Here is a 53,423-nt window from a genome sequence, read left to right as displayed (position 1 = left end):
ATCGGTTCGAACCCGATGTGTCGCTCCAAATTGGTTTTTTCAGTCACTGACTGTGAGAACAATAGTTGTTACCGTACTTAAACGGTGAGATATAAATCGGACGCGGGATGGAGCAGYTTGGTAGCTCGTCGGGCTCATAACCCGAAGGTCGTTGGTTCAAATCCAGCTCCCGCAACCAATTTACTTGTTGAAATACAAGAATGCGACACTAGCTCAGTTGGTAGAGCGCAACCTTGCCAAGGTTGAGGTCATCGGTTCGAACCCGATGTGTCGCTCCAAATTGGTTTTTTCAGTCACTGACTGTGAGAACAATAGTTGTTACCGTACTTAAACGGTGAGATATAAATCGGACGCGGGATGGAGCAGCTTGGTAGCTCGTCGGGCTCATAACCCGAAGGTCGTTGGTTCAAATCCAGCTCCCGCAACCAATTTACTTGTTGAGATACAAGAATGCGACACTAGCTCAGTTGGTAGAGCGCAACCTTGCCAAGGTTGAGGTCATCGGTTCGAACCCGATGTGTCGCTCCAAATTCTATGAGCATCATAATGACTAACTCATTGTGATACTCTGACTCTGCTGCCACTGCATAATGCATAGGTACGGCAAAGCTACTACTGTGAAGTATTAGTTCAAAATGCAGCATTCCTAGGTTACTCGACTACCGATGGCCTTGTGTGTTGCCCAAATGTTCCATAACAATTGTTATCGGGAACGCTAAGAAGCAAGCAGCTTCAACTACATCATTTAAGATTTGCTTTACAGCCTTTATTGGCTGTTTGTCGTTATGACGCAAATGTAACTATGCTCTGTAGTCGATACCTGATGTATCGCTGTCAATTGACGACACATGCTCTTTGAATAAGTAATGGATAACCGGATGGTTACCAACAGGGCTATGTGAATCGTATCCGCTCTATTTATCCCAGTCTCATTTAGCTGGAATGCCTTGCCATTATTGGGCTAATGCCCTTTGTTAGGCTAAATTGTCACGATCGTACACAGACTTATCCACAAAAACAGCTTGTGGGTAAGTTAGTTGATACGTGTGCTGAGACCGTGTGAACAAGTCTGTAATTATCTTTTATCATACACAAAAGTCAAAAACTGTTGGTAAATTATCAACAGTTTAAATTGTTGATTTTAAAAATAATTAATACTTTTATCCCAACTTTATATACAACTAGATCCATTTGCTGAGTGATTGGATAACTTTTTTTAGCGGGATGATTTTCACCTGTGTTTAATATTTCCATCTGGGTATAAATGGGAATAGATGAAAATGTTTTCCACATTAGAGCTGAATTTTGGCTCAGCTCTCATTTTGTGCTACTAGGGTTGGGTATTTTGCAGGATGGGTGACGGCTAATAAGGTTTACGCGTCTCGTGGAAGGCCTTTTTCTACAATTCTGATGAGCCGTTTGGTTTTTCCTGGAAGAACTGCGATAGCGTCAACTTGGCGGCGTTTTTGTTGTTGCTCCAGTGCCCAGTTGATATGGATATCAAGTAATTCATTATCATCAAGGCGTTGCATTAACACATCAATGATATTGGCATCATAAGGTGCATTTCCCATGGCGATAGTTAAATTACGAAGCCACTGTAAGTGACCAATGCGGCGAATAGCTGACCCTTCTGTATTTTTAAGAAACTGTGATTCTGTCCATTGGAACAATGCGGTCAGCGGTTGTTGGTTGAGTGAGTCCCGACAATGGTAATCTTGCTCTTCCGTTAAATTGGAAAAGCGATTAAATGGACAGACTAGCTGGCAGTCATCACAGCCATATATACGGTTGCCAATGGCTTCACGAAACTCTTCTGGAATAATGCCGTCATACTCGATGGTGAGATATGAGATGCAGCGTCTCGCATCGACAACACCTTCTTTGACAATCGCCCCAGTAGGGCAACTTGTCATGCAGGCAACACATTTCCCGCATTGATCAGTCTCTGGGGTATCTACCGGTAGGGGCAAGTCAATTAACAATTCACCAAGAAAAAACCATGAGCCAGCTTCTTTACTGAGTAGTAAAGAGTGTTTGCCTGTCCAACCCAGTCCAGCTTTTTCGGCTAATGGACGTTCTAATATAGGTGCAGAGTCAACAAAAGGACGGTAGCCGAATGGCCCAACCTCTTGTTCGATAAGTTGCCCAAGCCGCTTAAGGCGGTTGCGGATCAACTTGTGATAATCACGCCCAAGTGAGTAACGACTAATATAAGCGGTATCAGGGTTATTGAGGCTCTTGGCAAAGCTAGCATCTGGTGGAAGGTAATCCATTCTCACGCTGATCACTCGAACGGTTCCAGGATGAAGTTCATCGGGACGCGCACGCATCATGCCATGTCGAGCCATCCAGTCCATATCACCATGATAGCCGGCATCGAGCCAGCGCTGGAGCTGAACTTCGTGTTGCTGTAAATCAATATCGCAGATCCCGACATGCTGGAAACCAAGTTCTTGGCCCCATTGCTTGATTTTTATGGTGAGATCGCGGTAATCGATAGTCATGGTGTTTGGTACTTGGCTCAATTGGGGGCGGAAGTGTACCACAATCATTTTAGCTGGTGCGTGCAATTACAGTAACCAATTAACTTAAACAAGTGAGATCGAGCTGTATTCGCTCATGTGGTGATTGTGTCTGTAGTTGGAATTCGGCACTATCGGCAGAACAACGAATGAACAATGGTATTTGATTTTCTGGCCTACGAGGAAGGGATTATGGACCGAGCAGAACTGCCCACTCAACTGTATTTGGCCGAACAAGTACGCCAAGGAGAAAGGCAAGCAGCCCGCTTGATGAACCTTGATCTGTACTGCCTGATGGAGCGTGCTGGGCTTGCAGTATTTGATTATATGACTGAGGCCTTTCCTTCTTCGACTGACATTTTAGTGTGTTGTGGTGGGGGCAATAATGGTGGTGATGGCTATGTGGTTGCACGGCTTGCGTTGTTGGCGGGTTATTCGGTAAGGGTTTGGCACGTTGGGGATCCCACTCAATTAACCGGTGATGCCGCGAAGGCGAAGCAAGCGTGGTTGGCGGCTGGCGGTCATATTTTGAAACCGGAGCCGTGCCTTCCTGAATCAGTGGGCGTCGTCATTGATGCGATACTGGGGATTGGGCTTACGGGTTTAGTCCGACCCAATGCGCTTGAACTGATTAAAGCGATTAATATGTCTTGCTTGCCTGTTATTGCCGTTGATACCCCTTCCGGAGTGTGTGCCGATACAGGACAAGTGTTAGGCGGAGCAATAAAGGCTCAGGCCACCATAACATTTATTGGTTGTAAGCAAGGTTTGTTAACGGGGCAAGCGGTGAACTATGTTGGTGAACTTATTTTGGCTGGCTTAGAGGTTGAATCGGTGTTTCAGTCGATATGCCAACCGTCGACAAAGCGTGTCACTCGTAATGATCTGGTTAGCTGTTTAGGATCAAGAAAACGATCAGCGCATAAAGGGGATCATGGTCGGATCTTATGTGTCGGCGGTGATCGTGGCATGGGAGGGGCGATCCGTTTAGCGGCTGAAGCTGCTGCCCGTAGTGGTGCTGGTTTAACGGCGGTGCTAACTCAACCTGACAATGTATTGTCAATTATTGCGGCTGTACCTGAAATAATGGCACAAGGTTGGCAAGAAAAAGCCCACGAAGCGAGTCAGAAGTTGGCATGGGCAAAGGTGGTTGTACTCGGTCCCGGGCTTGGATTGTCGGATTGGAGCAAAGCACTTTTTTTCTATTTTGCTCATTCCGAAAAAAAAATGGTATTAGATGCCGATGGATTGAACTTATTAGCACTTTCACCAGACTATAAAAATAATCGTATAATAACGCCGCATCCAGGAGAAGCTGCCCGATTATTACAATGTACAATCGCGGATATTGAAGCCGATCGTTTCGCCGCGGTTAAAGCACTGCAGCATAAATATGGCGGTGTTGCGGTACTGAAAGGTGCAGGAAGCCTGATCTATGATGGTGCTGACTGCTGGTTATGTACCGCAGGCAATCCAGGTATGGCGACAGGAGGAATGGGGGATATACTCTCAGGTATTATTGGTGCTTTGGCTGGGCAGGGGCTGACCTTGTCTGATGCCTCAAGGATTGGAGTATTGATCCATAGCCTAGCAGCAGATCTATGCGCGAAAGATGGTGAGCGTGGTATGCTTGCGAGTGATTTATTCCCTCATATTCGACAATTAGTAAATCCGAAATTAAGAACATAATGCAAACATTCGAAACCTTGCTTGCCGATGAGCAGGCCACAGTTAATTTGGGCTATCAACTCGCACATGCGTGTGATCGCCAAACAACCATTTACCTTCATGGCGATCTTGGTGCAGGTAAAACGACATTTAGTCGCGGTTTTATTCGTTCCTTGGGCCATAATGGTAATGTGAAGAGTCCCACTTATACGTTGGTGGAACCTTATGAATTACCGCCTTGGCAGGTTTACCATTTTGATCTATATCGATTAGCCGATCCTGAAGAACTCGAGTTTATGGGAATCCGTGACTATTTCACATCGGATGCCATTTGTTTGGTGGAGTGGCCAGAAAGAGGGCATGGCTTGTTACCAGCCCCTGATCTAGAGCTGGATATGCGCTATGAAGGCGAACAGCGAAAAGTCACAATTACAGCCAATAATGAATATGGTGAAGCATTAATCAAGCGTTTGGAGTTGTGTTGATAGGATGTCGTTAAGGGCTTTTTTTCATATTGTAGTTTTAGGTGCTGGACTATTTATCAGCTCATGGGCAATGGCTAATCAACTAGAAGGAATTCGAGTTTGGCCTGCACCGGATGAAACGCGTGTTGTGCTTGATATGCAGGAAAAAGCTGACTATAGCTATTTTACCCTGACTAAGCCTGATCGTCTGGTGGTTGATCTTAAGCAGACAACACTGAAAACCAAGCTACCCGTTGTTGTTAAAGACAGCGCGGTACTAAAGACTATTCGCAGCAGCGGTGCGCCCGCCAAAGGGACTTACCGTTTGGTGTTCGAAACCAAAACGGGTACAACCCCGAAGCTGTTTACATTAGCCCCAACGCCTGATGGCCATTATAGCCACCGTTTGGTCATGGACTTACCGCATAAGAAGGCGGCGGTGAAAACCGTTACGCCAACAGCGGCAAAACCTGTCGCCAATCAGCAAGCGATATTACCTTATGGTACTGATGATATTATTGTTGCGATAGATCCTGGCCATGGTGGTGAAGACCCCGGTTCGATCGGACCAACAGGTAAATACGAAAAAAATGTCAATCTCGATGTGGCTAAAAAGCTCCTAGCCCGCATTAATGCCACACCCGGCATGAAAGGGGTGCTGACTCGTAGTGGCGATTATTTTGTTAACCTTAATAAACGCTCAGAGATTGCCCGAAGTAATAAAGCACATTTACTGGTTTCTATTCATGCTGATGGCTTCCATAAACCTCAACCACGTGGAGCTTCTGTTTGGGTACTGAATACCCGTCGAGCAAACAGTGAAATTGGTCGTTGGCTTGAACAGCATGAAAAACAGTCAGAACTATTAGGCGGTGGTGACGTGTTGTCGGGTGGCAATGATGATCAATATTTGAGTATGGCAGTATTAGATCTCCAGTTTAGTCATTCGCAAAAAGAAGGCTACGATGTAGCAACGCGGGTTTTACGAGAGCTAAGTAAAGTTACTACTTTGCATAAGAGTAAGCCTGAGCATGCTAGTCTCGCAGTATTAAAGTCACCAGATATTCCATCGTTGTTGGTTGAAACAGGGTTTATTACTAACCCACAAGAAGAACGATTATTGAATGCTAGGTCGCATCAGAACAAGCTATCTGATGCGGTGTATAAAGGGGTCTTAGCTTACTTTAATGCAAAGCCGCCGGAAGGGACGCTGTTTGCTTCTCGCCAGCAAGGGGTGAAACATAAAGTCACGAGTGGGCAATCGCTTAGTGTGATTGCTAGTCGTTACGGCACGTCTATTGCGGCCATAAAGCAGGCGAATAACCTCAAGTCGAATACCTTGAAGGTTGGTCAGGTGTTGGCTATCCCGGGTAAAGCCCCGGTTACGGCACCCACAACACCTGCTGTTGCGACAACCACCAAAACGGTGACACATACAGTGGCGAGTGGTGACTTCCTGGGCAAGATAGCCAGCCAGTATGGAGTGACAGTCGCGAGTATCAGACGTGATAACAAGTTACGTTCCGATGAACTTGCCATTGGCCAAAAATTGAGAGTTTCGGTGAGCGTCCCGGTAACGGCACCAGCAAAGGCTGCTGTAGCGACAACCACCAAAACAGTGACGCATACGGTGAAGCGCGGTGAGTTCCTTGGCAAAGTTGCTAGCCAGTATGGCGTGACGGTCGCGAGTATCAGGCGTGACAACAAGTTACGTTCCGATGAACTCGCAATCGGTCAAAAGCTGAGAATTTCAGTGAAGGCCCCGGTATCGGTGGTCCATACCGTGCAGCGGGGTGATTTTCTCGGTAAGATTGCCACTCGCTATGGAGTGACTGTCAGTCGTTTGCGTGAAGCGAACCAATTACGCTCAGACAAATTGGCGGTTGGACAAAAACTTACTATTCCGAGTAGTTAATTATGCCTATTCAGATCTTGCCAGCTCGTTTGGCGAACCAAATTGCTGCTGGTGAGGTGGTAGAGCGACCTGCGTCGGTGGTCAAAGAGCTGGTTGAAAACAGCCTTGATGCCGGGGCAACCCGCATCGATATTGATATCGATAAGGGGGGCAGTCGCACGATCCGTATTCGAGATAATGGCAAAGGGATTCCCAAAGACGAGCTCAGTCTGGCATTAAGTCGCCATGCAACATCGAAAATAGCATCGCTCGATGATCTTGAAGCCATTGTCAGCCTTGGTTTTAGGGGCGAGGCGCTTGCCAGTATTAGTTCGGTGTCACGGCTAACCCTGACGTCCCGTACTGCCGATCAAGAAGAAGCGTGGTCGGCTTATGCCGAAGGGCGTGATATGGATGTGCAGTTGAAACCCGCAGCGCATCCCGTAGGCACTACGCTTGAAGCCTTGGATTTGTTTTTTAATACTCCTGCTCGTCGCAAATTTCTCCGTACCGAAAAGACTGAATTTGGCCATATCGATGAGCTGCTAAAGCGCATCGCATTAAGCCGGATGGATGTCACGATCAACCTAAGACACAATGGTAAGATGATTCGTCAGTACCGAGAAGCAAATACTCAGGTGCAGAAAGAACGTCGTTTGGCAGCAGTATGCGGTGGGCAATTTCTTAATCATGCGCTTGAAGTAGAACTTGCACATGGTGATTTAAAATTGTCTGGTTGGATTTGTAGTCCGCAAGGTGCACGTTCACAAAATGATATTCAATATTGTTATGTGAATGGCCGAATGATGAAAGATAAGCTAATCAACCACGCAATCCGTCAAGCCTATGAAGGCAGTTTAGCGCCAGAACAATATGCCGCTTATGCTTTATTTATCGAGGTTGACCCGCATCAAGTGGATGTGAACGTGCACCCAGCAAAGCACGAAGTTCGTTTTCATCAATCCCGCTTGGTCCATGATTTTATTTGCCAAGGTTTACAGAGTGCACTGATCCAAGGGAGTGATGAGTATGGTGCCGTTGTTGCCCCTCCTCAGCCCCGAGCAAGTGCACAAGCGGCAGAATATGCATCTACGTCTACACCGTCATATTCAGTGTCAGAGCCGGATACAGTGTTGACTGCAGCGGCAAACACGCCGGATTATCCGAACAAAGCGCCAGCGCGCGAGTGGTTGTCGTCAGAGCCAAGCCCATCCTCACCAAGAGGTGCAGGGCGTGATTATCATCGTCAAGAGCCTGTCGGGTTACCGCGCGATGTGAAACCGCAATCATCAAGCTCAGGTGGAAAGGCAGGGGCTACTCGTTATAATGACGACGGGCCAACGGAGCAAGAAGTTGCTGCCTATCAGCAGTTAATGGAAACAGTAGAGGCTGATCCAGTCACTGACCATGTTAGTTCGATTCAAGGTGCTCAGCCTCACTCGACCCCTTCCCAACCGGTTTTACAGCAAAGGACAGCGTCGCCGATCCCGGTAATGCAGCCCACTGAACAAGCCACGCGCAGTGAAGCTATGCAACAGACCCGTCAGGATGCTATCGATACCACCAATGGTGTGGGGTTAGGCAAAGCATTATGTCTTGTTAAACAACGATATTTGCTCTTAAATCGTGATGATGGTGTTGCGTTGCTTGCGCTTGACCTAGCATTGAAGCTGCGTGTCAAAGGGCAATTGCGTTTAGCGCAAACTGAGGGCCTAAAACCACAGCCATTGCTTATACCTCATTCAGTACCTGTTGAAGCGGGTATGATAGACTGTGCAGAGCAACATGCCTTACTGCTCAAACAGTTAGGTATTCAGTTAAAAGCGAAGGGTAAGACCCATTTGATCATTATGTCGGTCTGCCAACCATTAAGGCAGCAGAACCTACAGCAATTGATCCCAGCGCTGGTTGGTTATCTTGCCGCTATTGCTGAAGACCCTGAGGCACAAGGATGGGACAAATTACTTGAATGGCTGGCACAGCAACTGGTGATCCCAACTGAATCTTATAGTTTGTCGCAAGCCATTCAGCTCGTCACCGAGCTTGAGCAATTATGGGGCGGCGAACTTGAAAATTATTATCCAAATTTGCTGCGCTCCGTCGATGTGAGTACAGCAATAGAAGCATTTAACTATGACTAAGCCATTACCACAGGCCATTTTTTTAATGGGGCCGACTGCATCTGGAAAAACAAATTTGGCCATTCGTTTGCGCCAAGAACTGCCAGTGGAGTTGATAAGTGTCGATTCAGCCCTTATCTATAAAGATATGGACATCGGTACTGCGAAGCCCGACGCCCAAGAACTTGCCTTAGCACCTCACCGCTTGATCGATATTCGTGATCCAGCGCAAAGTTATTCAGCTGCAGACTTTCGTGCTGATGCACTGAAAGAAATGGCTGATATAGTTGCAGCAGGGCGAATACCAATGTTAGTTGGCGGTACGATGTTGTACTACAAGGCATTATTGGAAGGTTTGTCACCTTTGCCTGCTGCTGATCCGGTGATTCGAGCTCAAATTGAGCAAGAGGCGGAAGAAAAGGGGTGGCAGGTTTTACATGAGGAATTAGTACGGATTGATCCCGTATCAGGGGCTCGCATTCACCCGAATGATCCTCAGCGTTTGTCACGCGCATTGGAAGTTTTCCGTATTTCGGGTAAAACTTTAACAGAGCTTACGAAAATTCAAGGTGATACCTTACCTTACAGGGTTCACCAATTTGCAATAACGCCCACGGACAGGGCTGTTCTGCATCAGCGGATCGAACAACGTTTTGAAAAAATGATCGAAGCAGGTTTTGAACAGGAAGTTCGTGCTTTGTATGAACGAGGAGATCTGCACCAAGATCTACCTTCAATCCGTTGTGTCGGCTACCGTCAGATGTGGGAATATTTGGATGGGAAGTGCGATTTGGATGAAGCGGTTTTCCGTGGAATTTGCGCGACTCGTCAATTGGCGAAGCGTCAGATCACCTGGTTGAGAAGCTGGAAAGAACTGACGTGGTTGGATAGCAGTGACGTAGAAAGTGCGTTACAAACGGTCACAAACTCAATTAGATGTGACGTTTGATTAACGTGTATACTGGTTACTGTTTTGCGTATTTTTAATGTTGTTCGTTGCTAACTACAACTACAAACAAATAAGGAAAAGTAATAATGGCTAAGGGGCAATCTTTGCAAGACCCGTTTTTGAACGCTTTGCGTCGTGAAAGAATCCCAGTATCAATCTACCTAGTTAACGGCATTAAGCTGCAAGGTCAGATTGAGTCTTTTGATCAGTTTGTGATCCTATTGAAGAATACTGTTAACCAGATGGTATACAAGCATGCTATCTCTACGGTGGTTCCTGCTCGTCCAGTAAACCACCACCATGCAGGTGACCGTCCGGCACCTACTGAGCGTTCACAGGAAAAAACTGAAGAATAATTCTTCTTCAATAAGGAGTTGATTGCTTGTTTGACCGTTATGAATCCGGTGAGCAGGCAATTCTTGTTCATATCAACTTCACGCAAGAAGGGGAATGGGAAGACTTAAGCGAATTTGAAATGCTGGTCTCCTCTGCGGGGGTAAATGCACTACATGTGGTTACAGGTAGTCGCAAAACTCCCCACCCTAAATATTACGTGGGAGAAGGTAAAGCGCAGGAAATTGCCGAAGCGGTTCGGGCTGAAGAGGCCGACATCGTAATATTCAACCACTCTCTATCTCCAGCGCAAGAGCGAAATCTGGAGCAGATTTGTAAATGCAGGGTATTAGATCGGACAGGTTTGATCCTGGATATCTTTGCCCAACGCGCACGTACCCATGAGGGTAAATTACAAGTCGAATTAGCACAGTTGCGTCATATCTCCACTCGATTGATCCGAGGCTGGACCCACCTTGAACGACAGAAGGGCGGGATTGGTTTACGGGGACCGGGTGAAACTCAGTTAGAAACTGACCGACGCTTGTTACGAGACCGAATCAAAACGATTTTACGTCGTCTTGAAAAAGTGGCGAAGCAGCGCGATCAGGGTCGTCGAGCACGTAACCGTGCTGAGATCCCGACGATTTCACTGGTAGGTTATACCAATGCGGGTAAATCGACCTTGTTTAACCGAGTAACAGATGCCGGGGTATATGCTGCCGATCAACTATTTGCAACGCTAGATCCTACCTTGCGTAAGATCGATGTTGCCGATGTTGGAACGTCAATTTTAGCTGATACTGTAGGTTTCATTAGACACTTGCCCCATGATTTGGTGGCGGCGTTTAAGGCGACCTTAAAAGAAACTCAAGATGCCAGCTTGCTACTGCATGTGGTGGACGCGAGTGATGATCGCTTTCGTGAAAATATTGAAGCGGTTGATAGCGTATTAGAAGAAATTGACGCCAGTGAAGTGCCGACTTTGCTTGTCATGAACAAAATTGACAACTTAGAAGGGGCGCAGCCGCGCATTGAAAGAGACGACGACGGCGTGCCGCGTCGGGTTTGGGTATCAGCGATGGAAGGGGTCGGTATTGATTTACTGTTTGAAGCCTTAACCGAACGCCTATCCGGAACCATGGTAAAGCATACTCTGTGTCTGCCACCGCAGTATATTGGTCGCTATCGGAGTAAGTTTTATCAATTGGGTTGTATTGTCAGCGAAGAATATGACACTGACGGCAGCCTGAAAATCGATATCCGTCTACCGTTGGCAGAGTGGTCTCGGTTACAAAAAAGGGAAAGTACTTCGTTAGATGACTTTATCGTTGCTTAATGGACTGCTAGAGTAATAAGAAAAACTGTCGTCATATCATGTTGATGGAGTTCTATAATGGCGTGGAATGAGCCTGGTAACAACGGTGGCCGTGATAAAGACCCTTGGGGTAACAATAATCGCGGTGGTCGAGAACAAGGTCCACCAGACCTTGATGAAGTTTTCTCTAAACTAAGTCGTAAATTTGGTGGTATTTTTGGAAATAAAAAAGGGCCTTCAACTGGCGGTAGTGCTGCTGGTTTAGGGGTAATTGCAGTGCTTGCTACTGCGGTATGGGGTTTCTCTGGTTTCTACACCATTGGTGAAGCAGAACGTGGCGTGGTTTTACGCTTCGGTAAGTTTTACGAAATGGTCGATCCTGGTTTGAACTGGAAGCCAACGTTTGTTGACGAAGTCACACCCGTCAATATTCAGGCGATCCGCTCTTTACGTAGTTCAGGTTTGATGCTGACAAAAGATGAAAACGTACTGCAAATCGAGATGGATGTTCAGTACCGTGTTTCTGATGCAAATAAATACCTGTTCAGCGTAACGAATGCTGACGACAGCCTACGTCAGGCCACCGATTCTGCACTTCGTGCTGTTATTGGTGACTCAACGATGGATGAAGCGTTGACGACGGGCCGTCAGGTCATTCGTGCTCATACGCAGGAAGCTATCGATAAGATTATCCAGAATTATGACATGGGTATCTTTGTTGTCGATGTAAACTTCCAGTCAGCACGTCCACCAGAAGCGGTTAAAGACGCGTTTGATGATGCAGTGGCTGCGCGAGAAGATGAAGAGCGTTTTGTTCGTGAAGCGGAAGCTTATAGTAACGATATTTTGCCGAAGGCAACGGGTCGTGCTGAGCGTCTGAAGAAAGAAGCAGAAGGTTATTCTGAGAAAGCGATCAACGGTGCGCTCGGTGAGGTTGCCCAGTTTACAAAACTACTACCTCAATATCTGGCTGCTGAAGAAGTAACGCGTAATCGTTTATACCTAGAAACGATGGAACGTGTTTACAGTAATACTAGCAAGGTGATGATTGATTCGAACTCAAGCGGTAACTTGTTGTATTTGCCTTTAGATAAGCTGATGAACTCATCAGGTCAAAGCGGTAAGGCTAAGAGCGAGACATCAAGCGGTTCTTATGGCATCGAGCTTGAAAAAGTCGAAACTACCACACCAGTCTCCACGTCTCCACGTGCAGATACTGGTCGTCAAGGGAGATATTAATTATGCGTAAGTTAATGATCCCAGTGATTGTCATCTTTATTGCTACGTTGCTGATGTCGATGTTCGTAGTACAAGAAGGTGAGCGTGGTATTGTGGTCAGATTTGGTCGTATTTTGAAAGATGCGAACACTGACGCGACTCGTATTTATGAGCCTGGTTTGCACTTTAAAGTGCCTGTGTTTGATCAAGTTCGTCCGCTAGATGCACGTATCCAAACTATGGATGATCAAGCCGACCGTTTTGTAACGTCAGAGAAAAAAGACGTCATTATTGATACCTATGTGAAATGGCGTATCGAAGATTTCGGTCAGTATTATTTGACGACGGGTGGAGGCGATGTTTCTACCGCAGAAGCACTATTGAAGCGTAAAGTGATTGATAGCCTGCGTGCTGAAATTGGTTCTCGTGAAATTAAGCAGATTGTATCGGGCCCTGATCGTAATCAAGGTCAGGAGACCACTGCCATTTCTGAACTTGATGACGCTCCAGCGACAGAAATTGTTGCTGAAGTTGCACCGCGTAAAGAAGTTGAAGGTCAGCGTGACCAAATCATGGATAACGTACTTGCTGAAATTCAAGTAAGTGCGATGAAAGATTTGGGTGTTAGTGTTGTTGATTTCCGAATGAAGAAAGTCAACTTACCTGACGAGATCAGTGAGTCTATTTACCGTCGTATTCGTGCTGAGCGTGAATCCGTGGCGCGTAAATATCGTGCTCAAGGTCGTGAGAAAGCTGAAGTTATCCGCGCACAGTCTGAACTGGAAGTGGCTAAGATTTTGTCTGATGCCAACCGTCAAGCTTTAGTTGTCCGTGGTACGGCAGATGCACGAACAGCTGAAATATACTCAGAAGCATTCAATCAGAACCCGGAGTTTTATGGCTTCTTGCGTTCATTGAAAGCTTATGAGGAAAGTTTCAACTCGAAGAGTGACATTTTGGTCATTGACCCAAATACTGATTTCTTTAGATATATGAAAGATTCATCGGGCGCTTCAAACTAAGCGAAACCGAGATTAAAAAAGCAAGACTTCGGTCTTGCTTTTTTTTTACCTGCTATTTGAAGGCGAGTATAGTACCTGTGGTTTTTCGGGATTTTTGGAGTCAGTATGGCGAGTTCTATTTGGTTAGCTTTGGGTTTAGTATTGGTTTTTGAAGGGCTTGGTCCACTATTGGCACCACAAGGGTGGCGAAATATGGTGAGTCAGCTCAGCCAGCAGGATGATAATACATTACGCCGTATTGGTGGATGTTTGGTGGCTGCGGGCAGTGTTATCGCCTATAGGATGTACGTGAATATGTAAATCGTCATAGCACTTTATCGTGACACTCTTCTTGCAGTAAATAGGCCTATGGTCAAAAAATGACTGCAAGGCGACGTTGAAGGTGCTAGAATCCTTTTTTAACTACTGATAGACGAAGAAAGATGGCAAATAATGTAGTCGTTCTTGGCACCCAATGGGGTGACGAAGGTAAGGGTAAGATCGTAGATCTTTTGACTGAAGATGCAAAGTATGTAGTACGCTACCAAGGTGGCCATAATGCAGGTCACACACTTGTCATTGACGGTAAAAAAACAGTCCTTCACCTGATCCCATCAGGTATCCTACGTGACAACGTTAAATGCATCATCGGTAACGGTGTTGTACTTTCTCCTGACGCGCTGATGAATGAAATGGGCCCACTAGAAGAACGTGGTATCCCTGTGCGCGAACGTCTGTTCTTGTCAGAAGCTTGTCCGCTAATTCTTCCATACCATATTGCTCTTGACCAAGCGCGTGAAATCGCTCGTGGTAAAAAAGCTATCGGTACAACTGGCCGTGGTATCGGTCCAGCGTACGAAGATAAAGTTGCTCGTCGCGGTCTACGCGTTGGTGACTTGTTTGACAAAGAAGCATTTGCTGAGAAGCTTAAAGAAGTCATGGCTTACCATAACTTCCAGCTTGAGCATTACTACAATGCTGAACCTGTAAGTTACGAAGAAGTACTTGAGAAAATCATGTCTCAGGCTGATCTTCTTACTTCTATGGTTATCGACGTAACGAAAGAACTTGATGATGCTCGTCTACGCGGCGACAAGATCATGTTCGAAGGTGCGCAAGGTACACTACTTGATATCGACCACGGTACTTACCCGTACGTAACCTCTTCAAACACAACTGCTGGTGGTGTTGCTGCAGGTTCTGGTTTCGGTCCTCGTCACCTTGGCTATATCCTCGGTATCGCGAAAGCATACTGTACACGTGTAGGTGCGGGTCCATTCCCGACTGAGTTATACGATGGTCTGGATAAGCAAGACCCAGTAGGTAAGCACCTGGGTGATGTTGGTAATGAATTTGGCGCCACTACAGGTCGCCTACGTCGTACTGGTTGGTTTGATGCAGTTGCTATGCGTCGTGCAGTACAAATCAACTCAATCTCAGGTTTTTGCCTAACTAAGCTAGATGTATTGGATGGCTTAAAAGAACTTAAGATCTGTACGGGTTACAAAACTAAGACTGGCGAAATTCTAGAAGTATCTCCAATGGCGGCTGACGCTTACGAAGATCTAGAGCTAATCTACGAAACAGTTCCTGGTTGGTCTGAAAAGACATTCGGTGCTAAGTCACTAGACGCGCTTCCACAAGCTGCTCTTGATTACATCGCGCGTATCGAAGAGCTAACAGGCGTACCAATTGATATCGTTTCTACTGGTCCTGACCGTAACGAAACTATCATCAAGGTTCACCCATACGGTGAATAATAGCGTTTAGCTACCTTGAATGAAAAGCCAGCCTACGGGTTGGCTTTTTTGTTTTTATCATCTCCATATCATCATCCCATTGTGGACCCCGCTTCCAAAACGGTGCCTTCTTAGTTGCGTCAAAAAAACTTTCAAGCTAAGTGTTAACTCGGCAAAAAAATGCCGTTTTAGTGCCGAATTCTATTAAAGTTTGAGCAGTAGGCGCCGATATACAATTTACGTTCGGATAGAGATCGACCCATGAAACTGCGTACTTTGTTACTGACAACATTGCTGGCTGCAACACCTGCCTTTGCATTGGATGATGTAGGGGATGCGGTGCCGGTATATTCTGAAAATGAACTAAACCGAATGTTTGAAAGCAATAGCCACTTACAGCAAGTACAAGCGGATGATTGCCAGCTGGTGCAAGATATTGAAGCTCGCGCCCTTAGGGTTGAATCAGCCTCTTATCAGTTTCTTTATGGTGATATGTTAGCGTGGGGAGTTTGTGTTGAACGCGATGTTGAATTGGGTGTTTATTACATGCAATCTGCGGCTCAGCAAGGTTCACCTGCAGCTTTAGAGCAACTCGGACGTTACTATTCTAGAGGCACGTTAGTACAGCAAGACAAAGAACGAGCCATTCCCTATCTACGCGAAGCCGCTGCTATGGGTAACGTTGATGCTCGTATTCAATTGGCAGAATTGTTATTAAGTGATTACGGTAGCCCGCTAGATTTTGAAGACGCTTATCGCTGGCTTTACAACACGGTGACAGCCAACAATATGGATCACCGCCAGATTTCACGACTTCGTCAAGGGTTAGAAAACCGTATGCCAGCGAATGTCATTGCACGGGCAAAACGGCGGGATACGTTTTGGTAAATTTCCTCTACAATGCCCTCGCTAAATAGAGAGCACATAAATCATCAGATACAAAAAGAGAGGCAAATGCCTCTCTTTTTAATGGTATTTAGCCGTATAGCCTTGTTGCTAGCGCAATCGCTTACAATACCTTGTGAGGACCAAAGCACTCGTAGTGTAGTTGCTCTTCAGTCACACCCATCTCGATAAGCTGTTTCGCTACATGCTGCATGAACCCGACAGGGCCGCAGAAGTAGTACTGCATATTGGGTGTCGTTAACTCACTTTGCTGTTTGGTTAGATCGATCAAGCCTGCATAATGGAAATCTTCAGCTGGACGATCTGCGGTTAATGGATCTCGGTACCAAACGGTGTTTGAGATGTGATCGTGTTTTTCAGCCAATGCTGCTACTTCTGCTTTAAAGGCGTGTTGGGCACCATTTTCAGCCGCATGTAACCAGTGAACGTCAGCCTGATGGTTGGTCAGTGTTTCTAGCATCGATAGCGTTGGAGTCAGACCTACACCGGCTGAAATCAGAGTGACTGGTGTTGTTGGCTCTACCTCGAGGAAGAAATCACCCGCTGGTGGTGCTAACTGGACTTTATCGCCGACGTTTAGGTTATTGTGCAGATAGTTAGATACCTTACCACCTTCTTCTCGTTTAACTGAGATACGGTAGCTGTTTGTTTGAGGTGCAGAAGACAGACTGTATTGACGAATTTCCTGATATTCAAACTCTTCGGGTTTCAAGTAAACGCCCAAGTATTGACCCGGTTTGAAATCTGCAACGTTAGCGCTATCAGTAGGTTTGAAGGTAAAACTAGTGATCACATCACTCTGTTGTTTTATTTCAACCACTTGAAACTCACGTGTACCGCGCCACCCGCCCGTTTTTCCTTCGTTTTCTTGATAAATAGATTCTTCACGTTGAATGAATACATCCGCTAGTACCCCATAAGCTTCCGCCCAAGCATCAAGGACCTCTTGACCGGGAGAAAATAACTCGTCGATGGTCGCAAGTAGATGCCCGCCAACGATCGCATACTGCTCTGCAGTGATCATGAAGCTGGTGTGCTTATGCGCAATCTTTTCGACGGCGGGTAGCAATACGGCAAGATTTTCAATGTTGTTGGCATAAGCGCAAATGGCGTTGAATAGTGCTTCACGTTGATCGCCATTACGTTGGTTACTCATGTTGAAAATATCGTTGAGTTCAGGGTTATGTTTGAACATACGATCGTAAAAGTGAGCGGTTAGAGCTGGGCCCGTTTGAGCAAGTAACGGTGCTGTTGCTTTCACTGTATCAATGGTTTGTTGGCTGATCATTACGTTATCCTATATTTAAACTTATATTTGTAATGCATGTTATAAGTTGTATCTTATCTGTATCTTTTAGTCAATAAGAAGATTAAAATGCCAGCAGGAGGAGTTATTGTGCAACTGACTAGTTTTACCGATTATGGCCTGCGTGCCTTGATTTATTTAGCGACCCTACCAGAGGGGGAGCTGACCAGTATTACCAAAGTGACTGAAGTGTATGGTGTATCTCGTAACCACATGGTTAAGATCATCAATAAACTCGGTCAGTTGGGGTATGTCGACACTGTACGAGGCAAAAATGGGGGTATCCGTTTGGGTATGCCTGCCGAACGTATTGTTATTGGTGATGTTGTGCGTGCCATTGAGCCGTTACAGATAGTGAATTGTAGCGAAGACTTTTGCCATATTACGCCAGCATGCCGTTTGAAAGAGGTACTGTTTTCCGCTCGCCAAGCGTTTTTAGCTGAGCTTGACCAACATACTCTTTCCAGCTTAATTGACGACAATCCGCCACTGCGTGTGCTGTTGGAACAGCCTGTGGCTTAACCTGCAAATCAATAACTTCGAAATCTCTTTAGTGGAGCAAAGAATTTAACTGTGCTCCCGTCTGTTCACCTAGGGCGAAGATATACTAGAGTTATATCTTCGCTAACTTGGATCTAACTATGTCAAAAGGTACTACCGATTTACCGGTCGACCCTTTTCGCGATCGCGAAGCTTCTAATTATGAAAACCCAGTCCCTAGCCGAGAAATGCTGCTAGAAGTGATCCGTGGTTTTTCCGCACCAGTAAGCCGTGATCAGCTCTTTACAGAACTTAAGCTTGAAGGCGATGACCAATATGAAGGTTTGCGCCGCCGTTTACGTGCGATGGAGCGTGATGGTCAATTGATCTTCACTCGTCGTCAATGTTATGCCCTGCCTGAACGCTTGGATTTAATCAAAGGTCATGTTATTGGCCACCGCGACGGTTTTGGCTTCTTACGCCCGGAAGGCACCAACAGCAAGGAAGAGGATTTAATGCTTCCTCACCACCAAATGCGTGGTGTGATCCATGGTGATTACATCTTGGCACAGGTGGCTGGTACTGATAAGCGTGGCCGTCGAGAAGGTCGTGTGGTCCGCGTTCTGAAACATTACGAAGGTCAAATTGTTGGTCGCTTCTTTATTGAAGACAACATGGGCTATGTTGTGCCTGATGACTCACGTATCGCGCAAGATATTGTTATCCCTAATGATCACCGTATGGGTGCGCGTATGGGTAATGTGGTTGTGGTTGAAGTGAATCAACGTGCTACTCGTCAGCATAACGCTGTCGGTAAAGTGCTTGAAGTACTTGGTGAGAACATGGCACCGGGTATGGAAATTGAAATCGCCTTACGTACTCACGACATTCCACATGAATGGCCTTCTGAAGTTGATAAACAAATTGAAGGGCTTGGCGAAGAAGTGCCAGAAGAGGCCAAAAAAGGTCGCGTTGATTTACGTGACTTGCCGCTTGTCACTATTGATGGTGAAGATGCGCGTGACTTTGATGACGCCGTATACTGTGAGCGTAAAAAGTCAGGTGGCTGGCGCTTATGGGTCGCTATTGCAGATGTAAGTTACTACGTTCGTCAGGGTACTGCGCTTGATAATGAAGCAGTCAAACGTGGCAACTCGGTATACTTCCCATCGCAAGTGATCCCAATGTTGCCGGAAGTGCTGTCGAATGGTTTGTGTTCGCTGAATCCGCAAGTGGATCGCTTGTGTATGGTGTGTGAGATGACTATCTCAGAGACCGGTAACTTATCAGGCTATAAGCACTATGAAGCAGTAATGAACTCTCACGCACGCTTAACTTACACCAAAGTCAGTAAAGTGCTGGATGGTGATGAAGAGTTACGTGAACGTTATGCACCATTGGTTCCTCATCTTGAAGAACTATACAGCATGTACAAAGTGCTGAAAGGCTCGCGTGAAGTGCGTGGCGCCATTGAGTTTGAAACCATTGAAACGCAATTTATTTTCAATGCTGATCGCAAGATTGATCGTATCGTGCCAGCCGTTCGCAATGATGCACATAAAATCATTGAAGAGTGCATGATCTTGGCAAATATTGCTTCCGCTCGCTTTGTTGAAAAAGCCAAAGAGCCAGCATTATACCGAGTGCATGACGCTCCGGGTGAAGAGCGACTGATCGGTTTCCGTGATTTCTTAGGTGAGTTGAGTCTGCAATTGTCGGGTGGTTTAGAGCCGTCGCCAAAAGACTATGCTGAACTCGCTGCATTGATCCAGAACCGTCCAGATAAAGAATTGATTCAATCGATGTTGCTGCGCTCAATGAAGCAAGCTGTCTATCAGGCGGACAACGTGGGTCACTTCGGCTTGGCATTGAAGCAGTATGCCCACTTCACATCACCGATCCGTCGTTACCCTGATTTAACCTTGCACCGCGCAATTAAGTACTTAGTTGCCAAGCAAGAAGGCACTAACAAAGATCGTTGGACGCCAACAGGTGGGTACCATTACTCGTTTGATGACGTTGATGGCTTAGGTGAGCAATGCTCAACCACAGAGCGCCGTGCAGATGACGCCACCCGAGATGTTGCTGATTGGCTCAAGTGTGAGTACATGCAAGATCACGTTGGCGATGAATTTGACGGTGTGATTGCCAATGTAACCGGCTTTGGTTTCTTTGTTCGCCTAAATGAACTAAACATTGATGGTTTGGTGCATATCTCAAACTTGGCGAATGATTACTACCAGTATGATCCTGTTGGTCAACGTTTGATCGGTGATAGTTCTGGACTGGTTTACCGCCTTGGTGACACGGTTAAAGTTAAAGTTGCCTCGATTAATCTAAACGATCGACAAATCGATTTTGATATTGCTGGCAGTAACCGTAAGCCTCGTGGTGAAGGTAAAACAGCCAAAAACCGTGAGAAAAAACAGCGTATGCGTAAAGCCGAAGGGATGCAGCGCCAAAGCTTGAAGGTATTCAAAGTCGAAGACGGGGAAGCACAGCAGGCTCATCGCTCGAAATCTAAAAAAGAGCGTAGCTCTGTTCGCCAAAAGCTTAAAACGGGTGCAATACCGAAGCTAGAGGAAGACAAAGCACCGAATGGCAAAAAGCCTAAATCGGATGCCGCAGTGAACCCTAAAGCGAAAAAGAAATCGAGCAAAGTACGTAAAAAGAAACAACGTGCTGGTAAGAAAGAACGGGCAGAAAAGAAGAATTAACCAATGAGTAATGACATGATTTTCGGCATTCATGCCGTAAACGCAGTATTGGCCACCGATCCTGTGCGCTTTATTGAGGTGTTTGTCCTCAAAGGTCGTCAAGACGATCGTTTGTCACCAGTAATCACTGAGCTGAAAGACTTGGGGATTACGATTCAAGAAGCCGGTCGTAAGGCGCTTGATGATAAAGTTGACGGAGCTTCACACCAAGGTATCGTTGCCTGTGTTCGTCCCGGTAAACAATACAATGAGAACAACTTGGATGACTTGCTGGAAGGCACTGACAATCCGCTATTTCTCATACTGGACGGCGTGACCGATCCGCATAACCTTGGCGCATGCCTGCGTAATGCCGATGCGGCTGGTGCAGTTGCAGTGATTGTACCCAAAGACCGTTCTGCTCAGCTAAATGCAACAGCCAGTAAGGTAGCTTGTGGTGCCGCTGAGATTATGCCATTGGTCAAAGTGACGAATCTTGCGCGCACGATGCGAGCGTTGCAGGAAAAAGGCGTATGGGTTGTCGGTACGGCGGGCGAAGCAACGCATGATATCTACCAAAGCAAACTCACTGGGCCTTTGGCCATAGTTATGGGTGCGGAAGGTGAAGGTATGCGCCGTTTAACGCGCGAGACCTGTGATGACCTGATCAAAATCCCAATGGCGGGCTCAGTTTCAAGCCTGAACGTATCAGTTGCTACCGGTATCTGTTTATTCGAGGCTGTTCGCCAGCGTCAATTAGGATAATAATCGTACGATAGTCTCTGTTATCGTGCGTTAATTTTGAGTGCCCGCAAAGGTTAGGTTTGCGGGCATTTTTTTCGCATTATTTTGCTGTTTTTGGGAGTGGGAAGATAAAAATCTCTTGCGTAGATTGCCCAATCTCTGTACTATTCAGCGTCCAAATTCTCGGTTCTATTTTTAGTTCCTTGCTTCCTCTGGATAACCGAGCCAACTCAGGAAGCTGATTAATCCGTAAGGAGCAACCAATGCGTCATTACGAAATCGTATTCATGGTGCACCCTGATCAAAGCGAACAGGTTGCTGGCATGGTCGAGCGTTACACTGCTGCTATCAAAGATTCTGGTGGCCAGATCCATCGTCTAGAAGATTGGGGCCGCCGTCAAATGGCTTACCCAATCAACAAACTGCACAAAGCACACTACGTTCTAATGAACGTTGAAGCTGAGCAGTCTGTAGTTGACGAACTGGAGTCTAACTTCCGTTTCAACGATGCAGTGATCCGTAACATGATCATGCGTACTAAAGGCGCTATCACTGAGCCATCTCCAATGATGAAGGCTAAAGAAGAGCGTGCCCCACGTCGCGAAGAGCGTGCAGAGCAACCAGCTCCAGCACCATCTGAAGGCGAAGCAGCAGCTGAGTAATTTTTGAATGACCAATCGTCTGGAGTTATCTGGCGTTATTGCCAAAGACCCCAAACGAAGCAAATCGCTGGCGGGAATACCTCATTGTCACTTTGTGCTTGAGCATCGTTCCTACCAGAAAGAAGCTGATTTACCACGTCAAGTGTATTGCTACATTAACGTGGTAATTAGCGGGCAAGGTCAACAAATACTTACGCAAGATTTAGTTGTCGGCAGTCACATTAAGGTAGGAGGCTTTGTCTCATACCAAACCGGCCGTAATGGCATTGGTAAATTAGTGTTACATGCTGACTACATTGAAAAAATTTAGATCAGGAGATAGCCCATGGCACGTTTCTTCCGTCGTCGTAAATTCTGCCGTTTTACTGCAGAAGACGTACAAGAGATTGACTACAAAGATGTAGCAACTCTAAAAAACTACATCACTGAAGCTGGTAAAATTGTACCAAGCCGTATCACTGGTACTCGCGCTAAATATCAGCGTCAGCTAGCTCGCGCTATCAAGCGTTCTCGTTACTTAGCACTTCTACCATACACTGACAAGCATCAGTAATCGGTAGCAGTTTAATTAGTTTAAGAGGACAAGATAATGCAAGTTATTCTACTTGATAAAATCGGTAACCTAGGTGGCCTTGGCGACCAGGTTAACGTTAAAGCTGGTTACGCTCGTAACTTCCTTATCCCACAGGGTAAGGCTGTAATGGCAACTAAAGCTAACGTTGAAATGTTTGAAACTCGTCGTGCTGAACTAGAAGCTAAAGTTGCTGAGCAACTGGTTGCTTGTCAGGCACGTGCTGACAAACTAAGCGCACTAGAAGCAGTTGTTATTGCTTCTAAAGCTGGCGACGAAGGTAAGCTATTTGGCTCTATCGGTACTCGCGATATCGCTGATGCAGTTTCTGCAGCTGGCGTTGAAGTAGTTAAAAGCGAAGTTCGTCTTCCTGAAGGCGCACTACGTACTACTGGCGAATTTGAGATCAGCATTCAGCTGCACTCTGAAGTATTCGCTACTATCAACCTAAACGTTGTAGCTGAAGCTTAATAACGGTTAGTGTCGATATGAAAAACCAGCCTTCGGGCTGGTTTTTTTATGCCTGTAATTTGTGGAGATAGGCCACGTTGAACGGCATAGGCTCAGTGAATTTTAAAGAGCAGGTTAATCGACATGGTTGAATCACGCTTTTTAAGTCCGTCGGGTACCCAGCTGTTAAAGTTTTGCGTATTGCTAAACTTAATGGCGATATGATCATTGATGGATGTCGTGAGGTTGAGCTCGGTTTCCATCGTACTGTTACTGTTGCCGCCAATACCAGTGAATCGCCCATTCACCTCAATGTTCTTGGTCGGCTTCCAGATAAACTTAGTACTACCACGGAGAATGAGCTCATCGACGGTTTCTGGAATGACAATATCGTCATCGTCAATTTCATCGATATTAGGCTCTTGATGACGGTAGCCAGGGCCTGCTTCCACCTCCATTTGGAAGGTTTCTCGACGAATTAGCTGGTAACCCAAACCAGTGGCAAGCGTAAAGTCGGTAAAATATGGGCCATAACGGTCATCGATGTAATTAGCATTACCGAGTACATAGGTACGCTCATTGATTTTCATATCACTTTGGAGTTCAAGCTGCCCTCTACGCTTATCTTCATCACCGTCTTTTTCTGCCAGTAGAAATTTCGCTTCAGCATTATGACGGTACTGGTTCTTGACGTAGGTATAACCAATTCGGCTATTAAGCGTTTCGGAATCTGAATTGCCACCTAATGCATGGTAACCAAACTCAACCTCGCTCGTCCATGGCGGTGGGATCGGAGTTGGCCTGTCGTCATCTGCGGCTTTAGCCGTTGTATTGGCAAGTAGCAATAAAGCCAGAAAGTATCTTGCCAAGTGGCCTCCTCCGGATAAAAAATGATAGGTAATCAATCAGACACCGTATTTTACCTTATTTATGTCAGCTTTTGGTTAGGAAACTCGAGTGGCGTTTTACATGGCCGACGTTATCTCTTTGGTGCGTAAACAATTCAGGGTAAATTTATTTTCCACACTATATTGTTACATAGACTCACCGCGATTTAAGGTATAATGATCGGCTTAGTTTCCGGCAATCATTTCAATTCTTATGGCAGAAAACAGCAAACCCAACAAACCCAAAGATACCAAAATGGATGCAATTAAAATGCCTCCACACTCTTTAGAGGCAGAGCAATCCGTATTGGGCGGCTTGATGCTGGACAATGAAAAGTGGGATGCTGTTGCTGAAAAAGTGGTTGCGACAGACTTTTATAGTCGTCCGCATCGCATCATTTTTGAAGGGTCGGCCGCGTTGCTTGAAGGTGGCCAACCGCTCGATCTTATTACGCTCTCTGAGCATCTTGAGCGAGCAGATAAGCTTGAGAATGTCGGTGGTTTTGCTTACTTAGCAGAGCTTGCCAAAAATACCCCCTCAGCGGCGAACATTACCGCTTATGCCGAAATCGTGCGTGAGCGAGCCTTGATCCGTGACATGATTGGCGTGGCAAACGAAATTGCTGACGCGGGGTACGATCCTCAAGGTCGTGACAGTGAAGAACTGCTGGATATGGCCGAAAGTAAAGTTTTCGCTATTGCCGAGCAACGTACAACTGAAAATGAAGGCCCTCAGAATGTTGATACCATTCTAGAAAAGACCCTTGAGCGTATCGAGATTTTGTATCAGTCACCACAAGATGGTGTGACTGGGGTATCAACTGGTTTTACCGATCTGAATAAGAAAACTGCAGGTTTACAAGGGTCTGATTTGATCATTGTTGCCGCGCGTCCTTCTATGGGTAAAACCACGTTTGCGATGAACTTGTGTGAAAATGCGGCGATGGAACAAGAAAAGCCCGTATTAATCTTTTCACTTGAGATGCCTTCAGAACAAATCATGATGCGTATGCTGGCATCTCTATCGCGTGTTGACCAAACGAAGATCCGTACCGGTCAGCTTGACGATGAGGATTGGGCGCGTATTTCATCGACGATGGGTATTCTGATGGAAAAGAAGAATATGTTCATCGATGACAGTTCAGGCCTAACCCCGACAGAAGTTCGTTCACGGGCCCGCCGTATTGCACGTGATCACGGTGGCTTAAGCCTTATCATGATTGACTACTTGCAGCTAATGCGAGTACCGGGTTATCAAGATAACCGTACGTTGGAAATTGCCGAGATATCTCGTTCACTTAAGGCGTTAGCAAAAGAGTTGAATGTACCTGTGGTCGCCCTATCTCAGCTTAACCGTTCCTTGGAGCAACGTGCAGATAAGCGCCCAGTAAACTCTGACTTGCGTGAATCGGGTGCGATTGAGCAGGATGCCGATTTGATCATGTTCATCTATCGTGATGAGGTGTATCACGAAGATACTGCCTTGAAAGGGATTGCGGAGATCATCCTTGGTAAGCAGCGTAATGGTCCGATCGGTACAGTACGTCTGACGTTCCAAGGCCAGTTTTCTCGCTTTGATAATTACGCCGGTCCGGCGTTTGATGATGAATAATTTGCGTTAATGCAAGCGGTGATGAAACCATTAACCGGGTAGAACAGTAGGTAACTTGATGAAAGCGGCAACAGCATATATCAACACTCAAGCGTTGACTCACAACATTAGCCAACTTCGAGCCAAAGCGCCGAACAGTAAGCTATTGGCTGTGGTAAAAGCGAATGGCTATGGTCATGGCTTGGCGCATGTTGCTCGCCACCTACCTGATGCCGATGGCTTTGGTGTTGCTCGCATCGAAGAAGCGTTAACTCTGCGGGTAAAAGGTATCGTTAAGCCCGTTTTATTATTAGAAGGTTTTTACGCAGCGTCAGATTTACCCGTTCTGGTAACGAATAACATTCACACCGTTGTACATTCCGTTGAGCAGCTAGAAGCGCTAGAGCAAACTGAGTTAGACGCACCTGTGGTCGTTTGGCTTAAAATCGATACGGGTATGCACCGCTTGGGCGTTCGTCCTGAACAATATACTGAATTCGTAGATCGCCTCCATGCTTGTGATAACGTGGCAAAACCATTGCGCTATATGAGCCATTTTGGTTGTGCTGATGACATGGAGAGTATCGTAACCGAGCAGCAAATTGATACTTTTATGACGCTGACTGACGGTTGCCGTGGTGAGCGTTCGTTAGCGGCTTCGGCTGGCATACTGGCATGGCCGCAAAGCCAGCTTGAGTGGATTCGCCCTGGAATTATTATGTATGGGGTGTCGCCATTTACTGAGCCAGAGCGTTCAGCTGAAGCGTTCAATATGAAGCCCGTGATGACCCTGACATCTAGTCTTATCGCGGTAAGAGACGTGAAAAAAGGTGAGTCAGTTGGCTATGGTGGTATTTGGACTAGTCAGCGAGATACCAAAATAGGGGTGATAGCGATTGGCTATGGCGACGGTTACCCTCGTAGTGCCCCCAATGGCACACCGATTTTGGTTAATGGCCGTATTGTACCTATGGCGGGGCGTGTTTCGATGGACATGCTAACTGTCGACTTGGGCCCTAACTGCACAGATAAAGTCGGTGATGAAGCGATACTGTGGGGGGAAGGGTTGCCGGCGGAAGTTGTTGCCGAGCATATCGGTACCATTGCGTATGAGTTGGTTACGAAATTAACATCACGTGTCGCGATGACTTACGTGTAGATGTAGAGCACATGTGAATTAAGCATTTAAATCAAAAGCCGTAGCATTCGTTACGGCTTTATCATTTTCGGTTTGGTTTATTGTTGATGGCTAGATCGCTTGGAGTCTGTCTGTCGATAAAAATAGCCGAGTAAAGAGATCCTTTTGAGCCTGTGATTAAGCTGACGTCTAATCCATAATGGCATATTAATAACATTGTTCGATAGTGGAATAGATACTGGATTTTGCTGACTTTAAATAATTTCAAATCCGCAGCCGTGGCTGTGGCTTTTTCATATACAGCATTTGCTCAGGCCGATGGTTGGCCAACATGGTCACCTGAAACCGCATTTGTTCCCTTTGCTTTTTCAACCGATGCGATGGGACTATCGGTTGGTATGGCTGGTTTGCTAAAAGGCGCAGGGCAGCCTCAGGCTGCATTATTAGGCGCTGGTGTCGTAACCGAAAAAGGAACTTGGCTGGCATACCTTGGGGCAAGCAACTATACCCTGAGTACGGATAGTCGCTGGTTATTTGGCGCGGAACTCTTTTCGGCTGACTACAAGCAGTTCGATTATTATCTGGGTGATTCAACGGGTAATGATTCCAGTGTTGATGACAAAGTTGTGGCTGATGCCACTGAGTCGCAGTACCGATTATCGATGCGTTATATCTTACCGTTTGGTGCCGCAAAAGATCAGGGTGCCTTTGCGGCGATTAGGCCACAACGTGAGGTCTCGGGAAGCACACCATGGCAAAGTGGCGTGAGTTCTATTGAGTTCAGGCCATTTTATCAGTCGCGTGATTTCTCCGAATCACCTCAACCGGGCTTTAGCGAAGCGGAAAGCGTATGGGGGGTGGAAACTCGCTTCGAGTGGGATAACCGCAATAACAGCAGCAATCCGTCCGAGGGCAGTCGAAGTCAGTTTAGCGTGACGGTTGATCCGGGCAGCTCTGATCATGCCAGCTGGTGGAAGTGGGAATTGAATCAAAGCTGGTTCTGGGACCTCGGTAACTTAGGCGAGCTGATCGACCAGCAAGTGTTCGCTTTCAATGTATATACTGGCGACACACCAAGCTGGAACAAGACAGAAACGGTTGATGGTAAGGAAGAGCTTCGCCGGCCGCCGGCTTATGCGGGAACACGGTTGGGGGGGCTATACCGTTTGCGAAGCTTCTCTGGTGGCCGCTTCGTTGATCGCTCTGCGCTGAGTTATAGTATGGAGTATCGGATGCAGCCTGATTGGCAACCATTACATACGTGGCCAGTGTTTGAATGGTATGACGTGCCATGGTGGCAATGGGTTGCTTTTGCCGATGTAGGTCGAGTAGCGGATGAGTATGACTTACGTGAGCTTCATAAAGACATGAAGTGGAGTGCCGGAGCGGCTATCCGCTTTCAGGTTGAAGGCATCGTCGTTCGAACCGAAATGGCTTGGGGAAGCGAAGACAGCATCTTTAGAGTCATGATTAATCAGCCATTCTAACCTCAATAAAAAGCAAGCATTCTTATATGCTTGCTTTTTTACGTTAGTCACCTTGAAGGGTCACAATGATCTTACGGCTACCGCCATAATCGCGATGCTCACCAAGATAAATTCCTTGCCAAGTTCCCAATGCTAATCTTCCCTGTGATATGGGCAAAGTAATACTATTGCCAAGTAATGATGCTTTGATATGGGCAGGCATATCATCATCCCCTTCATAGGTATGCTGATAGTAGGGAGCCCGTTCAGGTACAAAATGATTGAAGTGTGCCTCCATGTCGCTACGAACTGTTGGATCGGCATTTTCATTGAGTGTCAGACTGGCTGAGGTATGTTGAATGAAAAGGTGAGCAAGGCCAACTGAGAATTGGCTTAACTCAGTGATTTGTTGTTCAATTTCATCGTTTATGAGGTGAAAACCTCGAGAACGGGCTCGTAGGTTGATTGTTTTTTGAAACCACATAATCTTAACCTTGTTGTGTTTTGCAACTGAAAAACGCAATATCTATTGATTGTATTGCACATTTTTAGGCCAATCATTTACTCTTTGTTTTCGTGACCTGACGCAATGACGGTAAAGCTTACTTCAAGTCATAATTATTCATAAGTTGTAAAATTACAAAAATAGAGCTGACTGCTTAAGTTAGGCTACACTAGACAGAATTTACTTAGATCGGGGATCCGTAGCTTAGGTTATTTTGACAAGGCTAATGGATTAACAATTAAAAATCAGGAACTTCACCATGTTGAAAAGCATCAATCCGACCCATACTGAAGCGTGGAAAGCGTTAACCGCCCATTTTGAAGAAGCTCAAGATTTGAAATTGAGTGAATTGTTTGCAAATGACAGCGAACGTTTTAGCCAGTTTTCAGCCAATTTTGGCGCAGATATTCTTCTTGATTACTCAAAGAATTTAATCACAGAAGAGACAATGACAAAGCTGTTCGCTCTTGCTGAACAAACTGAGGTAAAGGCTGCTATCAGTGAGTTGTTTAGCGGCGAAAAAATCAACCAAACTGAAGGGCGCGCAGTACTGCACTCTGCTCTACGTAACCGTAGTAATACACCAATCATGGTTGATGGCGAAGATGTTATGCCTAACGTCAATGCTGTGCTGGCAAAGATGGAAGCGTTCACTGCTCGAATCGTTGATGGTGAGTGGAAAGGTTATACAGGCAAAGAAATTACGGATGTGGTAAACATCGGTATCGGTGGCTCTGATCTTGGCCCTTATATGGTGACAGAAGCGTTAACACCTTATAAAACGCGTCTAAAAATGCACTTTGTGTCAAATGTCGACGGTACGCATATTGCTGAAACGCTGAAGCCTTTAAACCCAGAGACAACGCTGTTTTTGATTGCTTCTAAGACATTTACTACGCAAGAAACCATGACCAATGCACATTCTGCACGTGACTGGTTCTTAGCATCAGCGGGTGATCAAGCGCATGTAGCTAAGCACTTTGCAGCCCTATCAACTAACGCGAAATCAGTTTCAGAGTTTGGTATTGATACCGACAACATGTTTGAATTCTGGGATTGGGTTGGTGGCCGTTACTCATTATGTTCAGCGATTGGTTTATCAATTAGCCTTTCTGTTGGCTTTGATAACTTCGTGGCGTTGCTTGACGGTGCACACGAGATGGATAAGCACTTTGCCGAGGCTCCTTTAGAGCAGAACCTGCCTGTTATTCTTGCGTTGATCGGCATTTGGTACAACAATTTCCACGGTGCCGAGTCTGAAGCTATCTTGCCATATGACCAATACCTACACCGTTTTGCCGCTTATTTCCAGCAAGGCAATATGGAATCTAATGGTAAATGTGTCGACCGTGATGGTAACCCAATTGATTACCAAACGGGTCCAATTATTTGGGGTGAGCCGGGTACCAATGGTCAGCATGCATTCTATCAGCTGATCCACCAAGGCACGAAATTGATCCCATGTGACTTTATTGCACCAGCATTGAGCCACAACCCAATAAGTGATCACCACCCTAAATTGATGGCAAACTTTTTTGCTCAAACTGAAGCATTGGCCTTTGGTAAAACAAAAGAGCAAGTAGAAGCTGAGTTTGTGGCTGCTGGCAAAACATTAGAAGAAGTGGCAGAGCTTGTGCCATTTAAAGTGTTTGATGGTAACCGTCCAACTAACTCCATCTTAGTGAAGCAAGTAACACCTGCGGTATTAGGGTCGTTAATTGCATTGTATGAGCACAAGATTTTCACTCAAGGTGTCATTTGGAACATCTTTAGCTTTGATCAGTGGGGTGTTGAGCTGGGTAAGCAGTTGGCAAATAACATCTTACCTGAGCTGGGTGACGATAAATCAATTGCAAGCCATGATAGTTCAACGAACGGTTTGATCAACGCGTTTAAACAGTGGCGCGCATAATTGGTCTATCTCATAGGGTATTGGAGTGATTTAACTATTACTTAGTACTTCTATGTTAGCGAATAAAAAACGCCTCTAGGTTAATTCTAGCGGCGTTTTTTTATAGCGGGTATTTTCAGGCAATTAAGACAGGGCGGTGACTTCACTTGCCTGTGGACCTTTCTGACCATCTGTTACGAGAAATTCGACATTTTGGCCTTCTTGCAAGGTACGACGGCCTTGGGCTTGAATTGCACTAAAGTGAACGAATACATCTTTGCCATCGGCACCTGAAATAAAGCCAAAGCCTTTTTCATCGTTGAACCATTTTACGGTTCCAGTCAGTTTGCTCATGTTACGATCTTTCCTTTGAATGTTATATATCCTTGCTGGCCTTAGCCGGCTAGCAAAACGACGCTGTAAAGTAGGTCAAAACAATAGGTGTTCTGATGCTTATTCAGCATAGTCAGTCTAGATCGATTGGATGACAGTTGGTAGTTTTTTGTCCGATAATTGTGGTAACTTCACATAAAAATCAAAGTGATAGAATTGCTAATAAGAGGCTGAAGGTTCAGCCGATCTTAGCCGGCTGAAGCTAGTGAGAGGCATAACGTTAGCCGTCGAAGCAAATTTCGATAAAGGCTTTTCCGTATTCAGAATCAAAGGGCATAATTATTATTGCCCCATCACATTTATGGGTGATGGTATGCCCTCTACCTGAAACGACTGCAGGGGTTGCCATTTCAAAGTCATACCCTTTCTCGGATAAAATACGTTTGGCACCACCTGTGACCATATTGGTGATTTCACCCACCATATCTGTTACTTCTTCATTTACACCATGTGGGCGTTCACCCAGCATGCGTTGCATGATTTCTAAGGCTAGTCCCTCATCAAAAGTGATCGACATTGAGCCTTTAGTTTTCGGACCTATCATCCCAATTAAGCCAGAAACATCGCCACGGGCAACTTCATCTTTTTTTAATCGAGGTTTTTGTGGAGCTAGCTCCATTGACGCCATCGTTTTGAGGACATTCAAAAGTGACGCTAAAAAAGGGTTTACGAATTCTGCTCGCATAATCTTATAACGACTGTCTTAAATTAAAAAACTTACTTGTTTTTACATTGCTGGCAAATACCATGGCTTTCTACAACGTGGTTCGATATTTCAAAACCCTGTTGTTCTGCTTTTTGGCTTAGTAATTTGGCCAGCTCATCATCGTGGTATTCCTCTACCGTGCCACATCCATCACAAATAAGCAGCTGAGAGCAGTGATCAGCATGGCCAAGCAGACAGCAAGCTATGTAGCTGTTTGTCGACTCGACTTTATGAACAAAACCCTGAGCGAGGAGAAAATCTAGAGCACGGTATACCGTCGGAGGTTTCGCTTGTGGCTCTGTTTCTCTGAGTAAATCGAGAAGCTCGTAAGCACTAATAGAGCTATGGTGCTTGATGATCAATCCAAGGACTTTAAGTCTTTGAGGTGTCAACCTTACTCCACGTTGCTCGCATATCTGCTGTGCTTTTACCAGCAGTTGCGTTTGATTTGACATATGACCTCAAAAAACAAGCGATAAGTACAGCATATTAGCATATTCAAGGGTAAACGTATCTTAGATATAGGCTTTCTGTCTTGTGATTAAGAAAAAATCGCGGTATCGATCACGCCTCATTTGATCAGAATAAGCTGTTATCAACTTTATAATGACTAAATGTACAGCTTTTATGAGTGATGGCTGCACTTCGTTGAACGCCGTTTTTGGTCGGGAATGAGTCTTTTCCTAAGCTGTTGTTATAATGGGGTTTTGCTAGGTGTGCAGCTTTTGGGGTGTTTGTGTTCAATAGCTTTAAAAGCTGTACGAAGAGTTTTTGATTGTTATCTTTTACTTTAAAATCATGAGGTTATAATGTTTTTGTAATGCTGGTAACTTTTTGTTTTTAGTTTGCCATGGTGATTACAGTTATTTATATGGCGTACAGCATTTTGATGGTTGATCTGCCATTTGCTTTTTTAGTTGTAATTTTATTATTGATAGGCTTGCTAAATTGTTGATTTTGCAGTGGAGGAATCAACATGTACAGCTTTTTGGGTTGTCATGTTGCTATAGCTATTTTTTTATGTACGGATGATCTAGTTGGTGTTTTATCTGCTTGATTTATAGTTAATTTTTCCATGTTAGGTTTGTGCTTGTCATGTTCTTTTTAATTGTTGTCTACTCTATTTGTTTACGACTCTAGAGCTGATTTACTCGCTGAGTATATTTTAGACTGTGTTTGGGATAGGGACTGTAATAGGGTAGAATCCGCACTCTTTTCTGTTTGGGCGTTTTATCGTCTTTTGCTATTGAGCAAAGCAGTATAAATACTGGCATGGTCATCAATACCTGCCAGCGATGTAGGTAAAAGTGGGTCAACAATGAGGTCTTCAGATGACAGATAGCGCAATGGTAGTAAATGAACAATCAACAATAGAAGTGGCAACAAAGGGTGATTACCCTTCATGCCGCTTTTCTGTTGCGCCAATGCTCGATTGGACTGATCGCCATTGCCGGTACTTTCATCGATTGCTGAGCGACAATACGCAGCTCTATACTGAGATGGTAACAACTGGCGCAATTATTCACGGTAAGGCTGATTATCTAGCTTATAACGAAGAAGAGCACCCACTGGTTTTGCAACTGGGTGGCTCGAATGCTGCGGATTTGGCAACATGTGCCAAGCTGGCTTATGAGCGTGGCTACGATGAAATTAACCTGAATGTTGGCTGCCCATCGGATCGCGTACAAAACGGTCGTTTTGGTGCGTGTTTAATGGGTGAAGCAGAGCTGGTGGCACAGTGTGTTTCAGCTATGCGTGAAGTGGCGGATATTCCTGTTAGTGTGAAAACACGAATTGGTATTGATGAGCAAGATTCATATCAGTTTCTAACCGACTTTATTGCAACGGTTAGTGAAAAAAGCGGTTGCCAAGATTTTACCATTCACGCGCGAAAAGCATGGCTAAAGGGCTTAAGCCCGAAAGAAAACCGCGAAATTCCACCGCTTGATTACCCGCGTGTCTATCAGTTAAAGCAAGACTTCCCCCACCTTACTATGGCGGTAAATGGTGGTGTTAAAACACTGGAAGAGATTGAGGCGCACCTGATGCACCTTGATGGTGTCATGGTGGGTCGCGAAGCTTACCAGAATCCATACTTGCTCGCAGAGATTGATCACCGTTTGTTTGGTTGTGATAAACCGATGAAAAAACGTCGTGAAATTGTAGAAGCGATGTACCCATATATTGAGCGTCAGCTAACGAATGGTGCATACCTCGGTCATATTAGCCGCCATATGCTTGGTTTATTCCAAAGCATGCCAGGAGCGCGTCAGTGGCGTCGCCACATCAGTGAAAATGCACATAAGCCTGGCGCTGGTATTGAGGTATTACAGCAAGCAATGGCGAAGATCCCCGCCCACTTGGATGTATAATTTCACCATAAGTTAGTCGGGCTGGCCAAATTTGTTGGTTAAATAGACCAAGCTAGTAAAAAGGCACTGAGTTTATTCTTAAGTGCCTTTTTTAATGGTTGATTTTTAACAAGTTATTTTTATTTGTCGCATTGGTCTGAATTGTGCAAAGTACCTATATATTGTTTACGGGTGAATTGCATGCTTTGGTAAGGAGTTAGATATGGTCGAACTATTATTCTTAATTGTATTTGCGGTTGTATTGTTTTTTTCTGGGATCAGTTTGTTGGGGATGCTGCTCGCAATTGCTGCTGGTTTTGTCGTGATGGCGGTTGTCGGAATGATTGGCATAGTATTTAAGTTATTACCATGGCTGGTACTTATTGCGATCGTGATTTGGTTTTATCGTGAACGCAAAACCGAGCAACGCCATCGTGATAAATATTTTCGCTAATACCGTGCTGTTAAATCGTTAGCGCTTGTATATGAAGGAAGATAGCGTTTTATCTTGAAAATCCTTGCACAGTGTACAAAATGCGGCTTTCTTGTACAGCTTCTGATATAGTCTTCGCCGTTTAAACATACTAATAATGAGCGGAGACTCGAAATGAAAAAATTAGCGCTTTCTGCTGTAGCAGCAGCTGTCGCCCTGTCAGCAGCACTACCTGCTCAGGCCGCAACTCTTTTAGGGGTAAAAGCAGGTGCTGACGCATGGTTTACCGATGCCAAAATCACTGATGATAATCTTTCGTCAGATAGCAATACTTCAGGTTCGTACTACATTGCGCTAGAACATTTTATCCCTCTGATCCCAAACTTTCGCCTACGTTACACCGATGTAGATAATGGTGATGTGTCTTTTGGTCAGACGGACTACACGGCGTACTATGAAATTCTAGATAACGATGCTGTGGCGTTTGATATCGGTCTAAGCATGGCTAAATTCAACGCTGGTAAATTTGGTTCTGAATCATTCAGCGAATGGCAGCCAAGCGTTTACGGTAATGTTGAAGTAGGTATCCCAATGACTTTCCTTTCTGTCTTTGGTGACCTTAACTACGGTAAATACGACAGCACCACGACCATTGATGGTCAGCTTGGTATGAAATGGTCTATTCCTTTGGTTGCCGCGGATCTAAACATCCGTGGTGGCTACCGTGTGATGGACTACGATTTTGACTTCGTTAAGCAAAACAACGGTGAGTTCAAAACCGATGGCTGGTTCTTAGGTGTTGAAATCGACATCTAATTAGGCGAGTAACTGAACTTTATTCCCAAAGCCACGAAATATCGTGGCTTTTTTGTTGCCTGTTTCTCACTTTTTGTACCATTTTTAAAGGGGCAAGACGATCGGGAAGTGGCTTATGACATTAACTCAATTGCAGAACCTTTATACATCTAGTGATATTGTTGAAGCCGTGATCGAGCCATCGATTCAGGCGAATGGTTGGATCGTGGAATTTCGTCATCGTCGGGGCGGCTTTGTGCCTTTGACAGACGGTGCGGGTAGCGAAAAGTGCTATCACGATATTGATACAGCAACGGAGCGGGCGTTTGAGGTCGGCTTTCACCAAGTAAGAATTGCAGACACCTTCTAACTCCCCCTTATGAGGTGTGTCGTTTCTAAACTGGAGTCATTATGTACTCCAGTTTTGTCTTTTTTCTCCTCTAAATACCTTGATCTCATTGTGTCTATCCATACCAAAAGTTATAAAACATTCTTATCTATTCTTTCTTGTTATTTCATTCAGTAGCTAATCTAACCCGTACGCAATGTATAGGGATCGTCGTGTCATGTTACTAAAGGAACTCTCAGCTTTGGCCAGCCCGCTAAATGATCAACAAATTGATCAACTTAAGCAGGCTACTACCGAGCTTTCGCCACAACAGATGGCGTGGATTAGTGGATATTTTTGGGGGCTAAGCCAAACTCAGACTTCTGATCAGCTTAAGCCTAATCAGCAACCTGTCGCTGCAGTTGCTTCTCGCCCAGCAGGTAAGTTAGTGATCATTTATGCATCACAAACCGGCAATGCCAAAGGGGTTGCACAGGCTCTTAAAGAAGAAGCCGATACGGCGGGTGTGGCTGTTGAGTTGTTTGCTGCTAGTGATTACAAAGGCAAAAATCTCGCCAAAGAAAGCCATGTGATCATTGTGGCTTCAACGCATGGTGAGGGTGAAGCACCTGATGATGCCATTGAATTGCATGAATTTTTACAATCTAAAAAGGCACCTAAGTTACCTAACTTGCAGTATGCCGTGATTGGTTTAGGCGATTCGAGCTATGAATTCTTCTGCCAAACAGCAAAAGACTTTGATACGTACCTTGCCAAGCTCGGTGCAACACCGATGCTTGAGCGCTTAGATTGTGATGTTGACTATGATGCATCTGCTGCCGAATGGCGCATTAAAGCGTTAGACAAAGTATCAGAGACAATTGGTGGCAATGAAGCCGAAGTGGTGCAGCTACCTGTTGGCCAGGCAGCGGCATCGACGTATAGCAAGCAGAAGCCTTATGAAGCGAGCTTGTTGGTCAGCCAAAAAATCACAGGGCGACGTTCTGGTAAAGATGTACGCCATGTCGAAATCGACCTTGAAGGCTCTGGTTTAACGTATCAACCCGGCGATGCACTAGGTGTTTGGTATGACAACGATCCAATACTTGCTCATGCGCTGGTTAGCAAGGCGGGTTTAACGGGTGAAGAGTCCGTTGAGGTTGATGGCGTAGCGACACCACTGTTACAGGCATTAATTACCCGTTATGAAATCACAGCAGCGAATCCACAGTTAGTGACTCGTTTTGCCGAAATCTCAGGTAGTAAAAAGTTAGAAAAACTCGTGGCTGACAAAGAGAAGCTACGTGAATATGCCGCAAATACTCAGATCATTGATGTGTTGGGTGAAAAGAAAACCCAACTTAATGTTGAGCAACTAACTGGCTTGTTAAGACGCTTGACTCCACGGTTATATTCTATTGCATCGAGCCAAGAAGAAGTGGGTGAGGAAGTGCACTTAACTGTCGGTCTGGTGGAGTATGAGAAAGGCAGCGAATCTCGTCAAGGCGGCGCATCGAGCTATTTATCTCACCGCTTAGAAGAAGGTGATAGCGTGAAGGTGTTTGTTGAAGATAACAAGCATTTTAAATTGCCAGAAGATGATACGACTCCTGTGATAATGATTGGCCCTGGTACCGGTATCGCCCCATTCCGTGCTTTTGTTCAGGAGCGCGAAAACCGAGATGCAACAGGAAAGAACTGGCTATTTTTTGGTGACAGAACCTTCACCGAAGATTTCCTTTATCAGGTTGAATGGCAGAAATACTTAAAATCAGGCGTGTTAAATCAGCTCGATGTTGCATTTAGCCGCGACCAAAAAGAAAAAGTTTATGTACAAAATCGCTTATTAGAGCAAGCTACAGATGTGTGGCAATGGCTGCAAGATGGCGCACATGTGTATGTCTGTGGTGATGCTAATCGAATGGCTAAAGATGTGCACGACGCACTGCTCACCATTGCAGAAAAGCAAGGACAATACAGCCGTGAGCAGGCTGAGCAATATTTCAACGATCTACGTAAGAGCAAGCGTTATCAAAAGGATGTGTACTAATGAGCGAACAGAAATTATCAGATAACGAACGCCTTAAACGCGAAAGTGATTTTTTACGTGGTTCGATTGTTGAGGATCTAAGCGATAAAATTACCGGTGGGTTTACGGCAGATAATTTTCAGTTAATCCGCTTTCACGGTATGTACCAGCAGGATGACCGTGATATTCGTGCTGAACGAGCGAAACAGAAGTTAGAGCCGTTACATAATGTCATGCTTCGTGCGCGTATGCCGGGTGGGGTGATCACCCCAACACAATGGTTGGCTATCGATAAGTTTGCCGAAGAACATACCATGTATGGCAGCATTAGGTTGACCACACGGCAGACGTTTCAGTTTCATGGGGTGCTTAAGCCAAACGTGAAATTGATGCACCAAACACTAAACAGCATTGGTATCGATTCGATTGCGACGGCAGGTGATGTAAACCGCAATGTATTATGTACAACGAACCCTGTTGAATCTGAATTGCATCAGGAAGCTTATGAATGGGCGAAGAAGATCAGTGAGCACCTACTGCCAAAAACACGTGCTTATGCTGAAATTTGGCTTGATGGTGAGAAGTTAGAAAGCACAGATGAAGAGCCGATCTTAGGTAGTACGTATTTACCGCGTAAATTTAAAACGACGGTAGTCATCCCCCCACAGAACGATGTTGACGTTCACGCTAACGACTTGAATTTTATTGCTATTGCGAAAGATGGTGAGTTGATTGGCTTCAATGTTTTGGTTGGTGGTGGTCTTGCCATGACCCACGGTGATAAGTCGACTTATCCACGTCGTGCCGATGATTTTGGTTTTGTGCCTCTAGCGAACACACTAGATGTCGCCGCAGCCGTCGTCACCACCCAGCGTGACTGGGGTAATCGTTCAAACCGTAAAAATGCTAAAACCAAATACACGCTTGATCGTGTTGGTAGCGACGTTTTCAAAGCAGAAGTTGAAAAGCGTGCTGGCATTAAGTTTGAGTCGAGTCGCCCTTATGAGTTTACTGATCGTGGAGATCGTATTGGCTGGGTTGATGGGATCGATGGTAAGCACCATTTAGCGTTATTTATTGAAAATGGTCGTCTACTAGATTATCCCGATAAGCCGCTAAAAACAGGTATGGCAGAAATTGCAAAGGTGCATACTGGCGATTTTAGGATGACGGCAAATCAGAACATTATTATTGCAGGTGTTAACAGTGATGATAAAGCGACGATCGAAAAGATCGCGCGTGATCACGGTTTGATTGATGATGGTGTGTCTGAGCAGCGAAAGAATTCCATGGCATGTGTTTCGTTACCAACTTGCCCGCTCGCAATGGCCGAAGCTGAACGATTCTTACCTGATTTTGTTACCGATATTGAACAACGTTTGGTTAAGCATGGTTTAGCCGCTGAGGAAAATATCATAGTACGTGTTACGGGTTGCCCGAATGGTTGTGGCCGAGCGATGCTGGCAGAGATAGGGTTAGTGGGTAAGGCGCCTGGGCGTTATAACTTGCACTTGGGGGGGAACCGTAATGGCACCCGTATTCCTAAGATGTATAAAGAAAATATTACTGTGGCCGAGATACTGTCAGAAATTGATAGTTTAATTGGGCGTTGGTCGAACGAGCGAGAAGCTGGTGAAGACTTTGGTGATTTCACCGTTCGTGCCGGCATTATTGAACCAGTATTGGTTTCTAAGAGAGATTTTTATGCTTAAAGAGCCGCTTGCGACGTTATTAGCGCAAAATAAAGTTGAGCAGATTTTACAGTTGGCTCAAATTAATGCTGAACTTGAAGTGATGTCGGCACAAGCGCGTATTCGTTGGGCTCTTGAAAACTTGCCGGGGCAGTTTGCACTAGCATCAAGTTTTGGCATTCAGTCGGCTGTTATGCTGCATATGGTGACGAAAGAGAAAGCAAATGTACCCGTTATATTGACAGATACGGGTTACCTTTTTCCTGAGACTTACCAGTTTATTGACCTATTAACTAATAAGTTGTCGCTTAATTTGCACGTATACCGCGCAGAATTAAGTCCTGAATGGCAAGAGGCACGCTATGGCCGACTTTGGGAACAAGGGCTTACAGGCATTAAGCAGTATAATCGATTCAATAAAGTTGAACCGATGAGGCGTGCATTCGATGAACTTGCCGTTGTAACATGGTTTTCAGGTTTGCGCCGAGAGCAGTCAGAAAGCCGGGCGACGTTGCCAGTACTCGCGATTCAAAATGGTCAATTTAAATTTTTACCATTGATCGATTGGAGTAACGAGCAGATCGATGCTTACTTAGTCGCCCATGACTTACCCTACCATCCATTAAAAGAGTTGGGCTATTTATCGGTGGGAGATACACATACCACGAAGAAATGGGAGCCGGGGATGACAGAAGAAGAAACACGATTCTTTGGTCTAAAGCGAGAGTGTGGTTTACATGAAAGTGATGCCGAGTCCGATGGTTCTGGGATCTAGCACCTAGTTTCATTTTAGCTCTAAAGGAAACGCCTTATCATTTATTGATAAGGCGTTTCTTATTGATTGAGATCTGACGCTGTAATGCTATAAATTCACATGGTTATGACAGATAGCCTTGATTCATACGCTACATTTCTGCGCAAAAAATGAATCTATCGAGATATGTGGTCGCTATGTACCAATATCGGTGAAGGCTTAATTGGTTGTAGGGTTCCACACATTACCAAGGCTTTCCATTAGCCCGGCACTTGCTCCTTGATCGCCAAGGAACTGCATGACGACAGGAATAAACTGGCTAACCATACTGGCATCCATTCCCAGCGCACTGAATACTTGATTGATGGTGTCCATATTGCCAAGTAAGCTACCCACGCCAGGGGGTAAGCTATCTGCAAGTGCATCAGCTCCTGGGATCATTTTGGCTAACTCAGAAGCTTGATCTCCACTTAGTTGGCTTGATGCAATTGAAAGCAGAGCACCGGCACCACCTGTTGCTTGCTCTGGACTCACGCCTAGTTGGCTACTGAGTAGATCGGTTAATGGATTATTCGCTTCAGTTTCGGTTGGAGTTTCATCATCTCCCCCGAAGAGATCCGATAAACTGAATGCAGCACTGGTTGCAGGCATTGCCAGTAACGTGACGAGTGTGGTTGTGAGTAGAAAGCGCTGACGCCATGGTGATGAGTTTGCCATCAAAATCCTCCTTGAATGATATTGAGCAATAAGGTTTGCTATATATTCAGTCTAGTTAGGAATGCGGCGTAGATGCCAAAAGAATAACAAAAACACAAAAAAATTAGAAAGTTGTCACAGTGGGATTGGTAAGATGGCTTGGAGGGATAACAAAAAACGGTGCCGAAGCACCGTTTTTACCGATAATCGATATACGATTAAAGGATGTCTAGTAGTTCAACTTCGAATACTAGAGCAGCATATGGAGGAATTGCAGCACCTGCGCCGCGCTCGCCGTATGCTAGATCTTGTGGGATGTAAAGTTTCCACTTAGAGCCAACAGGCATCATTTGTAGAGCTTCAACCCAACCTGCGATAACGCCAGTTACTGGGAATTCAGCAGGCTGACCACGAGATACAGAGCTGTCGAAAACAGTGCCGTCTGTTAGTTCGCCGTGGTAGTGAACACGTACTTGCTTGTCTGAAGATGGGATTTCACCGTTACCTTCAACAAGAACTTCGTACTGTAGACCAGATTCAGTTACAGTTACTTCAGAGCGTAGTGCATTGTCTTTTAGAAATGCTTCGCCGTCAGCTGATGCAGCTTGAGCTTGTTCTTGACGAGCTGCTTCTGCGCGAGTGTGTAGATCGCGAAGTGCGTTGTTGATGTCGTCAACTTCGATTTCAGGCATGTCGCCAGTTAGAGAAGTCGCGATACCTTTTGCGATAGCAGCAACGTTAAGGCCTTCAAGACCGCTTTGTGCTAGCTGTTGGCCCATTTGTAGACCGATACCGTAGCTTGCTTTAGTTTCAACTGTATCTAGTTTAACGTCAGACATGTGTCATCTCTTAATTAGAGTAAATAAAGCAGGAAGGATAACAGTTTCACCCCCTTAGGGTAAACTTTTGTGGCAAGATGTTGTTTGATTGCGTGAGTAGGAAAGCGCTGGAGTGTATTTATGGGACAGGCCAAACGCCGTTTAAAGAAAAAAAGAGAATTTACGTTTCCACGTCTTACCTTTGATAAGGCGGCGTTGAAACAGGTCGGATCTAATTTACGCGTAAAACTGGCACCACTTGAATCTAAATGGCGTCAGTTACCAAAGTTGCACCGCCGTGCCCTGACGGTATTGATCCCTGTCATGGGGCTCCTTATGCTGTTACCAGCGAGCCCTCCTTTACCGAGTGGTGCGACAAGCGATACGGTTCGACGTGAACTGGTACTCGATCTTAGTGGAAATCAGCAACCTGAAGTGAATGTTGTGGAGGTTGGAGAACGTCCGGAGCCAATCTCCCCGCCACGATCAGTGCAGCAGCCGAAGCAAGAAGTGGTCAAGCAGGCACCTGTACAGCCCCAGCGTACTGAGTGGGAACAAGTTAAGGTGCAAAAAGGTGAGACTCTCGCCAATATTTTCCGTAAAAATGCATTACCACTGACCGACCTTTACGCCGTTGCTGCGATTGAAGGTGATGATAAGCCGCTAAGTCGAGTGAAGGCGGGACAGCTGTTACGTTATAAGCAAACGGCGAAAGGTAATTTGGACGCATTGCAAATCGAAGGGCGTAATGGTGAGCCTGTGATGTTCTTCCGTCGTTCAGATGGCAGCTTTGCTCGAAGCCAATAGTTTAGCCAACAGCTGATTAAAAAAAGCCACATTACGTGGCTTTTTTTATGCCTGTTTTTGTGAAGAAATACGCTTAGTGAGTCGCATATCTATATGAGGGATCCCGTCTTCAAGGTATTCCTCGGAGCAGGCCGTAAACCCGTAACGCTGATAATAATGCTGCAGGTGTGATTGAGCGCCAATCTCTATACTGTGCTCAGGCCAGTGCTTTTCTGCTTCAATAAGCCCTTGCTCTAAAAGTTGGTAGCCAATGCCGTTTCCTCGCGCAGAGGGAGAGGTAAGCACCCGCCCGACACTGACATCTGCATAGGTGAGCCCGGGGGGAAGTAAGCGTAGGTATGCGACTAACTCACCTTGTTGATAACCCAGTAAGTGATAAGTGCCTGTATGACAATCATGATTATCAATATCAGGATAGACACAGTTTTGCTCAACAACAAAGACATCTGAACGAAGCTTGAGTAATTGGTAGAGCTGATGGGTGTTAAGTTGCTCAAACGTGAGGCATTGCCATTGCATTGACTTCTCCTGATGTTAAATGGACTTTAATCGTTTTTTAGCATATTCACTCAACTTGCCTTTTGCATTAACAAAAGGCAACAGCGAATACTATTTTTGACTCTCATTCTGTATTTGACGTTTTTTAATTCGGCTAAGGCTGGTGGAAGTGATACCAAGATATGAAGCAACCTGATAATCGGCTAGCCGGCTAATAAGTTCAGGGAAGCTATGGCTAAACAGTAAGAAACGCTCTTCTGGATTATGAATTAACATAAAACGTTCTTTGTGTTCTTTAAATTGTAATTGGCGTTCAAGTAGGTTGAGGTAGAGAGTTTCGCGGTGAAGTCGCCATTGCCTGATAATCTCAATGGGTATTGCAATGAGCTTACTGGCACTGAGTGTTTCAAGTAAAAAGGGGGAAGGGGTATCGCTAAGTAAGCTTTCAAAACCGATTAAAACATCCTGATCCCAATAAAACTCTTTACTAAATTGCCTGCCGTCAGGGGTGAGATAACAAGCGTGGCAAATGCCTTCAAGTAGAAAGTAGCAATACTCAGGTTGTTCGCCTTGATTGAGTAAAATGTGTCGGGTAGGGAGTTCTAGTGGTTCAGCCGCTGCGGTGGCCTGTTCGATTAAGGCTTCTGATGCACCGTGTTGCTTTAAAAATGTAGCGAGTACAGGTGTCATAACATTGTGGTTGGTTGCTTGGTGATAGATAACAGCATACCAAAAAAATACCGCAGCAAAAGCTGCGGTATCAGTTATTACTTATCGTGGCTGAAAAGAAAGATTACTTCTGAAGATCAATTTGGTAAATGGCAAAGCCCACTTTATCGGTTGTGACTTTTTCCATTGGGTATTGTGCTTTCTCTTTGATAAAGGCCGCGGCTTTTTCACTTGGCGATGTTTCGAAAGTGATGTTTAACTGCTTATCACTCTTCAATGGTGCAAAACGCCAGTTGTTATCAGCACTTGGAACGACCTGACCTTCTTCTTCGCTTACACGTGTAATGTAGTCTGCGACAACAGTACGGTTTTCATCTGGTGATGCGAAGGCAATAAAGTCTTCACCAGTGCCAGGGAACTTACCGCTGTATGCTCGGTAGTTGTTGGTCGCTACGATAAAGGGTTGATCGTCTTTGACTGGTTTACCATTGAATGTGAGCTCTTGGATTCGCTCTGCTTTATCATTAATTAGCTTACAATCGCCATCAAAACGAGCGGGTTGTGACACATCAATACTGTAATTTACGCCATCGATAACATCGAAGTTATAGGTACGGAAACCATCCCAGTTGATTAGGCCTTGTTGCTCTGTGCTATTTAGGTCAATTTGATTGAATTGACCCGCAGAACATTCCAACCAGTTCTTCACGTCTTTACCTGTTACTTTCATTGCCACAAGGGTATTTGGGTAAAGGTACAGATCCGCGGCATTACGGAAAGTTAACTGTCCAGATTCTACTTCGGTAAAGTTGGTAGGATCGTTTCCACGACCACCCGCTTTAAATGGGGCTGCAGCCGATAAAACAGGTATGCCATCAAGGTCGGGGTCGCCTTGAATGAAGCGCTCAACGTAATCTTTCTGTGCAAGGCTAACAATTTGCACCGTTGGATCATCTTGTACCAGTGCTAGGAAGCTATACATAACATCGCTGGCTTTGCCGAGTGGTTGGTTTACAAATTCACGTGTGCCTTTATGATCGGCCTGAACTGCTTCAACCATCTTCGAGTCTGCATCGACTAAAGACTTATTATTGTTAACATCAAATATTGGACGAGCTTCAGTTTGTGCACTGGTTACCGTCCATTCATCACCGTTTTGTTTTAGAACAAGATCCATCACCCCTAGGTGATCGCCCCAACGGCCTGGCATTACCGCAGGAATACCATTGATTGTGCCTTTTTCTACATCAGTGTTGGGTAGATTGGCAAAGCTTTGGCTTGGGAATACGGCATGTGCATGACCAAAGGCGATAGCATCAATACCGTCTACTTCCGTGAGGTAATATACTGAGTTTTCAGCCATTGCTTTATATGGGTCAACGGAGATACCGGAGTGCGGGATAGCAACAATGATATCAGCGCCTTCGGCTTTCATTTGAGGAACGTATTTTTCTGCTGACTTTTTAATGTCTTCTGCTTTTACTTTTCCTTCAAGGTTCTTCTTATCCCATACCAAAATTTGAGGTGGAACAAAGCCAATGTAGCCCACTTTAACTTCGTGCTCAGCACCATCGGTATCTTTAAATGTGTGCGTTTTTATCAGGTATGGCTTAAAGAGTGACTTCCCTGTTTTTGCATCGTAAACATTTGAGTTGATGTAAGGGAAGTTGGCCCCTGCAATGGCCTTGTCTAAAAACTCTAATCCATAGTTGAATTCATGGTTGCCGATGTTACCTACATCATAACCAAGTTGGTTCATGGCTTTATATACGGGGTGGATATCGCCACTCTCAAGCCCTTTAGCTGCCATGTAGTCACCCATAGGACTACCCTGGATCAAATCACCATTATCAACCAAGATGCTATTAATGACCTCAGACTGTGCTTGCTTTACAAGGGTCGCAGTTCGTACCAAGCCAGTTTTCTGTGTTGGCTTATCTTTGTAGTAGTCGTAATCCATGACATTGGTATGAATGTCAGTGGTTTCAAGAATACGAAGTTTAATGGTGTCTGCAGTTGCTGGGCCCGCGATGGCTAGCATGCCGCCCAGAATCGCTAGCGATAATGGCTTGGCTGATAACGTCATGTTTTTCTCCAAGTTAATAGGTACAGGAAGTGTGCATAAGGTAACAAAAATGCGGTGTTTGTTACGTATTGTATTGATTTTAGTGTGCCTAAACTCTCATTTTTTTGCTTGCAAAGGTGTGGGTTTGTGCAGCTTGTCTCTTTTCTATACTGGTCACTATTGTTCATAAAGGTAGACGAAAAAAGCATAACTTAAGTGAAATAGGTCTATCTAAGCGGTGTTGAGCTGAGCGTTAAGGTGAAAAAGGGCTTTTTTTAACTCAAATCAGGCAGTTTTTTATGAGGTATGGGAAATTGAAACAAAAAATATCACCAAGACAAACTTTTTGGAATAAAAAATGAAGTTTTAGAATTTCAGGTAATATTCCCTCGCCACTATAGTTCATCCATTACGGAATTGTAGGTGCACGGATAAATGGAATATTTGCCAATATTTGCAGACTTAAAGCGACGCCCATGTTTGGTTGTTGGCGGGAATGATATCGCTTGGCGTAAAACTCGAATGTTGTTAAACGCTGGTGCTGATGTCAGAGTGATTGCAGACAACTTGTCATCTGAATTTCAAGTAGCAATAGATGATGCGCGAGTGACGTTTATTGGTACTCAATTCTCACCTACCGATCTTGATGGCATCTTTTTGGCTATTGCCGCGACTGATCGCAAAGCAATTAATGCATTGGTTTATCAGTCAGCCAATCAGCGTCAAGTGCTGGTCAATGTCGTCGATGATACCCAGCGTTGTAGTTTTATCGTCCCTTCTATAATTGACCGTTCTCCTATTATTGTTGCCGTATCATCTTCAGGTAAAGCGCCCGTTTTGGCTCGTTTAGTTAGAGAGCAGCTAGAAGCCATATTGCCTCAGCACCTTGGCAAAATGGCAACCATTGCAGGTCGCTTCCGTGCTCGCCTTGCATCAAAAGTTACTTCATTCTCGTCTCGTCGTAGATTCTGGGAGCAAGCTTTCACAGGGCGTTTTTCATCATTAATTGCTTCAGGACAAGAACAAGCCGCAGAACAAGAATTAGAGCAATTATCGAATGGTGTCGAGAGTGCTGGAGAAGTAGCTCTGATAGGTGCTGGGCCTGGCGATGCAGGGTTATTAACCTTAAGAGCATTACAGCTGATGCAGCAAGCTGATGTGGTGTTATATGACTATTTAGTGTCTGACGATGTGATGGCTTTAGTTCGGCGTGATGCTGAATTGGTGTGTGTAGGGAAAAAAGCAGGCTTCCATAGTGTACCCCAAGAGCAAACTAATAAGCTGATTGTGCAATATGCATCGCAAGGTAAGCGTGTTGTGCGTTTAAAAGGGGGTGACCCGTTCGTATTTGGACGTGGTGGTGAAGAGCTTGAAGTGTTGTTCGATGAAGGTATTCCTTTTCAAGTCGTGCCGGGTATCACTGCCGCTGCTGGGGCGACCGCCTATGCTGGTATCCCACTTACACATCGTGATTATGCTCAGACGGCAATGTTTATTACGGGGCACTTAAAACCTGATGGCAGCGCGCTGGATTGGTCGACTCTCGCACGAGGCAACCAAACGCTCGTTATTTATATGGGGCTGATGAATTCTTTAGAGATTCAACGACAGTTGGTTAAACATGGACGTACAGAGAGCACGCCTATCGCTATCATTGAACGTGGTAGCCAGCCCTCTCAAACAGTATTCAAAGGCCAGCTCCATGAACTGGCAGAATTAGCGAAAAAAGCCTCTTCACCTTCATTAATTGTTGTTGGTGAGGTTGTCACTCTTTCAGAAAAACTACATTGGTTCGGACAGCAGGAACAGCATTTGCATAACAGTACTGATAAACAGGCTGTCGTGAAGCTGGCTTAGTATGGAGAGAATAATGGACCCGAAACGACTAACCCACCTAAAGCAACTTGAAGCAGAAAGTATTCATATTATCCGTGAAGTTGCCGCAGAGTTTGATAACCCCGTGATGATGTATTCAATCGGTAAAGATTCCTCGGTGATGCTGCATTTAGCACGCAAGGCGTTTTACCCAGGAAAAATTCCTTTTCCATTGTTACATGTCGATACGGATTGGAAATTCCGCGAAATGATTGAATTTCGTGATCGTGCAGCAGAGAAATATGGTTTTGATTTGCTCGTACATAAAAACCCCGAAGGGTTAGCGATGGGGATCAGCCCATTTAAACATGGTTCATCCAAGCATACCGATATCATGAAAACACAAGGGCTAAAGCAAGCATTGGACCATTATGGTTTTGATGCTGCGTTTGGTGGTGCTCGACGTGATGAAGAGAAATCTCGAGCGAAAGAGCGGGTCTATTCATTCCGCGACCAAAACCATACTTGGGATCCGAAGAATCAACGACCTGAACTGTGGAAAACGTACAACGGCCAAATAAATAAAGGTGAAAGCATTCGTGTTTTCCCGCTTTCGAATTGGACTGAGTTAGATATTTGGCAATACATCTACCTTGAAGAGATTGATATCGTACCTCTTTATTTATCTGACGTACGCCCAGTAGTCGATCGTGATGGCATGTTGATAATGGTTGACGATGATCGAATGGAGCTTAAGCCGGGTGAAAAAATTGAGCAAAAAAGTGTCCGTTTTCGCACCTTAGGCTGTTATCCACTGACTGGTGCGATTGAATCTGAAGCCAACACCCTTACAGGGATCATTGAAGAGATGTTAGTCGCGACATCCAGTGAGCGTCAGGGACGAGCGATAGATCACGACCAGTCGGGTTCAATGGAGCTTAAAAAACGTCAGGGATACTTCTAAGGAGAGAAAGATGAACAGTGTAATTGAACAGCAAGTGGCTGAGTTAGGTATCGAAGGCTACCTTGACCAGCATCAACATAAGTCCCTATTACGTTTTTTAACGTGCGGCTCGGTCGATGATGGTAAAAGTACCTTGATTGGTCGTTTGCTGCATGACTCCCAACAAATTTATGAAGATCAGTTAGCTGCTATACATGCCGACAGCCAAAAGGTGGGCACGACGGGCGACAAGCCAGATCTTGCTTTGTTAGTTGATGGACTACAGGCTGAACGAGAGCAAGGTATTACCATTGATGTGGCTTATCGTTATTTTTCGACCAAGCTGCGTAAATTTATTATTGCAGATACTCCAGGGCATGAGCAGTACACACGGAATATGGCAACAGGTGCATCCACGTGTGATGTTGCGGTTATCCTAATAGATGCGCGTAAAGGTGTACTCGACCAGACTCGCCGACATTCTTTTATCGCGAGTTTGTTAGGGATCCGACACTTTATTGTCGCAATCAATAAGATGGACTTAGTAGGGTTTGAGCAGGAACGATTTGAAACGATCCGCGATGAATACCTTGCCTTTGCTGAGAAGTTGAACCCCTCACTAGACATTAAACTGGTGCCACTTTCGGCATTAGATGGTGATAACGTCGTTGATATGAGTGAGCAGACACCTTGGTATCATGGTGAGTCATTACTGTCATTATTAGAATCAGTCGATATTAGCCATGATAAACAAGGTGGTGACTTCCGTTTACCTGTGCAGTATGTCAACCGGCCAAATCTCGATTTCAGAGGGTTTGCTGGCACGATTGCATCAGGTGCCATTAATGTCGGAGATACTATCACGGCTTTGCCTTCAGGTAAGTCTTCTAACGTTGAGCGTATTGTGACATTCGATGGTGACTTACCAACGGCGTTTGCAGGTCAGGCTATTACTTTAACCCTTACTGATGAAATTGATGTTAGTCGCGGTGATACCTTAGTCGCAGGCGATGCAACGGTACCATTAAGTAATCAATTACTCGCTGATATTGTATGGATGGCAGAAGCACCATTAGAGGTTGGCCGTCAATACGATATTAAGGTGGCGGGTAAGAAGACTGTCGGTAGTGTGAAGGCAATCCGACACCAAGTCGATATCAATAATTTAGAGACGTTCAAGGTTGATAGCCTCCCATTGAATGGTATTGGACTTTGTGAGGTTGCACTTACAGAAAGTATTGCTGTTGATTCATACCAGGATTGCCCTGATACCGGGGGCTTTATTGTTATCGATAGACTGAGTAATGTCACCGTTGGGGCTGGGATGATCCGAGAGGCATTGGCAGCAGAGCAACCAATAGCACAAGAACCAACAGCTTCTTTTGAAGTTGAACTCAATGCACTCATCCGTAAGCATTTTCCTCATTGGGAAGCGAAGGATGTCAGTAAGTTGCTAGGATAGATATGATGGAATGGGAACAAGGAATGGTTCTTGCCATGTTAATGGTGATCATAACCTGTCTAATTACAACAAAAATTAAGGCGCCATATTTATTTGCTGGTGCTGCATTTGTTGGGTTTCAGGTTGGAATGATTGATTTGCCGACTTTAGCTGGTAACTTCACGAATTCATCACTATTGACGTTAGTGCTGCTAATCCTTGTTTCTATTGCCTTAGAAAAGACACGCTTGATTAGTTGGGTAGGAAGACAGATTTCGCAAGGAGGACAGTCAACGGTGGTTGCTAAGTTAGGGCTATCAACCGCTTTTCTATCGTCATTTACGAATAATACCGCTGTTGTTGTGTCATTGATTGGTGCGATTAAGCGTAATCAAAGGCATGCGCCCTCACGTCTACTTATTCCTTTATCTTATGCTGCAATTCTAGGTGGTACGCTGACATTAATTGGTACGTCAACCAACCTGATCATCAACAGCTTTGTTGAAGACGCGGGTTTACCAAGCCTCGGTTTTTTTGCGCCAACGACCATAGGCTTAGCTGTGCTGGTGATTGGTCTACTGATTTTAATCCCACTAAGCTACCTACTGCCTGTTTATGACGATAGTAGTCAAGATGACTTGCCTTATTTTCTTGAAGCTAAAGTTGAAGTTGGCTCGACATTGGTAGGAAAAACGATTGCAGAGAATGGATTGAGAGCCCTACGCCGCCTGTTTTTGGCTGAAGTTATTCGTGATGGACAAACAATTGCTTCTGTTTGCCCTGACACCCAGTTAATTGCTGGTGATAGATTATTATTTTGTGGGGATGTTGAAAGCGTTACAACTCTTCAAGAAATTAACGGATTGACGCTGTTTGGCCAACATCACTTGAATGGTCAGTCCATGCTAGAGGTTATTGTTAGTCAATCTGCAGGTATTAGAGGCCAGACATTAAAAAATGTGAAATTTAGAGAGCGTTTTGATGCCGTTGTTGTCGCGATAAGACGAGGGCATGAACGACTAGCTGGTGGCTTGGGGAACATAGAACTGCACGCGGGAGATACACTTGTTATTGTTCCTGGCAAAGAATTCAATCAAAAAAAACAGCAATTAAATAGAGAATTTGTACTTGTTAATGGTCTTGATTCAAGTGCAAAGCTTGATCGTTGTAAAAGCATGGCTGTGCTGCTGGGCTTTGCAGCAGTTATCGTTGGTTCATTGTTTGAGCTATTTCCGATTATAAAAGGTTTAGCTGCTTACTTATTACTTTTAATTTTTACTGGAACTATTTCTTTTGCCGAATTAAGGCGGCGCTTTCCTGTTGATATCGTTGTTATCGTTGGTTCTGCATTAAGCCTTGCTCAATTAATGCTATCAAGCGGTTTGTCAGCGCGGATGGGGGAAATGCTAATGACCTCATTTAATGGATTAGGTATATACGGCGCACTGGTTGCGGTTTACTTCTTAACCTTAGTATTGACAGAGCTCGTCACTAATAATGCAGCAGCGGCACTTTCCTTTCCCATTGCTTATAGCTTAGCAATTAGCTATGGCGTAGATCCTATGCCATTTATTATGGCTATTTTGTTTGGGGCAAGTGCTAGTTTTATATCACCTTATGGATATCAAACAAACCTGCTTGTGTACAGCGTAGGCAATTATAAGTTGAAAGACTACCTAAGAGTCGGGCTCCCTATATCGTGTGTCTATTCAATGGTTGTTCTTACTTTGATCCCACTGTTATTTCCTTTTTAAATATTGATACAAATGGAGTTGATTATGTCCTCGGTTGTTGAGCCTAAGCAGAGTGAAAACGTTGTTTGGCATTCTTATTCGGTTGATAAAGGTTTTAGGTCTGAACAGAAAAAACAGCAACCTTGTGTTTTGTGGTTTACAGGCTTAAGTGGCGCTGGTAAATCGACGGTTGCGGGGGCACTAGAATCACGTTTATCGCAGTTGGGTTACCATACGTACCTGCTTGACGGTGACAATGTACGTCATGGCCTTTGTCAAGATCTTGGCTTCTCTGCCGAGGATCGACGTGAGAATATTCGTCGAATTGGTGAAGTCGCGAAGTTAATGACAGATGCTGGCCTTATTGTGCTTAGTGCATTCATTTCACCTCATCGACAAGAAAGAAAGCTGGTACGCGATATGCTGCCTTCTGAAGAGTTTATAGAGGTCTTTGTTGATACGCCTTTAGAGGAATGCGAAAAACGGGATCCTAAAGGATTGTATAAAAAAGCACGGGCGGGCGAGATCAAGTACTTTACAGGTATTGATTCTGAATATGAGAAGCCAGTTAATCCCGAAATCCACTTGTCAGCAGGAAGTGCAACCATTGATGAGTTAGTCTCGCAGTGTTTAGGTGCGATGAAGCAGCAGCGTATTATTCGTTAATCGAAAGGGATGAAGTATTAATGAGTTGCTAGAATCAATAAACTTAGTTACTTCACAAGCTGGTGGCCTGAGCATGAATAACCAACGTGTCTATAATAGGCTATCAACCTGATAGCATTCGTTGATTCAAGTTGGCACCTCGTCAAGTTGTCACCTTATTTCCGAAAGCGTTATCGCTGAGTGGCACTCTCAGTGGTGGCTCTAACTTACAACCACGGTTGATCCCTCTATATATAGTGATTGGATAAATACGCTTGCGGCAATGCTATTTATAAGCTTGTCGCATATTTTGTTCACTTCATCTCATTATCTTGCCTATTCTTATGAATCAAAGCTGAAAATAACCCTCATAATTACTTTAGATTATCTTCAATGTGTCTTTTTTGTGGTTTTTATGGCTTTTATGCTGGAATTGTCTGCAGTCGGTAAAAAATTACAATAAAAGCATTGCCTCAACCTAGGGTTTCTCTATAATGCCGCCACACCAGCAGATATGTGGGCTTTAGTAAGTTATTTACAAGCTGTGTATAACTTGTTGGTTAATCGGTTTTATGACTTTTTGATAGGAAATGAGCTTGACTCAGCCATTTAAAGGGTTAGTATTGCCGCTCTCGTTTGAATATGATGCTTAATGTGTTGAAAAGCACAGTCTGGTTTATTCGAGTGTTGTCAACTAAGGGTTTTGAAATTTTCTTTAAAATTATTGTTGACATGAAGAGTGTGCGGTGTAAGATACGCAACCTCGACCAGCACAGCGTGCTGAGTCACTGTTCTTTAACAATTTGACCATGCAATCTGTGTGGGCACTCGTGAAAAAGTTAAGTCAAAAGATTTATCAATGAACTGAGTGACCAATACGAAATAGCTTCGGCTATATCGGCACAGTCAATTCGAATRTCATGACTAGCTTCTAGTTATTGATGTTCAATCAGTATTCGTTGAGCCGGTCGAGAGACCACAAAAATTCTAATTGAAGAGTTTGATCATGGCTCAGATTGAACGCTGGCGGCAGGCCTAACACATGCAAGTCGAGCGGCAGCGACAACAACAATCCTTCGGGGGCGTTGTTGGGCGGCGAGCGGCGGACGGGTGAGTAATGCCTGGGAATATGCCTTAGTGTGGGGGATAACTATTGGAAACGATAGCTAATACCGCATAACGTCTTCGGACCAAAGAGGGGGACCTTCGGGCCTCTCGCGCTAAGATTAGCCCAGGTGGGATTAGCTAGTTGGTGGGGTAATGGCTCACCAAGGCGACGATCCCTAGCAGC

Annotated in this window: 48 protein-coding genes, 4 tRNA genes and 1 rRNA gene; 41 read left to right on the top strand and 12 right to left on the bottom strand. The window is 45.0% G+C overall.

All coding sequences use genetic code 11. From position 1 onward, the window contains the following. The first annotated feature begins 101 nt into the window (after window positions 1-101). The 4 genes from L4D78_RS24755 to L4D78_RS24740 all read left to right on the top strand — a co-directional run bounded on the left by L4D78_RS24755 (window position 102) and on the right by L4D78_RS24740 (window position 528). Window positions 102-178: transfer RNA gene (locus L4D78_RS24755), tRNA-Met, on the top strand. A 24-nt stretch (window positions 179-202) separates the two neighbouring features. Continuing rightward, window positions 203-278, top strand: a tRNA-Gly gene (locus tag L4D78_RS24750). A gap of 73 nt (window positions 279-351) precedes the next feature. Then, a tRNA-Met gene (locus L4D78_RS24745) sits at window positions 352-428 on the top strand. A gap of 24 nt (window positions 429-452) precedes the next feature. Beyond that, window positions 453-528: transfer RNA gene (locus L4D78_RS24740), tRNA-Gly, on the top strand. A gap of 845 nt (window positions 529-1,373) precedes the next feature. Here the strand turns inward: L4D78_RS24740 and queG are convergent. Next, a complete protein-coding gene (gene queG, locus L4D78_RS24735) occupies window positions 1,374-2,507 on the bottom strand; it encodes a tRNA epoxyqueuosine(34) reductase QueG (protein ID WP_428469397.1) in 1,134 nt (377 codons plus the stop codon). A gap of 210 nt (window positions 2,508-2,717) precedes the next feature. Between queG and L4D78_RS24730 the strand changes: the two genes are divergently transcribed. From L4D78_RS24730 to motX, 12 genes are all read left to right on the top strand, one after another. Beyond that, window positions 2,718-4,214: an NAD(P)H-hydrate dehydratase gene (locus L4D78_RS24730; protein WP_428469395.1), complete on the top strand. Its 1,497-nt coding sequence runs from the start codon at window positions 2,718-2,720 to the stop codon at window positions 4,212-4,214. After that, window positions 4,214-4,678, top strand: coding sequence for a tRNA (adenosine(37)-N6)-threonylcarbamoyltransferase complex ATPase subunit type 1 TsaE (gene tsaE, locus L4D78_RS24725; protein ID WP_428469394.1), 465 nt, complete (start codon window positions 4,214-4,216; stop codon window positions 4,676-4,678). The genes L4D78_RS24730 and tsaE overlap by 1 nt, the downstream gene beginning before the upstream one ends. Before the next feature lie 4 nt (window positions 4,679-4,682). Then, window positions 4,683-6,572, top strand: a complete 1,890-nt coding sequence (locus tag L4D78_RS24720; protein ID WP_428469393.1) for a LysM peptidoglycan-binding domain-containing protein — start codon at window positions 4,683-4,685, stop codon at window positions 6,570-6,572. Window positions 6,573-6,574: 2 nt separating this feature from the next. Further along, the gene (gene mutL, locus L4D78_RS24715; RefSeq protein WP_428469392.1) at window positions 6,575-8,692 is read left to right on the top strand and encodes a DNA mismatch repair endonuclease MutL; all 2,118 of its coding nucleotides are present in this window, start codon (window positions 6,575-6,577) and stop codon (window positions 8,690-8,692) included. After that, window positions 8,685-9,620: a tRNA (adenosine(37)-N6)-dimethylallyltransferase MiaA gene (gene miaA / locus L4D78_RS24710; protein WP_428469391.1), complete on the top strand. Its 936-nt coding sequence runs from the start codon at window positions 8,685-8,687 to the stop codon at window positions 9,618-9,620. The genes mutL and miaA overlap by 8 nt, the downstream gene beginning before the upstream one ends. 86 nt (window positions 9,621-9,706) lie before the next feature. After that, a complete protein-coding gene (gene hfq / locus L4D78_RS24705) occupies window positions 9,707-9,976 on the top strand; it encodes an RNA chaperone Hfq (protein ID WP_428459426.1) in 270 nt (89 codons plus the stop codon). A 26-nt stretch (window positions 9,977-10,002) separates the two neighbouring features. Further along, complete coding sequence (gene hflX / locus L4D78_RS24700; RefSeq protein ID WP_428469390.1) at window positions 10,003-11,292, top strand: ribosome rescue GTPase HflX; 1,290 nt, start codon at window positions 10,003-10,005, stop codon at window positions 11,290-11,292. A 57-nt stretch (window positions 11,293-11,349) separates the two neighbouring features. After that, window positions 11,350-12,510 carry an FtsH protease activity modulator HflK gene (gene hflK, locus L4D78_RS24695; RefSeq protein WP_428469389.1) on the top strand — a complete coding sequence of 387 codons (1,161 nt, stop codon included), beginning with the start codon at window positions 11,350-11,352 and terminating at the stop codon, window positions 12,508-12,510. A 2-nt stretch (window positions 12,511-12,512) separates the two neighbouring features. After that, complete coding sequence (hflC, locus tag L4D78_RS24690) at window positions 12,513-13,511, top strand: protease modulator HflC (protein ID WP_428469388.1); 999 nt, start codon at window positions 12,513-12,515, stop codon at window positions 13,509-13,511. Between the two features lie 105 nt (window positions 13,512-13,616). Beyond that, a complete protein-coding gene (locus tag L4D78_RS24685) occupies window positions 13,617-13,811 on the top strand; it encodes a DUF2065 domain-containing protein (RefSeq protein WP_428469387.1) in 195 nt (64 codons plus the stop codon). A 122-nt stretch (window positions 13,812-13,933) separates the two neighbouring features. Beyond that, window positions 13,934-15,250 (top strand): adenylosuccinate synthase, encoded by a 1,317-nt coding sequence (locus tag L4D78_RS24680; RefSeq protein ID WP_428469386.1) that lies wholly within the window; start codon window positions 13,934-13,936, stop codon window positions 15,248-15,250. A 240-nt stretch (window positions 15,251-15,490) separates the two neighbouring features. Continuing rightward, window positions 15,491-16,117 carry a flagellar protein MotX gene (gene motX / locus L4D78_RS24675; RefSeq protein WP_428469385.1) on the top strand — a complete coding sequence of 209 codons (627 nt, stop codon included), beginning with the start codon at window positions 15,491-15,493 and terminating at the stop codon, window positions 16,115-16,117. A 121-nt stretch (window positions 16,118-16,238) separates the two neighbouring features. On the opposite strand, the gene hmpA is transcribed toward motX, so the two are convergent. Beyond that, window positions 16,239-17,423, bottom strand: coding sequence for an NO-inducible flavohemoprotein (gene hmpA, locus L4D78_RS24670; protein ID WP_428469384.1), 1,185 nt, complete (start codon window positions 17,421-17,423; stop codon window positions 16,239-16,241). 108 nt (window positions 17,424-17,531) lie between these two features. Between hmpA and nsrR the strand changes: the two genes are divergently transcribed. The 7 genes from nsrR (at window position 17,532) to rplI (ending at window position 23,065) form a co-directional block, all read left to right on the top strand. After that, window positions 17,532-17,963, top strand: coding sequence for a nitric oxide-sensing transcriptional repressor NsrR (nsrR, locus tag L4D78_RS24665; RefSeq protein ID WP_428469383.1), 432 nt, complete (start codon window positions 17,532-17,534; stop codon window positions 17,961-17,963). A 119-nt stretch (window positions 17,964-18,082) separates the two neighbouring features. Continuing rightward, window positions 18,083-20,638, top strand: coding sequence for a ribonuclease R (gene rnr, locus L4D78_RS24660; protein WP_428469382.1), 2,556 nt, complete (start codon window positions 18,083-18,085; stop codon window positions 20,636-20,638). A gap of 3 nt (window positions 20,639-20,641) precedes the next feature. Continuing rightward, window positions 20,642-21,382, top strand: coding sequence for a 23S rRNA (guanosine(2251)-2'-O)-methyltransferase RlmB (rlmB, locus tag L4D78_RS24655; RefSeq protein ID WP_428469381.1), 741 nt, complete (start codon window positions 20,642-20,644; stop codon window positions 21,380-21,382). Between the two features lie 242 nt (window positions 21,383-21,624). Further along, complete coding sequence (gene rpsF / locus L4D78_RS24650; RefSeq protein WP_428459415.1) at window positions 21,625-22,023, top strand: 30S ribosomal protein S6; 399 nt, start codon at window positions 21,625-21,627, stop codon at window positions 22,021-22,023. Between the two features lie 7 nt (window positions 22,024-22,030). Further along, the gene (gene priB / locus L4D78_RS24645) at window positions 22,031-22,333 is read left to right on the top strand and encodes a primosomal replication protein N (RefSeq protein ID WP_428469380.1); all 303 of its coding nucleotides are present in this window, start codon (window positions 22,031-22,033) and stop codon (window positions 22,331-22,333) included. Between the two features lie 15 nt (window positions 22,334-22,348). Next, the gene (gene rpsR, locus L4D78_RS24640) at window positions 22,349-22,576 is read left to right on the top strand and encodes a 30S ribosomal protein S18 (RefSeq protein WP_087024481.1); all 228 of its coding nucleotides are present in this window, start codon (window positions 22,349-22,351) and stop codon (window positions 22,574-22,576) included. Between the two features lie 36 nt (window positions 22,577-22,612). Next, window positions 22,613-23,065 carry a 50S ribosomal protein L9 gene (gene rplI / locus L4D78_RS24635; protein ID WP_428469379.1) on the top strand — a complete coding sequence of 151 codons (453 nt, stop codon included), beginning with the start codon at window positions 22,613-22,615 and terminating at the stop codon, window positions 23,063-23,065. Between the two features lie 92 nt (window positions 23,066-23,157). Here the strand turns inward: rplI and L4D78_RS24630 are convergent, their stop codons facing one another. Continuing rightward, a complete protein-coding gene (locus tag L4D78_RS24630; RefSeq protein WP_428469378.1) occupies window positions 23,158-23,913 on the bottom strand; it encodes a DUF481 domain-containing protein in 756 nt (251 codons plus the stop codon). A 232-nt stretch (window positions 23,914-24,145) separates the two neighbouring features. On the opposite strand from L4D78_RS24630, the gene L4D78_RS24625 reads away from it, so the two are divergent. From L4D78_RS24625 to L4D78_RS24615, 3 genes are all read left to right on the top strand, one after another. Then, window positions 24,146-25,543 carry a replicative DNA helicase gene (locus L4D78_RS24625; protein ID WP_428469377.1) on the top strand — a complete coding sequence of 466 codons (1,398 nt, stop codon included), beginning with the start codon at window positions 24,146-24,148 and terminating at the stop codon, window positions 25,541-25,543. Window positions 25,544-25,601: 58 nt separating this feature from the next. Beyond that, entirely contained in the window at window positions 25,602-26,681 is a 1,080-nt protein-coding gene (alr, locus tag L4D78_RS24620) for an alanine racemase (RefSeq protein ID WP_428469376.1), read from the top strand. A gap of 263 nt (window positions 26,682-26,944) precedes the next feature. Then, the gene (locus L4D78_RS24615) at window positions 26,945-28,147 is read left to right on the top strand and encodes a BamA/TamA family outer membrane protein (protein ID WP_428469375.1); all 1,203 of its coding nucleotides are present in this window, start codon (window positions 26,945-26,947) and stop codon (window positions 28,145-28,147) included. Between the two features lie 43 nt (window positions 28,148-28,190). Here the strand turns inward: L4D78_RS24615 and L4D78_RS24610 are convergent, their stop codons facing one another. Then, on the bottom strand, window positions 28,191-28,610 hold the full coding sequence (locus L4D78_RS24610) for a secondary thiamine-phosphate synthase enzyme YjbQ (protein ID WP_428469374.1): 420 nt from the start codon (window positions 28,608-28,610) through the stop codon (window positions 28,191-28,193). Between the two features lie 280 nt (window positions 28,611-28,890). Here L4D78_RS24610 and pgi point away from each other — a divergent pair, with 280 nt between their 5' ends. Continuing rightward, the gene (gene pgi, locus L4D78_RS24605; protein ID WP_428469373.1) at window positions 28,891-30,543 is read left to right on the top strand and encodes a glucose-6-phosphate isomerase; all 1,653 of its coding nucleotides are present in this window, start codon (window positions 28,891-28,893) and stop codon (window positions 30,541-30,543) included. Window positions 30,544-30,666: 123 nt separating this feature from the next. On the opposite strand, the gene L4D78_RS24600 is transcribed toward pgi, so the two are convergent. The 3 genes from L4D78_RS24600 to zur all read right to left on the bottom strand — a co-directional run bounded on the left by L4D78_RS24600 (window position 30,667) and on the right by zur (window position 32,076). Beyond that, window positions 30,667-30,876 (bottom strand): cold-shock protein, encoded by a 210-nt coding sequence (locus L4D78_RS24600; protein ID WP_428469372.1) that lies wholly within the window; start codon window positions 30,874-30,876, stop codon window positions 30,667-30,669. 259 nt (window positions 30,877-31,135) lie between these two features. Then, on the bottom strand, window positions 31,136-31,600 hold the full coding sequence (locus L4D78_RS24595; RefSeq protein WP_428469371.1) for a chemotaxis protein CheX: 465 nt from the start codon (window positions 31,598-31,600) through the stop codon (window positions 31,136-31,138). Window positions 31,601-31,632: 32 nt separating this feature from the next. Continuing rightward, window positions 31,633-32,076 carry a zinc uptake transcriptional repressor Zur gene (gene zur, locus L4D78_RS24590; RefSeq protein ID WP_428459404.1) on the bottom strand — a complete coding sequence of 148 codons (444 nt, stop codon included), beginning with the start codon at window positions 32,074-32,076 and terminating at the stop codon, window positions 31,633-31,635. Between the two features lie 876 nt (window positions 32,077-32,952). On the opposite strand from zur, the gene dusA reads away from it, so the two are divergent. From dusA to L4D78_RS24555, 7 genes are all read left to right on the top strand, one after another. Further along, window positions 32,953-33,993, top strand: a complete 1,041-nt coding sequence (gene dusA / locus L4D78_RS24585; protein ID WP_428469370.1) for a tRNA dihydrouridine(20/20a) synthase DusA — start codon at window positions 32,953-32,955, stop codon at window positions 33,991-33,993. A gap of 202 nt (window positions 33,994-34,195) precedes the next feature. Beyond that, entirely contained in the window at window positions 34,196-34,426 is a 231-nt protein-coding gene (pspG, locus tag L4D78_RS24580) for an envelope stress response protein PspG (protein ID WP_428459403.1), read from the top strand. A 153-nt stretch (window positions 34,427-34,579) separates the two neighbouring features. Then, window positions 34,580-35,221, top strand: a complete 642-nt coding sequence (locus tag L4D78_RS24575) for a TIGR04219 family outer membrane beta-barrel protein (RefSeq protein WP_428459402.1) — start codon at window positions 34,580-34,582, stop codon at window positions 35,219-35,221. A gap of 115 nt (window positions 35,222-35,336) precedes the next feature. After that, window positions 35,337-35,570, top strand: coding sequence for a thymidylate kinase (locus L4D78_RS24570; protein WP_428459401.1), 234 nt, complete (start codon window positions 35,337-35,339; stop codon window positions 35,568-35,570). Window positions 35,571-35,766: 196 nt separating this feature from the next. After that, window positions 35,767-37,578: an assimilatory sulfite reductase (NADPH) flavoprotein subunit gene (locus L4D78_RS24565; RefSeq protein WP_428469369.1), complete on the top strand. Its 1,812-nt coding sequence runs from the start codon at window positions 35,767-35,769 to the stop codon at window positions 37,576-37,578. Then, the gene (cysI, locus tag L4D78_RS24560) at window positions 37,578-39,269 is read left to right on the top strand and encodes an assimilatory sulfite reductase (NADPH) hemoprotein subunit (protein WP_428469368.1); all 1,692 of its coding nucleotides are present in this window, start codon (window positions 37,578-37,580) and stop codon (window positions 39,267-39,269) included. Before L4D78_RS24565 ends, cysI begins: the two co-directional genes overlap by 1 nt. Continuing rightward, window positions 39,262-40,023 carry a phosphoadenylyl-sulfate reductase gene (locus tag L4D78_RS24555; protein ID WP_428469367.1) on the top strand — a complete coding sequence of 254 codons (762 nt, stop codon included), beginning with the start codon at window positions 39,262-39,264 and terminating at the stop codon, window positions 40,021-40,023. The genes cysI and L4D78_RS24555 overlap by 8 nt, the downstream gene beginning before the upstream one ends. Before the next feature lie 198 nt (window positions 40,024-40,221). Here L4D78_RS24555 and L4D78_RS24550 read toward each other — a convergent pair whose 3' ends face one another. Continuing rightward, a complete protein-coding gene (locus L4D78_RS24550) occupies window positions 40,222-40,719 on the bottom strand; it encodes a DUF2780 domain-containing protein (RefSeq protein ID WP_428469366.1) in 498 nt (165 codons plus the stop codon). Between the two features lie 197 nt (window positions 40,720-40,916). Next, on the bottom strand, window positions 40,917-41,537 hold the full coding sequence (gene bamJ / locus L4D78_RS24545) for a BamJ family beta-barrel-assembly machinery protein (RefSeq protein WP_428459396.1): 621 nt from the start codon (window positions 41,535-41,537) through the stop codon (window positions 40,917-40,919). Window positions 41,538-41,657: 120 nt separating this feature from the next. Between bamJ and L4D78_RS24540 the strand changes: the two genes are divergently transcribed. After that, entirely contained in the window at window positions 41,658-42,323 is a 666-nt protein-coding gene (locus L4D78_RS24540) for a LysM-like peptidoglycan-binding domain-containing protein (protein WP_428469365.1), read from the top strand. A 45-nt stretch (window positions 42,324-42,368) separates the two neighbouring features. Here the strand turns inward: L4D78_RS24540 and L4D78_RS24535 are convergent, their stop codons facing one another. The 3 genes from L4D78_RS24535 to L4D78_RS24525 form a co-directional block, all read right to left on the bottom strand. Further along, the gene (locus L4D78_RS24535) at window positions 42,369-42,842 is read right to left on the bottom strand and encodes a GNAT family N-acetyltransferase (RefSeq protein WP_428469364.1); all 474 of its coding nucleotides are present in this window, start codon (window positions 42,840-42,842) and stop codon (window positions 42,369-42,371) included. Between the two features lie 90 nt (window positions 42,843-42,932). Then, the gene (locus L4D78_RS24530) at window positions 42,933-43,511 is read right to left on the bottom strand and encodes a Crp/Fnr family transcriptional regulator (protein WP_428469363.1); all 579 of its coding nucleotides are present in this window, start codon (window positions 43,509-43,511) and stop codon (window positions 42,933-42,935) included. A 103-nt stretch (window positions 43,512-43,614) separates the two neighbouring features. Beyond that, the gene (locus tag L4D78_RS24525; protein WP_428469362.1) at window positions 43,615-45,576 is read right to left on the bottom strand and encodes a bifunctional 2',3'-cyclic-nucleotide 2'-phosphodiesterase/3'-nucleotidase; all 1,962 of its coding nucleotides are present in this window, start codon (window positions 45,574-45,576) and stop codon (window positions 43,615-43,617) included. 414 nt (window positions 45,577-45,990) lie between these two features. On the opposite strand from L4D78_RS24525, the gene cysG reads away from it, so the two are divergent. From cysG to L4D78_RS24495, 6 genes are all read left to right on the top strand, one after another. Further along, window positions 45,991-47,412, top strand: a complete 1,422-nt coding sequence (cysG, locus tag L4D78_RS24520; RefSeq protein WP_428469361.1) for a siroheme synthase CysG — start codon at window positions 45,991-45,993, stop codon at window positions 47,410-47,412. 13 nt (window positions 47,413-47,425) lie between these two features. After that, window positions 47,426-48,334, top strand: a complete 909-nt coding sequence (cysD, locus tag L4D78_RS24515; RefSeq protein WP_428469360.1) for a sulfate adenylyltransferase subunit CysD — start codon at window positions 47,426-47,428, stop codon at window positions 48,332-48,334. 10 nt (window positions 48,335-48,344) lie between these two features. Further along, the gene (gene cysN, locus L4D78_RS24510; protein WP_428469359.1) at window positions 48,345-49,775 is read left to right on the top strand and encodes a sulfate adenylyltransferase subunit CysN; all 1,431 of its coding nucleotides are present in this window, start codon (window positions 48,345-48,347) and stop codon (window positions 49,773-49,775) included. Window positions 49,776-49,780: 5 nt separating this feature from the next. Continuing rightward, complete coding sequence (locus L4D78_RS24505; RefSeq protein ID WP_428469396.1) at window positions 49,781-51,508, top strand: SLC13 family permease; 1,728 nt, start codon at window positions 49,781-49,783, stop codon at window positions 51,506-51,508. A 24-nt stretch (window positions 51,509-51,532) separates the two neighbouring features. Further along, a complete protein-coding gene (gene cysC / locus L4D78_RS24500; protein WP_428469358.1) occupies window positions 51,533-52,153 on the top strand; it encodes an adenylyl-sulfate kinase in 621 nt (206 codons plus the stop codon). Between the two features lie 967 nt (window positions 52,154-53,120). Continuing rightward, a 16S ribosomal RNA gene (locus tag L4D78_RS24495) occupies window positions 53,121-53,423 on the top strand; the annotation flags it as partial.

The sequence above is a fragment of the Photobacterium minamisatsumaniensis genome (assembly GCF_050336695.1).
GTDB classification, from domain to species: domain Bacteria; phylum Pseudomonadota; class Gammaproteobacteria; order Enterobacterales; family Vibrionaceae; genus Photobacterium; species Photobacterium minamisatsumaniensis.
Note: the sequence above shows the minus strand (reverse complement) of the source record. Positions and strands in the feature narration are given on the sequence as shown.

Excerpts from the sequence above, each read along its gene's own strand:
- queG (WP_428469397.1), bottom strand. The coding sequence starts at position 2,507 with ATGACTATCGATTACCGCGATCTCACCATAAAAATCAAGCAATGGGGC.
- L4D78_RS24730 (WP_428469395.1), top strand. The coding sequence starts at position 2,718 with ATGGACCGAGCAGAACTGCCCACTCAACTGTATTTGGCCGAACAAGTA.
- tsaE (WP_428469394.1), top strand. The coding sequence starts at position 4,214 with ATGCAAACATTCGAAACCTTGCTTGCCGATGAGCAGGCCACAGTTAAT.
- L4D78_RS24720 (WP_428469393.1), top strand. The coding sequence starts at position 4,683 with ATGTCGTTAAGGGCTTTTTTTCATATTGTAGTTTTAGGTGCTGGACTA.
- mutL (WP_428469392.1), top strand. The coding sequence starts at position 6,575 with ATGCCTATTCAGATCTTGCCAGCTCGTTTGGCGAACCAAATTGCTGCT.
- miaA (WP_428469391.1), top strand. The coding sequence starts at position 8,685 with ATGACTAAGCCATTACCACAGGCCATTTTTTTAATGGGGCCGACTGCA.
- hfq (WP_428459426.1), top strand. The coding sequence starts at position 9,707 with ATGGCTAAGGGGCAATCTTTGCAAGACCCGTTTTTGAACGCTTTGCGT.
- hflK (WP_428469389.1), top strand. The coding sequence starts at position 11,350 with ATGGCGTGGAATGAGCCTGGTAACAACGGTGGCCGTGATAAAGACCCT.
- hflC (WP_428469388.1), top strand. The coding sequence starts at position 12,513 with ATGCGTAAGTTAATGATCCCAGTGATTGTCATCTTTATTGCTACGTTG.
- L4D78_RS24685 (WP_428469387.1), top strand. The coding sequence starts at position 13,617 with ATGGCGAGTTCTATTTGGTTAGCTTTGGGTTTAGTATTGGTTTTTGAA.
- L4D78_RS24680 (WP_428469386.1), top strand. The coding sequence starts at position 13,934 with ATGGCAAATAATGTAGTCGTTCTTGGCACCCAATGGGGTGACGAAGGT.
- motX (WP_428469385.1), top strand. The coding sequence starts at position 15,491 with ATGAAACTGCGTACTTTGTTACTGACAACATTGCTGGCTGCAACACCT.
- hmpA (WP_428469384.1), bottom strand. The coding sequence starts at position 17,423 with ATGATCAGCCAACAAACCATTGATACAGTGAAAGCAACAGCACCGTTA.
- rnr (WP_428469382.1), top strand. The coding sequence starts at position 18,083 with ATGTCAAAAGGTACTACCGATTTACCGGTCGACCCTTTTCGCGATCGC.
- rlmB (WP_428469381.1), top strand. The coding sequence starts at position 20,642 with ATGAGTAATGACATGATTTTCGGCATTCATGCCGTAAACGCAGTATTG.
- rpsF (WP_428459415.1), top strand. The coding sequence starts at position 21,625 with ATGCGTCATTACGAAATCGTATTCATGGTGCACCCTGATCAAAGCGAA.
- priB (WP_428469380.1), top strand. The coding sequence starts at position 22,031 with ATGACCAATCGTCTGGAGTTATCTGGCGTTATTGCCAAAGACCCCAAA.
- rpsR (WP_087024481.1), top strand. The coding sequence starts at position 22,349 with ATGGCACGTTTCTTCCGTCGTCGTAAATTCTGCCGTTTTACTGCAGAA.
- rplI (WP_428469379.1), top strand. The coding sequence starts at position 22,613 with ATGCAAGTTATTCTACTTGATAAAATCGGTAACCTAGGTGGCCTTGGC.
- L4D78_RS24625 (WP_428469377.1), top strand. The coding sequence starts at position 24,146 with ATGGCAGAAAACAGCAAACCCAACAAACCCAAAGATACCAAAATGGAT.
- alr (WP_428469376.1), top strand. The coding sequence starts at position 25,602 with ATGAAAGCGGCAACAGCATATATCAACACTCAAGCGTTGACTCACAAC.
- L4D78_RS24610 (WP_428469374.1), bottom strand. The coding sequence starts at position 28,610 with ATGTGGTTTCAAAAAACAATCAACCTACGAGCCCGTTCTCGAGGTTTT.
- pgi (WP_428469373.1), top strand. The coding sequence starts at position 28,891 with ATGTTGAAAAGCATCAATCCGACCCATACTGAAGCGTGGAAAGCGTTA.
- L4D78_RS24600 (WP_428469372.1), bottom strand. The coding sequence starts at position 30,876 with ATGAGCAAACTGACTGGAACCGTAAAATGGTTCAACGATGAAAAAGGC.
- L4D78_RS24595 (WP_428469371.1), bottom strand. The coding sequence starts at position 31,600 with ATGCGAGCAGAATTCGTAAACCCTTTTTTAGCGTCACTTTTGAATGTC.
- zur (WP_428459404.1), bottom strand. The coding sequence starts at position 32,076 with ATGTCAAATCAAACGCAACTGCTGGTAAAAGCACAGCAGATATGCGAG.
- dusA (WP_428469370.1), top strand. The coding sequence starts at position 32,953 with ATGACAGATAGCGCAATGGTAGTAAATGAACAATCAACAATAGAAGTG.
- pspG (WP_428459403.1), top strand. The coding sequence starts at position 34,196 with ATGGTCGAACTATTATTCTTAATTGTATTTGCGGTTGTATTGTTTTTT.
- L4D78_RS24575 (WP_428459402.1), top strand. The coding sequence starts at position 34,580 with ATGAAAAAATTAGCGCTTTCTGCTGTAGCAGCAGCTGTCGCCCTGTCA.
- L4D78_RS24570 (WP_428459401.1), top strand. The coding sequence starts at position 35,337 with ATGACATTAACTCAATTGCAGAACCTTTATACATCTAGTGATATTGTT.
- L4D78_RS24565 (WP_428469369.1), top strand. The coding sequence starts at position 35,767 with ATGTTACTAAAGGAACTCTCAGCTTTGGCCAGCCCGCTAAATGATCAA.
- cysI (WP_428469368.1), top strand. The coding sequence starts at position 37,578 with ATGAGCGAACAGAAATTATCAGATAACGAACGCCTTAAACGCGAAAGT.
- L4D78_RS24555 (WP_428469367.1), top strand. The coding sequence starts at position 39,262 with ATGCTTAAAGAGCCGCTTGCGACGTTATTAGCGCAAAATAAAGTTGAG.
- L4D78_RS24550 (WP_428469366.1), bottom strand. The coding sequence starts at position 40,719 with ATGGCAAACTCATCACCATGGCGTCAGCGCTTTCTACTCACAACCACA.
- bamJ (WP_428459396.1), bottom strand. The coding sequence starts at position 41,537 with ATGTCTGACGTTAAACTAGATACAGTTGAAACTAAAGCAAGCTACGGT.
- L4D78_RS24540 (WP_428469365.1), top strand. The coding sequence starts at position 41,658 with ATGGGACAGGCCAAACGCCGTTTAAAGAAAAAAAGAGAATTTACGTTT.
- L4D78_RS24535 (WP_428469364.1), bottom strand. The coding sequence starts at position 42,842 with ATGCAATGGCAATGCCTCACGTTTGAGCAACTTAACACCCATCAGCTC.
- L4D78_RS24530 (WP_428469363.1), bottom strand. The coding sequence starts at position 43,511 with ATGACACCTGTACTCGCTACATTTTTAAAGCAACACGGTGCATCAGAA.
- L4D78_RS24525 (WP_428469362.1), bottom strand. The coding sequence starts at position 45,576 with ATGACGTTATCAGCCAAGCCATTATCGCTAGCGATTCTGGGCGGCATG.
- cysG (WP_428469361.1), top strand. The coding sequence starts at position 45,991 with ATGGAATATTTGCCAATATTTGCAGACTTAAAGCGACGCCCATGTTTG.
- cysD (WP_428469360.1), top strand. The coding sequence starts at position 47,426 with ATGGACCCGAAACGACTAACCCACCTAAAGCAACTTGAAGCAGAAAGT.
- cysN (WP_428469359.1), top strand. The coding sequence starts at position 48,345 with ATGAACAGTGTAATTGAACAGCAAGTGGCTGAGTTAGGTATCGAAGGC.
- L4D78_RS24505 (WP_428469396.1), top strand. The coding sequence starts at position 49,781 with ATGGAATGGGAACAAGGAATGGTTCTTGCCATGTTAATGGTGATCATA.
- cysC (WP_428469358.1), top strand. The coding sequence starts at position 51,533 with ATGTCCTCGGTTGTTGAGCCTAAGCAGAGTGAAAACGTTGTTTGGCAT.